This is a genomic window from Bradyrhizobium sp. 149 (assembly GCF_023073915.1).
Lineage (GTDB): Bacteria > Pseudomonadota > Alphaproteobacteria > Rhizobiales > Xanthobacteraceae > Bradyrhizobium.
This window is the reverse complement of record NZ_JADPKK010000020.1, coordinates 135,001-190,902: the sequence shown is the minus strand read 5'-3', so window position 1 is coordinate 190,902 and position 55,902 is coordinate 135,001. Positions and strand designations below refer to the sequence as shown.

At 63.9% G+C, this 55,902-nt stretch carries 49 protein-coding genes, 2 tRNA genes, 2 rRNA genes, 1 pseudogene and 1 riboswitch (2 of these 55 cut by a window edge); of the genes and pseudogenes, 32 read left to right on the top strand and 22 right to left on the bottom strand.

The window, feature by feature from the left end; genetic code table 11:
- The 3 genes in view from IVA88_RS15925 to IVA88_RS15915 are tightly spaced (each overlapping or abutting the next) and all read left to right on the top strand, a layout consistent with a single transcriptional unit that may run on beyond the window.
- A protein-coding gene (locus tag IVA88_RS15925; protein WP_247498184.1) for an ABC transporter permease crosses the window boundary here: on the top strand, nucleotides 1–599 show its 3' portion. The gene continues 319 nt to the left of window position 1, outside the view; only the last 599 of its 918 coding nucleotides appear in the window; its start codon lies beyond the left edge, outside the window; it ends in the stop codon at nucleotides 597–599.
- The gene (locus tag IVA88_RS15920) at nucleotides 599–1,594 is read left to right on the top strand and encodes an ABC transporter ATP-binding protein (protein ID WP_247498183.1); all 996 of its coding nucleotides are present in this window, start codon (nucleotides 599–601) and stop codon (nucleotides 1,592–1,594) included. The genes IVA88_RS15925 and IVA88_RS15920 overlap by 1 nt, the downstream gene beginning before the upstream one ends.
- Nucleotides 1,591–2,559, top strand: a complete 969-nt coding sequence (locus IVA88_RS15915) for a dipeptide ABC transporter ATP-binding protein (RefSeq protein WP_247498182.1) — start codon at nucleotides 1,591–1,593, stop codon at nucleotides 2,557–2,559. Before IVA88_RS15920 ends, IVA88_RS15915 begins: the two co-directional genes overlap by 4 nt.
- A gap of 24 nt (nucleotides 2,560–2,583) precedes the next feature.
- On the opposite strand, the pseudogene IVA88_RS15910 reads toward IVA88_RS15915, so the two are convergent.
- From IVA88_RS15910 to IVA88_RS15885, 6 genes and pseudogenes are all read right to left on the bottom strand, one after another.
- Nucleotides 2,584–3,247: pseudogene (locus IVA88_RS15910) on the bottom strand (HAD family phosphatase).
- A 52-nt stretch (nucleotides 3,248–3,299) separates the two neighbouring features.
- Nucleotides 3,300–5,204: a sensor domain-containing diguanylate cyclase gene (locus tag IVA88_RS15905; RefSeq protein ID WP_247498180.1), complete on the bottom strand. Its 1,905-nt coding sequence runs from the start codon at nucleotides 5,202–5,204 to the stop codon at nucleotides 3,300–3,302.
- Between the two features lie 180 nt (nucleotides 5,205–5,384).
- On the bottom strand, nucleotides 5,385–5,606 hold the full coding sequence (locus IVA88_RS15900) for a dodecin (RefSeq protein WP_247498179.1): 222 nt from the start codon (nucleotides 5,604–5,606) through the stop codon (nucleotides 5,385–5,387).
- A 214-nt stretch (nucleotides 5,607–5,820) separates the two neighbouring features.
- On the bottom strand, nucleotides 5,821–6,378 hold the full coding sequence (locus IVA88_RS15895) for an HNH endonuclease (RefSeq protein WP_247498178.1): 558 nt from the start codon (nucleotides 6,376–6,378) through the stop codon (nucleotides 5,821–5,823).
- A gap of 214 nt (nucleotides 6,379–6,592) precedes the next feature.
- A complete protein-coding gene (locus tag IVA88_RS15890) occupies nucleotides 6,593–7,570 on the bottom strand; it encodes a peptidyl-alpha-hydroxyglycine alpha-amidating lyase family protein (RefSeq protein ID WP_247498177.1) in 978 nt (325 codons plus the stop codon).
- Between the two features lie 134 nt (nucleotides 7,571–7,704).
- Nucleotides 7,705–9,480: an NAD(P)/FAD-dependent oxidoreductase gene (locus tag IVA88_RS15885; RefSeq protein ID WP_247498176.1), complete on the bottom strand. Its 1,776-nt coding sequence runs from the start codon at nucleotides 9,478–9,480 to the stop codon at nucleotides 7,705–7,707.
- A gap of 351 nt (nucleotides 9,481–9,831) precedes the next feature.
- Between IVA88_RS15885 and IVA88_RS15880 the strand changes: the two genes are divergently transcribed.
- Nucleotides 9,832–10,056 (top strand): hypothetical protein, encoded by a 225-nt coding sequence (locus tag IVA88_RS15880; RefSeq protein ID WP_247498175.1) that lies wholly within the window; start codon nucleotides 9,832–9,834, stop codon nucleotides 10,054–10,056.
- A gap of 45 nt (nucleotides 10,057–10,101) precedes the next feature.
- Here IVA88_RS15880 and IVA88_RS15875 read toward each other — a convergent pair whose 3' ends face one another.
- Entirely contained in the window at nucleotides 10,102–11,364 is a 1,263-nt protein-coding gene (locus IVA88_RS15875) for a hypothetical protein (RefSeq protein WP_247498174.1), read from the bottom strand.
- A 208-nt stretch (nucleotides 11,365–11,572) separates the two neighbouring features.
- Nucleotides 11,573–12,232: a DNA-3-methyladenine glycosylase 2 family protein gene (locus IVA88_RS15870; protein WP_247498173.1), complete on the bottom strand. Its 660-nt coding sequence runs from the start codon at nucleotides 12,230–12,232 to the stop codon at nucleotides 11,573–11,575.
- A 128-nt stretch (nucleotides 12,233–12,360) separates the two neighbouring features.
- Here IVA88_RS15870 and gluQRS point away from each other — a divergent pair, with 128 nt between their 5' ends.
- Nucleotides 12,361–13,233, top strand: coding sequence for a tRNA glutamyl-Q(34) synthetase GluQRS (gluQRS, locus tag IVA88_RS15865; protein WP_247498172.1), 873 nt, complete (start codon nucleotides 12,361–12,363; stop codon nucleotides 13,231–13,233).
- 105 nt (nucleotides 13,234–13,338) lie between these two features.
- The gene (locus IVA88_RS15860) at nucleotides 13,339–14,625 is read left to right on the top strand and encodes an ATP-binding protein (protein WP_247498171.1); all 1,287 of its coding nucleotides are present in this window, start codon (nucleotides 13,339–13,341) and stop codon (nucleotides 14,623–14,625) included.
- Here the strand turns inward: IVA88_RS15860 and IVA88_RS15855 are convergent.
- Nucleotides 14,552–15,445 carry a YihY/virulence factor BrkB family protein gene (locus tag IVA88_RS15855; protein WP_247498170.1) on the bottom strand — a complete coding sequence of 298 codons (894 nt, stop codon included), beginning with the start codon at nucleotides 15,443–15,445 and terminating at the stop codon, nucleotides 14,552–14,554. The genes IVA88_RS15860 and IVA88_RS15855 overlap by 74 nt on opposite strands.
- Nucleotides 15,446–15,649: 204 nt before the next feature.
- On the opposite strand from IVA88_RS15855, the gene IVA88_RS15850 reads away from it, so the two are divergent.
- The 6 genes from IVA88_RS15850 (at nucleotide 15,650) to IVA88_RS15825 (ending at nucleotide 19,723) form a co-directional block, all read left to right on the top strand.
- On the top strand, nucleotides 15,650–15,844 hold the full coding sequence (locus tag IVA88_RS15850) for a twin transmembrane helix small protein (RefSeq protein WP_247498169.1): 195 nt from the start codon (nucleotides 15,650–15,652) through the stop codon (nucleotides 15,842–15,844).
- 1 nt (nucleotide 15,845) lies between these two features.
- The gene (locus IVA88_RS15845) at nucleotides 15,846–16,418 is read left to right on the top strand and encodes a cob(I)yrinic acid a,c-diamide adenosyltransferase (RefSeq protein ID WP_247498168.1); all 573 of its coding nucleotides are present in this window, start codon (nucleotides 15,846–15,848) and stop codon (nucleotides 16,416–16,418) included.
- A 125-nt stretch (nucleotides 16,419–16,543) separates the two neighbouring features.
- Entirely contained in the window at nucleotides 16,544–17,293 is a 750-nt protein-coding gene (locus tag IVA88_RS15840; protein ID WP_247498167.1) for an electron transfer flavoprotein subunit beta/FixA family protein, read from the top strand.
- On the top strand, nucleotides 17,293–18,237 hold the full coding sequence (locus IVA88_RS15835) for an FAD-binding protein (RefSeq protein WP_247498166.1): 945 nt from the start codon (nucleotides 17,293–17,295) through the stop codon (nucleotides 18,235–18,237). Before IVA88_RS15840 ends, IVA88_RS15835 begins: the two co-directional genes overlap by 1 nt.
- Nucleotides 18,238–18,428: 191 nt before the next feature.
- Complete coding sequence (locus IVA88_RS15830) at nucleotides 18,429–19,310, top strand: 3-hydroxybutyryl-CoA dehydrogenase (protein ID WP_247498165.1); 882 nt, start codon at nucleotides 18,429–18,431, stop codon at nucleotides 19,308–19,310.
- 218 nt (nucleotides 19,311–19,528) lie between these two features.
- Nucleotides 19,529–19,723 carry a hypothetical protein gene (locus IVA88_RS15825; protein WP_247498164.1) on the top strand — a complete coding sequence of 65 codons (195 nt, stop codon included), beginning with the start codon at nucleotides 19,529–19,531 and terminating at the stop codon, nucleotides 19,721–19,723.
- Between the two features lie 4 nt (nucleotides 19,724–19,727).
- Here the strand turns inward: IVA88_RS15825 and IVA88_RS15820 are convergent, their stop codons facing one another.
- Nucleotides 19,728–20,417, bottom strand: a complete 690-nt coding sequence (locus IVA88_RS15820; protein ID WP_247498163.1) for a TlpA disulfide reductase family protein — start codon at nucleotides 20,415–20,417, stop codon at nucleotides 19,728–19,730.
- Nucleotides 20,418–20,523: 106 nt separating this feature from the next.
- Between IVA88_RS15820 and argH the strand changes: the two genes are divergently transcribed.
- The 3 genes from argH (at nucleotide 20,524) to lysA (ending at nucleotide 23,594) form a co-directional block, all read left to right on the top strand.
- Nucleotides 20,524–21,921, top strand: coding sequence for an argininosuccinate lyase (argH, locus tag IVA88_RS15815; protein WP_247498162.1), 1,398 nt, complete (start codon nucleotides 20,524–20,526; stop codon nucleotides 21,919–21,921).
- A gap of 93 nt (nucleotides 21,922–22,014) precedes the next feature.
- On the top strand, nucleotides 22,015–22,305 hold the full coding sequence (locus IVA88_RS15810) for a lipoprotein (RefSeq protein ID WP_247498161.1): 291 nt from the start codon (nucleotides 22,015–22,017) through the stop codon (nucleotides 22,303–22,305).
- Nucleotides 22,306–22,328: 23 nt separating this feature from the next.
- Nucleotides 22,329–23,594, top strand: a complete 1,266-nt coding sequence (gene lysA / locus IVA88_RS15805) for a diaminopimelate decarboxylase (protein WP_247498160.1) — start codon at nucleotides 22,329–22,331, stop codon at nucleotides 23,592–23,594.
- A 58-nt stretch (nucleotides 23,595–23,652) separates the two neighbouring features.
- On the opposite strand, the gene IVA88_RS15800 is transcribed toward lysA, so the two are convergent.
- On the bottom strand, nucleotides 23,653–24,543 hold the full coding sequence (locus IVA88_RS15800; protein WP_247498159.1) for an NAD(P)-dependent oxidoreductase: 891 nt from the start codon (nucleotides 24,541–24,543) through the stop codon (nucleotides 23,653–23,655).
- A 77-nt stretch (nucleotides 24,544–24,620) separates the two neighbouring features.
- Complete coding sequence (locus IVA88_RS15795) at nucleotides 24,621–25,004, bottom strand: carboxymuconolactone decarboxylase family protein (protein WP_014491654.1); 384 nt, start codon at nucleotides 25,002–25,004, stop codon at nucleotides 24,621–24,623.
- A gap of 167 nt (nucleotides 25,005–25,171) precedes the next feature.
- Here IVA88_RS15795 and IVA88_RS15790 point away from each other — a divergent pair, with 167 nt between their 5' ends.
- Together IVA88_RS15790 and IVA88_RS15785 are read left to right on the top strand one after the other, a co-directional pair.
- Complete coding sequence (locus IVA88_RS15790) at nucleotides 25,172–27,121, top strand: TIGR02302 family protein (protein WP_247498158.1); 1,950 nt, start codon at nucleotides 25,172–25,174, stop codon at nucleotides 27,119–27,121.
- Nucleotides 27,109–28,272: a DUF4175 family protein gene (locus IVA88_RS15785; protein WP_247498157.1), complete on the top strand. Its 1,164-nt coding sequence runs from the start codon at nucleotides 27,109–27,111 to the stop codon at nucleotides 28,270–28,272. Before IVA88_RS15790 ends, IVA88_RS15785 begins: the two co-directional genes overlap by 13 nt.
- Before the next feature lie 135 nt (nucleotides 28,273–28,407).
- On the opposite strand, the gene IVA88_RS15780 is transcribed toward IVA88_RS15785, so the two are convergent.
- Complete coding sequence (locus IVA88_RS15780; RefSeq protein ID WP_247498156.1) at nucleotides 28,408–28,782, bottom strand: response regulator; 375 nt, start codon at nucleotides 28,780–28,782, stop codon at nucleotides 28,408–28,410.
- A 58-nt stretch (nucleotides 28,783–28,840) separates the two neighbouring features.
- Nucleotides 28,841–29,719 (bottom strand): MJ0042-type zinc finger domain-containing protein, encoded by an 879-nt coding sequence (locus IVA88_RS15775; protein WP_247498426.1) that lies wholly within the window; start codon nucleotides 29,717–29,719, stop codon nucleotides 28,841–28,843.
- A 191-nt stretch (nucleotides 29,720–29,910) separates the two neighbouring features.
- Between IVA88_RS15775 and ftsE the strand changes: the two genes are divergently transcribed.
- The 4 genes from ftsE (at nucleotide 29,911) to IVA88_RS15755 (ending at nucleotide 33,116) form a co-directional block, all read left to right on the top strand.
- Nucleotides 29,911–30,570, top strand: coding sequence for a cell division ATP-binding protein FtsE (gene ftsE / locus IVA88_RS15770; protein WP_247498155.1), 660 nt, complete (start codon nucleotides 29,911–29,913; stop codon nucleotides 30,568–30,570).
- The gene (locus tag IVA88_RS15765) at nucleotides 30,563–31,531 is read left to right on the top strand and encodes an ABC transporter permease (protein WP_247498154.1); all 969 of its coding nucleotides are present in this window, start codon (nucleotides 30,563–30,565) and stop codon (nucleotides 31,529–31,531) included. Before ftsE ends, IVA88_RS15765 begins: the two co-directional genes overlap by 8 nt.
- 73 nt (nucleotides 31,532–31,604) lie before the next feature.
- Nucleotides 31,605–32,309, top strand: a complete 705-nt coding sequence (locus tag IVA88_RS15760; protein WP_247498153.1) for a YdcF family protein — start codon at nucleotides 31,605–31,607, stop codon at nucleotides 32,307–32,309.
- 33 nt (nucleotides 32,310–32,342) lie between these two features.
- Nucleotides 32,343–33,116 carry a lysophospholipid acyltransferase family protein gene (locus IVA88_RS15755; protein ID WP_247498152.1) on the top strand — a complete coding sequence of 258 codons (774 nt, stop codon included), beginning with the start codon at nucleotides 32,343–32,345 and terminating at the stop codon, nucleotides 33,114–33,116.
- Here the strand turns inward: IVA88_RS15755 and IVA88_RS15750 are convergent.
- A complete protein-coding gene (locus IVA88_RS15750; protein ID WP_247498151.1) occupies nucleotides 33,113–33,724 on the bottom strand; it encodes a gamma-glutamylcyclotransferase in 612 nt (203 codons plus the stop codon). The genes IVA88_RS15755 and IVA88_RS15750 overlap by 4 nt on opposite strands.
- Nucleotides 33,725–33,834: 110 nt before the next feature.
- On the opposite strand from IVA88_RS15750, the gene IVA88_RS15745 reads away from it, so the two are divergent.
- Nucleotides 33,835–35,019 (top strand): DUF2125 domain-containing protein, encoded by a 1,185-nt coding sequence (locus IVA88_RS15745; protein ID WP_247498150.1) that lies wholly within the window; start codon nucleotides 33,835–33,837, stop codon nucleotides 35,017–35,019.
- 97 nt (nucleotides 35,020–35,116) lie between these two features.
- On the opposite strand, the gene IVA88_RS15740 is transcribed toward IVA88_RS15745, so the two are convergent.
- Genes IVA88_RS15740 through IVA88_RS15730 form a run of 3 tightly spaced genes read right to left on the bottom strand, consistent with a single transcriptional unit; the run spans nucleotide 35,117 to nucleotide 38,026 of the window.
- The gene (locus IVA88_RS15740) at nucleotides 35,117–36,052 is read right to left on the bottom strand and encodes a prephenate/arogenate dehydrogenase family protein (RefSeq protein WP_247498149.1); all 936 of its coding nucleotides are present in this window, start codon (nucleotides 36,050–36,052) and stop codon (nucleotides 35,117–35,119) included.
- A complete protein-coding gene (gene hisC, locus IVA88_RS15735; protein WP_247498148.1) occupies nucleotides 36,049–37,143 on the bottom strand; it encodes a histidinol-phosphate transaminase in 1,095 nt (364 codons plus the stop codon). The genes IVA88_RS15740 and hisC overlap by 4 nt, the downstream gene beginning before the upstream one ends.
- A gap of 34 nt (nucleotides 37,144–37,177) precedes the next feature.
- Entirely contained in the window at nucleotides 37,178–38,026 is an 849-nt protein-coding gene (locus IVA88_RS15730; protein ID WP_247498147.1) for a chorismate mutase, read from the bottom strand.
- Between the two features lie 204 nt (nucleotides 38,027–38,230).
- Nucleotides 38,231–38,310: riboswitch (SAM riboswitch) on the top strand.
- A 90-nt stretch (nucleotides 38,311–38,400) separates the two neighbouring features.
- Here IVA88_RS15730 and IVA88_RS15725 point away from each other — a divergent pair.
- Both IVA88_RS15725 and metW read left to right on the top strand, forming a co-directional pair.
- A complete protein-coding gene (locus tag IVA88_RS15725; protein ID WP_247498146.1) occupies nucleotides 38,401–39,603 on the top strand; it encodes a homoserine O-acetyltransferase in 1,203 nt (400 codons plus the stop codon).
- Between the two features lie 17 nt (nucleotides 39,604–39,620).
- Nucleotides 39,621–40,283: a methionine biosynthesis protein MetW gene (gene metW, locus IVA88_RS15720; protein WP_247498145.1), complete on the top strand. Its 663-nt coding sequence runs from the start codon at nucleotides 39,621–39,623 to the stop codon at nucleotides 40,281–40,283.
- A 106-nt stretch (nucleotides 40,284–40,389) separates the two neighbouring features.
- Here metW and IVA88_RS15715 read toward each other — a convergent pair whose 3' ends face one another.
- Nucleotides 40,390–41,253 carry an alpha/beta hydrolase gene (locus IVA88_RS15715; protein ID WP_247498144.1) on the bottom strand — a complete coding sequence of 288 codons (864 nt, stop codon included), beginning with the start codon at nucleotides 41,251–41,253 and terminating at the stop codon, nucleotides 40,390–40,392.
- 199 nt (nucleotides 41,254–41,452) lie between these two features.
- Here IVA88_RS15715 and IVA88_RS15710 point away from each other — a divergent pair, with 199 nt between their 5' ends.
- A complete protein-coding gene (locus IVA88_RS15710; protein ID WP_247498143.1) occupies nucleotides 41,453–42,352 on the top strand; it encodes a TIGR02594 family protein in 900 nt (299 codons plus the stop codon).
- A 121-nt stretch (nucleotides 42,353–42,473) separates the two neighbouring features.
- Here the strand turns inward: IVA88_RS15710 and IVA88_RS15705 are convergent, their stop codons facing one another.
- Nucleotides 42,474–43,262, bottom strand: a complete 789-nt coding sequence (locus IVA88_RS15705; protein WP_247498142.1) for an MOSC domain-containing protein — start codon at nucleotides 43,260–43,262, stop codon at nucleotides 42,474–42,476.
- A 256-nt stretch (nucleotides 43,263–43,518) separates the two neighbouring features.
- On the opposite strand from IVA88_RS15705, the gene clpB reads away from it, so the two are divergent.
- From clpB to IVA88_RS15690, 3 genes are all read left to right on the top strand, one after another.
- The gene (gene clpB, locus IVA88_RS15700) at nucleotides 43,519–46,170 is read left to right on the top strand and encodes an ATP-dependent chaperone ClpB (RefSeq protein ID WP_247498141.1); all 2,652 of its coding nucleotides are present in this window, start codon (nucleotides 43,519–43,521) and stop codon (nucleotides 46,168–46,170) included.
- A 308-nt stretch (nucleotides 46,171–46,478) separates the two neighbouring features.
- Nucleotides 46,479–47,402, top strand: a complete 924-nt coding sequence (locus IVA88_RS15695) for a hypothetical protein (protein WP_247498140.1) — start codon at nucleotides 46,479–46,481, stop codon at nucleotides 47,400–47,402.
- Nucleotides 47,403–47,435: 33 nt separating this feature from the next.
- Nucleotides 47,436–47,693 (top strand): hypothetical protein, encoded by a 258-nt coding sequence (locus IVA88_RS15690; protein ID WP_247498139.1) that lies wholly within the window; start codon nucleotides 47,436–47,438, stop codon nucleotides 47,691–47,693.
- Between the two features lie 130 nt (nucleotides 47,694–47,823).
- On the opposite strand, the gene IVA88_RS15685 is transcribed toward IVA88_RS15690, so the two are convergent.
- Both IVA88_RS15685 and IVA88_RS15680 read right to left on the bottom strand, forming a co-directional pair.
- Complete coding sequence (locus IVA88_RS15685) at nucleotides 47,824–49,443, bottom strand: hypothetical protein (RefSeq protein WP_247498138.1); 1,620 nt, start codon at nucleotides 49,441–49,443, stop codon at nucleotides 47,824–47,826.
- Between the two features lie 155 nt (nucleotides 49,444–49,598).
- Nucleotides 49,599–51,662: a M23 family metallopeptidase gene (locus IVA88_RS15680; protein WP_247498137.1), complete on the bottom strand. Its 2,064-nt coding sequence runs from the start codon at nucleotides 51,660–51,662 to the stop codon at nucleotides 49,599–49,601.
- 1,007 nt (nucleotides 51,663–52,669) lie between these two features.
- On the opposite strand from IVA88_RS15680, the gene IVA88_RS15675 reads away from it, so the two are divergent.
- From IVA88_RS15675 to IVA88_RS15660, 4 genes are all read left to right on the top strand, one after another.
- Nucleotides 52,670–54,158, top strand: a 16S ribosomal RNA gene (locus IVA88_RS15675).
- 188 nt (nucleotides 54,159–54,346) lie between these two features.
- A tRNA-Ile gene (locus IVA88_RS15670) sits at nucleotides 54,347–54,423 on the top strand.
- Nucleotides 54,424–54,456: 33 nt separating this feature from the next.
- A tRNA-Ala gene (locus IVA88_RS15665) sits at nucleotides 54,457–54,532 on the top strand.
- Between the two features lie 409 nt (nucleotides 54,533–54,941).
- Nucleotides 54,942–55,902: ribosomal RNA gene (locus IVA88_RS15660) — 23S ribosomal RNA — on the top strand (it continues 1,912 nt past the right edge of the window).
- Together the 16S and 23S rRNA genes with 2 tRNA genes alongside form the textbook arrangement of a ribosomal RNA operon.

Here is a 55,902-nt window from a genome sequence, read left to right as displayed (position 1 = left end):
TCTTTGTCGGCGTGCTGATCGGTGCGCTCGCCGGCATGTCGCGCGGTGCGCTCGGTCATGGACTGATGTGGCTCACCGATCTGTTTTTGTCGCTGCCGCAATTGCCACTCCTGCTGCTGCTGATCTATCTCTTCCGTGACGGGCTGAAGGCCGCGTTCGGCCCCGAGGGCGGCATTTTCATCCTGATCGTGCTCGTGATCGGTGGCTTGCGCTGGATGCCGGTCGCCCGCCTCGTTCGCGCCCAGTTCCTGTCGATCCGTGAGAAGGAATTCGTCGAAGCCGCGCGCGCTCTCGGGGCAAGCCCGGTGCGGCAGGTGGTGCGCCATATCCTGCCCAATGCGCTCGGTCCGGTGATCATCGCCGGCACCATCGATGTCGCCGCCGCCATCATCGCGGAATCGACGCTGTCCTTCCTCGGCCTCGGCTTCCCTCCGGATACGCCGACCTGGGGCCGGTTGCTTTACGACGCCAAGGACTTCCTCGACATCGGCCCGCACTGGGCGTTGTTTCCGGGCGGCGCGATCTTCATCGCCGTGGTCGCCATCAACTTCATCGGCGACGGCCTGCGTGACGCGCTCGATGCGCGACGGGTGATCTGATGGCGCCTCTACTTGAGATCAAGGGACTGAAAACCCATTTCTCCACCGATGACGGCATCCTCCAGGCGGTCGACGGCGTCGACATCTCCATCAACAGGGGCGAGACGCTCTGTGTCGTCGGCGAGTCCGGCTGCGGCAAGACCGTCACTGCGATGTCGATCCTGAAGCTGATCGCGATGCCGCCGGGCCGCATCGCTGCGGGCGAGATCATCTTCGAGGGGCGCGATCTGGTTCCGCTGACGAGCAGTCAGCTCGATGAGATCCGCGCCAAGGAAATCGGTTTCATCTTCCAGGAGCCGATGACCTCGCTCAACCCGGTGCTCACCATCGGCGAGCAGATCGCCGAGAGCCTGCGTCGCCATGAGAACGTCAACAGGAAGCAGGCGCTCGAGCGCACCATCGAGATGCTGAAGCTGGTGCAGATTCCCAACGCCGAAGGCCGCGTGCACAACTATCCGCATCAGTTCTCCGGCGGCATGCGCCAGCGCGTGATGATCGCGATGGCGCTCGCCTGCAAGCCGAAGCTGATCATCGCCGACGAGCCCACCACGGCGCTCGACGTCACCATCCAGGCGCAGATCCTCGACCTGCTCCAGGACATGAAGGAACGGTTCGGCATGGCGGTGATGCTGATCACGCATGCGATGGGCGTCGTCGCCGAGACCGCGCAGCGCGTCGTCGTGATGTATGCCGGCAAGGTGGTGGAGGAGGCGCCTGTCGACGACCTCTTTGGCAATCCGGGCCATCCCTATACGCAAGGGCTTATCCGCTCGATCCCGCGCATCGATCTCGACAGCGAGCACAAGACGCGCCTGGAGGCGATCGGCGGCTCGGTGCCGATTCTGATCAATCCGCCGGTCGGCTGCCGCTTCGCCCCGCGCTGCCGCCACGCCATGAGCGTCTGCACGGAGAAGGAGCCGCTGCTGCGCGAGATCGCGCCTGGCCACCGCATGGCCTGTCATCTCGGCGATACGCAGTTGGTAGGTGCGGCATGAGCGAACCCTTGCTGCGCGTCAGCGGCCTAAAAAAATATTTCCCCGTCCACGGCGGGCTGTTGTCGCGCCAGGTCGGCAGCGTCTACGCCGTCGACGGAGTCTCGTTCTCGGTCAACCGCGGCGAGACGCTCGGCCTCGTCGGCGAATCCGGCTGCGGCAAGTCGACGACGGGACGTTGCGTGCTGCGCCTGATCGAGCCGACCGACGGCGAGGTCGTGTTCGATGGCCAGGACGTCCGCCAGCTCGGCGGCACAGATTTGCGCGCGATGCGGCGGAACATGCAGCTCGTGTTCCAGGACCCGTTCGCCTCGCTCAACCCGCGGATGACGATCGGCGCGATCCTCGGCGAGGCGCTCGTCATCCATAAGCTTGGCTCATCGGCCAAGGAGCGCGAGGATCGCGTCGCGAGCCTGCTGGTGAAGGTGGGGCTCAAGGCCGAGCACATGCGGCGCTATCCGCACGAATTCTCCGGCGGCCAGCGCCAGCGCATCGTGATCGCGCGCGCGCTGGCGGTCGAGCCGAAGCTGATCGTCTGCGACGAACCGGTGTCCGCGCTCGACGTCTCGATCCAGGCGCAGGTCATCAACCTGCTGGAAGATCTCCAGGCCGAGCTGAACCTCACCTATCTCTTCGTCGCGCACGATTTGTCGGTGGTCGAGCACATCTCCGATCGGGTCGCGGTGATGTATCTGGGCCGCATCGTCGAGCTTGCCAAGGCCAGCGACCTCTACCGCAATCCGCAGCATCCCTACACCAGGGCGCTGTTATCAGCGGTGCCGGTGCCCGACCCCAAACTCAAGCGCGAGCGCATCCGCCTCAAGGGCGACGTGCCGAGCCCCATGAAGCCGCCGTCGGGTTGCCACTTCCACACCCGCTGTCCGATCGCCCAGCCGCGTTGCGCGGAAAGCGCACCGGAGCTGAAGGAGGGAGCGGGGGGGCATTTTGTAGCGTGCCATCTCGCCTGACGCCGGGGAAAGCGGGACGCGTATTCATGCGGGAAGGAGGCCGTACTCTGAAAGCGCCTGCCTGAAAGTCTCCACCGAGGTGTGGTGATGCGCGAACAGACCCGCGTCTCGCGCGCCGGCGACATTGGCCATGAGATCGTCGACGAACAGGACGCTCTCCGGCCTCACGTCGAGCTCCGAGAGACAGAGGCGATAGCAGCGCGGGTCCGGCTTCGCCGTCTTGAACCGGGCCGAGCTGTAGATTCGCGAGCCGAACAGCGGACGCAAGTCCGGCAGCAGGGTGTCGATGTGGTCGGCGACCAGCGTGGTATTGTTGGTCAGGACGGCAATGTCGACGGTTTGACGCAAGCTGCCGGCAAGCTCCAGCATCGCACGATCGGCCCGCATTGAACGGCGCCGCGCTTCGATCCACTCCTCCAGTGAGAGCGGATAACCGATGCGCTCGCCGAAACCCCGCAAATAGGCCGCGGCATCGAGCGTGCCGGAATCGCCCAGCAATTCGAAGCCGCTGTCCCAGATCGCCTTGTGGACGAAGTCGCTGGTGGCTCCTGCAAGCTCCGCCAGGCATGCGACGCGCTTTCCCCTGTCGTAGTCGCTGAGGACATTGTCCATGTCGAAGAGGACGAGCTTGATCTCACCAGTCACAGCGGCACTCACGGATTAGCCGGGAGATCCGGCCGTGATCCAAGCCATACCCCGTTGAAGCGCGGCCGACAAATCGGGAGCGACGGTCGATCCCGTCAAGCGCTCCTCGCGGGCCAGGGAACGATCTGTCCCGACATCACCAGCCGGTCACGGCCACTGTCCTTGGCGGCGTAGAGGGCGCGATCGGCGGCCGCGACCAGCGTGCTGCAATCCGTCGTGGTTTGGGACGGAAGACTCGTCGCGGCGCCAACGCTTGCGGTCACCAGGCGGGAAGGTAGATTTTGCGCATGCAGCATGGCGAGATCGTGCAGGGCCTGGCGGATACCTTCGCCGACCTCGGCGCACCCGTCCGGGCCGGTGTTCGGCAACAACACGGCGAATTCCTCGCCGCCGTACCGTGCCGCGAGGTCGGCCGGGCGCCTGGCCTGGGCGGACAGGATCCGGCCCAGCGCGCGCAGGCACCCGTCGCCTGCCAGATGTCCGTAATGGTCGTTGAACTTCTTGAAATGATCGACATCGATCAGCAGGAGCGAGAGCTGCGTGCCGTCGCGCCGGGCGCGCGCCCATTCGTCGGCGAGGCGTTCGTCGAATGCGCGTCGGTTGGCGAGGCTGGTGAGGCCGTCCGTCGTTGCCAGCGAGGCGAGTTTGTCCTGCAAGTCCTTCTGCTCGGTCATGTCGCGCACGACCGCGACGACCCCGTCAATCTGGCCGCTATCGGACGCCCGCGTCACGTGCAGGGCCGCCTCGACCCAGATTTCGCCCTTGACGCGATGGCGCTGGCGATAGACGAACCTCGCCTCCTCGGCCTCGCCGTTCTTCAGCGCGACAATGGCCTGCTCGACCCGCTCCATGTCCTCCGCGTGGATGCCGGCCACCGCCGACGTACCCAGCAGTTCGTCGGGAGACCAGCCGATGATGCGCACGCATGAGGGAGAGGCGTAGAGCAGCCGGTTATCCAACCCGATCCGCGTCACCATGTCGCTCGATTGCTCGGCCAACAGGCGGAAATTCGCTTCCTTGGCGACCAGCGCCCGGGCCATCCGCTGCCGCTGCACGAGCTGACGGACCAGGTAGAAGCCGATCACCGCGATCAGCAACACGAGGCCGAGGACGAATATCGTGCGCGCAGCCGCGGCGCGCCGCCAGGGCGCCAGCACGTCGTCCTGCGACTTGCTCGCCAGCACCATCAGGGGATAGCGGCTGCTGCGTTGGTAGTAGCTCAGCCGCTGCACGCCATCGAGCGGCGATTTGAAATAGTAGACTGCCGCGGCGGGACGGCTTTCCCAACCGTTGAACAAGGGTGCGTTGGACAGGTCGCGTCCGACAAAAGCACCGCTGTCGTCACGGCTGCGCGCCAGCATGATGCCGCTAGTGTTGAGCAGCGATGCCGAGCCGTTCGGACCGATGTCGAACCGCTCGTAGAAATTGACGAAGTAGCCGACGTCGATCGTGAGCAGGGCGACGCCGGCGAATCCGCCGTCGGGATCGTTGATCCGGCGGGACGCGGTGACGATCCATTGGCCGCCGGCTCGGCTCTTGACGGGAGGGCCGATCAGCGTGCCCGTCTCCGGCGAGTCACGATGGCGCTGGAAATATTCGCGGTCGCTGTTGTTGAGCTTGGAGAAGTCAAGCCGCTCGGTCGTCGCAAGCCACCGGCCGGTCGCGTCATAAAGGAAGATGCCGCGGACACGGTCCGATGATTTGCGTGTCGGCAGATAGGCCTGAAGCTTTGCAATCGTGTCGGGACCCGTCCCGTCGATTTCGAGCCGGTGGACCAGCCCGACGAGGATCGTATCGACGAGTTCGAACGTGTCGTCCGCGTGCTGAATCAGCGAATGCGCCAGATTGGCGACGTCGATCTCGGCGTTCCTGAGTTCGGCGCTGCGGGTTTCCCATTCGCGCCAGCCGCTCAGGCCGAGGATCGCCACGCAAATCAGGACGACGAAGCCCGCTGCCCAGAGCGGAAGGCGCGTCTTGCCGAGTTCGCGGCCCGTGGCCATCAGGCTTGCTCCATTTCGGCGCAAACCTCTCACTTTCATCTTAACGGCCTATTGCAACATCCGCGATGATTGTGCGGAGCCCGTATTCGGCCGGAAGCAACCCGCGACAGTTGACACGTTATCGTCGGAGAGAGTTAACCACGCTGGCGCCACGCGACGGCTTCGCGAGGTGCTTCTGCCTCACTCATCCAGTGTGAAGCCGACGCGCAGCGTGACCTGGTAGTGGCGCACGGCACCGTTCTCGATGTGCCCGCGCGTCTGCACCACCTCGAACCATTTCATCTCGCGAACGGTCTTGGCGGCGCGGCTGACCGCGTTCTTTATCGCGTCCTCGATGGAGGTCTCGGACGATCCGACCAGTTCCAGGATCTTGTAGACGTGATCGTGCTCGGCTGCGGGCATGGCAAGTCTCCCCATTGTGCAAGGCCGGCCGCCGCGCCTTGAGCGAGACAGCGCGGACGTTCGGCACCAACTGTGAACGGACGCCGGCGCTTCGGGTTCCACCTATCGATGAGGCCGCTCCGCGACACAGGCGAGAGTGTCGCAGCCGAGCGCGGCGTTTCATCGCGACATGGCGGCGCGAAATGCGATCGAGGGTGCGAAGCGCTGCCTCGATTTACGGATCCAGCTCCGTATCCCAGTAGAGATAATCCAGCCAGCTGTCGTGCAGATAGTTCGGTGGGAACAGGCGGCCGTTGCGATGGAGCTGGTGCACGGTCGGGGCGAACGCGTGCTGGCGTGGAAACATCTTGGCCTGCACCGGCGTGAGATTGCCCTTGCGTAAATTACAGGGCGAGCAAGCCGCGACCACGTTCTCCCAGGTGGTCTGGCCGCCTTTGCTGCGCGGGACGATGTGGTCGAAGGTGAGGTCTTCGGGCGAGCCGCAATATTGGCAGGCGAAACGATCGCGCAGGAAGACGTTGAATCGGGTGAACGCGGGATGCGTGGTCGGCTTGACGAAGGATTTGAGCGAGACGACGCTCGGCAGCTGCATTTGCAGCGTGGGACTATGGACCGCCTGATCGTAGTGCGCGACGATGTTGACGCGATCGAGGAACACCGCCTTGATCGCGTCCTGCCACGACCACAAAGACAGCGGGTAGTAACTCAGCGGCCGGAAGTCCGCATTCAGCACCAACACCGGCCAACTGCCTTGCGAGACATGTGCGTTCAAGTAACGCTCCCGGCCTCCAATGTGCGCTGCGAAGCAGCATGTACTGACATACTACATGCAGCGTGACGGGATTGTGAAGCCCGTTGAGCGACTTATTCAGGCGCAAGCAATGCGGCGGCGGGGTGGCAAACGCTCAAAACGCCGCGATCTGGGGCGGAGGGCGACGGCGGGAGGCAAGATCGACCTGACAGCGCATCAGGGCTTGCCCGCGCAACTACTCCTGCACCCGTTCCAGCTTCTGCAAGCACCGCGTCGCGCGCACCACGGCCGGCATCTCCTGGTCCGGGAAACTCGTCGTCCAGTTGGTGACGCCGACCTCGCCGACATAGATGTCGCCCCTCGAATCCAGCGCGATGCCGTGTGGCGCCAGAAATTTTCCGCTCGCAACGCCCGGCCCTTCCTCGCCGCCGAGCCGCGCGATGCGCTTGCCCTTGGCGTCCACGATCGAGAGCCGCGGGCCGAGGTTGGGCACATCGCGGTTGATGGCAAGACCGGGGCCGAGCTCGCCGATCACGAAGGTCGGGCTCTTGCCGCCGCCGCAGCAGCATAGCGCACAAGGGCGGTGCAGATTGTTCCACTGCGTCTCGTACTTGCCCTCGCCATCGAACACCTGCACGCGATGGTTCTCGCGGTCGGCGACATAGACAAAACCATCGGGGTCGGTGGCAATGTTATGCACGATATTGAACTGGCCCGGATCGGTGCCGGGCTCGCCCCAGCTCTTGAGGAGCTTGCCATCCGGCGTGAATTTGTGCACGCGCGCATTGCCATAGCCGTCGGAGACGTAGATCTCGCCCTTCGGCGACAGCGCGGTGTGAGTGCAGCGGTGGAACGGATCGCCGCTCATGAACGGGGACGGCTTCTCGGGGATGCCGATCGTCAGCAGCACCTTGCCGTCGGCGGTGCATTTGCGCACGGTGTGGTCGCCGTCGTCGGTGCAATAGAGATTGTCGTCGGCGTCGATGTGCAGGCCGTGCGCGCGCGAGAACAGACCTTCGCCCCAACTGCGCAGAAAATTGCCCTCGCGGTCCAGCACGATCATCGGATGGGTACCGCGATTGAAGACGTAGACGCGATCCTTGCTGTCGACCGCGACCGAAGCGACGTCGGTGAGCTGCCAGCCGTCCGGCAGCTTTGCGAAGTTTTCGACGACGCGGTAGCGGTGCTCGCCGGCGCCGAGAATGGCTGGCATTGAATTCTCCTCTTATTCGTATCGGTGATGCGCAATCGTCTCCACACAGTCATTGCGAGCGTAGCGAAGCATCCAGACTGTCTCCGCGGAAAGACAGTCGATTTGCTTCGCTGCGCTCGCAATGACGAGGAGGCTCAAGTTGCGCCCGCCTCACGAGCCAAAATCCCTTCCTCGATCGCCTTGATCTGGAGCGCGAGATATTTCGAGTTGATCCGGCATTGCGCGAGGCTGCCGGCGATGAACCACAGGCCGGGCTGCTTGGTGCGCGCATACATGTTGCGCAGCTCGAGGCCATCGCCAAAACCCCAGACCGGGCCGATCCGGTCGGCGACGCCGTCGCCGAACAGTTTCCGAACCAGATATTCCTGCGTCTTGTAACCGGTCGAGAGCACGATAAGGTCGGCCGGAAGGGGCGTGCCGTCCTTCATCCGCGCACCCTCGGCGACGAAGCTCTCGATGTCGGAAAACTGCCTGAGCTTGATCGCGCCCTCGACGACGAGATTGGAGCAGCCGACGTTGAAATAATAGCCGCCCCCACGGGTGAGGTATTTGAACTGCCAACCGGTGCCGGCCTCGCCGAAGTCGAGCTTGAAGCCGACGCGCCGCAACCCGTCGAGCAGCTCCTTGTCGAGCTCCTTGGATTGCTCCGTCAGCATTACGTGGGTCTTTTTCGCGAGCGGCGTCGGCATCGAAGTCGCGATCAGATCGTTGTCGTCGAGCGTGCCCTCATTGTAGGTCGCATAAGCGAGCTGGGCCGACGGCTCGATGTTGGTGACAAGGGTCGGCGAGCGCTGCACCAGTGTCACATCGGCGCCGCTGGAGTAGAGGTCCTGCGCGATGTCGTGGCCGCTGTTGCCGGTGCCGATGACAATGGCGCGTTTGCCTGTCCAGTTCTCGCCGTCCTCGTAGCGGCTCGAATGCAGCAGCGTGCCCTTGAAGTTATCGAGGGTCGGAATAACCGGCACATTTGCGATGCCGCTGACGCCGGTCGCCATCACCACATGGCGCGGATGCATGATGCGCTTGCTGCCGTCGGCGCGCCGCAGCGTCACCGTCCAGTGGCCTTGCGTATCGTCGTAGGCGCCGCCTTCGAATTCGGTGCCGGTCCAGAAATTCAGCTCCATCGCATCGACGTAAGCTTCGAACCAGTTGGCGAGCTTGTCCTTCGGGATGTAGGTCGGCCAGCTCGGCGGAAACGGCATGTAGGGCAAATGATTGACCTGCACCTGGTTGTGCAGGGTCAGCGCGTGGTAGCGCTTGCGCCAATTGTCCCCGATCCGTGCCTCGCGATCGACGATCAGGGTGTCGATTTTCAACTGCTTCAGCCGCGCCGCAATCGCGAGCCCGGCCTGGCCGCCGCCGACCACCAGCACGGCGGGATCGCGGTCGGTGTAGTCGCGCGAGGCGTTGCGCAGGTCGAGCCAGTTCGGTCCACGGAAATCGCGCGAATAGGCCTGGCCGCGCGGCCGTGAGGTGCCGAGCTGCTCCTCGAAGCCTTTGAGCTCGTCGAGCGCGGTCAGCAGCGTCCATGCCTTCAACCGGTCGCCGTCGGCCGCATCGGGAACGAGCCGCAAAATGCCGCTGCCGCGCCCCAGTGCGGTTTCGAAATTGAAGATCGCTTCGATATTGTTGGTGCCGGCACGCGTCACCCAGCGCGGCGGCGCCCGGTTCGGCGCGATCGTGAAATTGCTCGGCGCGACCTTTGCCGCGAACGATATCAGCTCCTGCTTGATCGAGTCGCCGCCGGCGATCGTTTGCAGGTTCCAGCTTAGTGCCAGCACATCGCGCCAAAAGCTGTCGGCGAGGAAAAGACGCTCTGGCGCAGCGCCGTCAGGTGCGCCAAGCGTGCGCTCGAATTCATCAAGCCAGGCTTGCGCGGATGCATGAATATCCATCGTCCTGTCGAGCATGCGCGACCTCGTGGCCGTCTTCGCGGCGTTTCCTCAGAGGTCGAGGCTATACCGGATCACCCGGCGTCAAAAGCGCTTTACCCGAGCAGTGAGAGCATGTGGCCCTGCTCCGGCGGAATACACCCATCAGCGTATCGAGATGGATTTGCCGTACCGCTCCGGGGCCGCGGCTCTCGACCACGGTCAGGCTTCTCTCCAAGAGCGGTGCAAAGCCAGACCATGCGGTGCCGAAGCGCTGGTCGATTCCGCCCGGGCCCCATTCCTTTGGTGCGCTTACGGATCTGGTCGGGGGCGAAAAACGAGCGCGGCTTTTGCGCTTGGCAGCGCGCCCTCGTCGGCCTCGGTGGCGCGATGCGTCAAACCGATGCGCACCGAGCATTTCATCTGCTCGCCGAAATGCCGCAGTCCGGCGCGCAACGCACATCCGCGGCAGACAGCTCGGTTGCGGCCACCTTGCACGTTTCGAAATCGTTTCGGGCAACGATGAAGTCGGTGGCGGTCATGATCTCGATCCCGGCTCTTGTCCGCGCCACATTTCAATCGTTCACGCGCGTGCCGTTTGCAACGGCAACATAGTTCTAAACGCTGTTTGGCGATCGCCGCGCCCGCGCGCCGTTCCGGTCAATAAGAGGGTTCGAGATGAGCGGGATTCACCTCTCGGCCAGTGATCGTCTCAAAGCCGATCCGGATGTTGTCCACTTCGGACTTGTAGGCGTCGTATTCCGGCTTGGCGAGCGCACTTGCCGCCTTGATGTCAACCGGACGCACCGCCGGGCTCGCCCTCGATGCCGCCGACGCGAAGTCCTTCTCCTTCTTCCTCAACTCCTCAGTGGCTTTGTTCAGCTCGGCGAACGAGGGCGGCGTTGTCAGTTTCCCGGCCACGTAGACGACCTGGCTCAGGCCGAGCACGCCCAGCAAGGTCTCGGGGATGGAGAAGGATGCGAGCTGGTTGATGCCGGCGGCAAGGAGAGCACCGCCGACAACGAGGCTGAAGATGCAGCTCTGATACCGATAGACGTCGAATTCTCCGTCGCTGGTGACGATGTCGCGCCATTTTGCACGGTTGACCTCTGCAAGACCGCCTCTCGGCAACCAGCCTTTGGCAATGAACCAACTCCAGTTGGCGAAGTCGAAACGGTTCCGCTGAACGTCGGTGGCCTTCGCCGCCGTCGAGCCAACCGCAGCGATGCCGAGCAGCATCAGCACGGTCGAGGACAGATCGGACAACACGCCGGTGCGCAGCACGATGAACATAAGCAGCCCGAAAACGATCATCGAAAAGAACAGGATTTGCAGCTTGGCGAGGCTGCCCTTGCCGTCGGAGCCCGCCGTGATGAACACCGGGTTCAGTCGCCGCCAGAAGCCCACGCTCTTGGGGTCGACCGCCGCGGACGTCAGCGCGGCAAAAATATAGAGCAGGAGCACGCCGGAGAAGGTGCCGATCGTGCTCCAGAACGAAGAGCTGACGCGAAGGTTCAAAGTGGAGACGCGCTTGGCGTCTTTGCTGTCGCACGAATAGAGATAAACGGTCGCGGTGGTCCAGTGATCGGCGTTTTGCGGCGGCACGCGCAAGGTCACGAGCGTATCGGACTTGTCAGCGAGCCCCGTCTTGATCATCGGGTGATCTTCGGGAATCTTGCTGAGGGTGACCGAATTGCGACTTCCGAATATGTTGCCGCGCGTCTCGACCTTGCCGAAATAGGTCGCATCCTTGTCGTAAGGGGTCTTCCAGATCAGGTCCGTCGTTGCGCCAGCGGGAAGGAAATAGGTCGTGGCGATGATGGCTTGGCCGATCGGATAACGGAGCGTCCGGTGATCATCGTTTCTGAAGTTGTTGTCTCCTACGCAGTCTTCCTGGATTTTCGGCTTGGTCTCGGTTGTCACCGCCGGGCCTTGCGGGGATGTGCCGGCGCCCGGTGGTGCGACCGGGCCCTGGGCCCAGCCCGGCGATGCTGCGCAGATGAATAAAAGAATCAGTCGGCTCGGCTGGGCGAGTCTCGTTGCAATTGCCACAAATATGCTCCGGCGTCCGAACTGTCGGCCAAATCGACGACAATACTTATAGTTGAACGTCAGAAGATTGTCGCGCCCCTTATGGTCCCTCCGATCCGGCGATGACGCCCTCGCGCTTTTTCACGGCGCGATAGTAGCTCCACCACAGATGCGCGGCGGCGCCGCGCAGGGGACGCCAGGGTTCGGCGAGCGGCACCATCTGCTTCTCCGTCGGCCGCGCCTGCAAGCCGAGCCCGATGCGGATGCCTTCCTGCACGGCGAGGTCGCCGGCCGGCCAGGCGTCGCCATGGCCGAGGCAGAACAGCAGATAGACGTCCGCGGTCCAGGGCCCGATGCCGGGCAGCGAGATCAGCGTGTAATGGGCGGCGTCGGCATCCTCTTCGGCGAGCACCTCGAGGTTCAGCCGCTGCGCATTGATCTCGCGCGCAAGATGTTTCAGGGTCTTGATCTTGGCGGCGGATAAGCCGAGCCGCCCCAGCCGATCGGTGCGGGCGCGGCGCACCGCCTCGTGGTCGAGCGGGTCGAATGCGGCGGAGAGCCGGCCCCAGATCGCCGCGGCGCTCGCGGTCGAGAGCTGTTGCCCGCAGACGATGTGCGCGATCCCGGCAAAGCCCGGCTCGCGCCGCCGCAACGTCGGCATGCCGGCAGTCGCGAGCACGGGCTTCAGGCGCGGATCGCGCTTGATCAGCGCGTGGACGGCCTCTTCGAGATCGGACTGGGTTTCGAGGTGGATAGTCATTGCTTGCTCAACTCGTCATGCGCGGGCTTGACCCGCGCATCCATCTCCTATCGTAACAGAGTCCTGTCGTAACAGAGTCTTGGAAGATGGATGATCGGGTAAGCCCCGCCATGACGAGATTTTTGCATATGTCGCCACCCGTTTTCCGATTTGCCCCCAGTCCGAACGGCTATTTGCATCTCGGCCACGCCTATTCAGCGCTGTTGAATTCCGACCGTGCGCGCGAGACCGGTGGGCGGCTGTTGCTGCGGATCGAGGATGTCGATGCGACGCGCTGCCGGCCGGAATATGAGACCGCGATCTACGAGGATCTCGCCTGGCTCGGCATCGCTTGGGAGACGCCGGTGCGCCGGCAGTCGGAGCATTTCGGCGAGTACCGTGCGGCGCTGGACAGGCTCTCGGCGCTCGGCCTGGTCTATCCCGCCTTCGAAAGCCGCGCCGAGATCGCAAGGCTGGTTGCGGCGCGTGAAGCGGATGCGCCGTGGCCACGCGATCCCGACGGCGCGCCGCTCTATCCCGGCGACGCCAAATTGCTGTCCGCCGACGAGCGCGACCGGCTCGTCGACACCGGCGCGCCCTATGCGCTTCGGCTCGACATGGCGGTCGCCTGCCGCCGCGCCGCCGGCCTGACCTGGAACGAGCTGGGCGAGAGGCCCGATGGTGAGCACGGCATCGTCCCGGCGCGACCAGGAGCCTGGGGCGACGTCATTCTGGCCCGCAAGGAGATACCGACCAGCTATCATTTGTCCGTGGTGGTCGATGACGCGCTCCAGGGCGTCAGCGAGATCGTGCGGGGCCAGGACCTGTTGCACGCCACTTCGGTGCACCGCCTGCTACAGGTCCTGCTCGGCCTGCCGGAACCCGCCTATCGCCACCACCGGCTGATTTGCGATGAGATGGGCCGGAAGCTGTCGAAATCGAGCCTCGCGACCGGTCTACGCGAGTTACGCGCCGCGGGTGTCACGCCGGCCGGTGTCCGCCGTTTGGTGGGATTAGGTTAAGTTTCTCTGGGGGTTAGCCAAACGTCGCCGTGACTCCGGGTGTTCCGCCGTGCCATGCTCGCCTGACGGCCCGGGGTTCGAAGGTCGATACTTCGAAGGGGAGTTATGGCGGCGAAAACGCGCGCAGCGCGCACTACGCGGACGTCCAAGCGAGTGGTTCGGAAGCGGTCCGGGCCGACCGCCCGGTTGCCCAAGCGCAACACCAAGGTAGTCACGCCGGACGTGGTCCAGGCCGCGCTTGCTGCCTTTGCCCATGAGGTCCGCACCCCCCTAACGGGTATTCTGGCGATCAGCGACCTGCTCGCGACCTCCGATCTCGGTGAACGGGAACGACGCTGGGCCGACACGATTAAGGCCGGTGCCGAGCATCTGGCGAATCTTGCCACGCTGTTTGTCGATGCCGCCAGAAGCGGCAAGGGAGCCGGAAAGGGTGGAAGCACGCTCCGGCAGGATTTGTTCGACCTGCGGACCCTCGCCCGCAACGCCGGCGATTCGCTGGCTGGCCGCGCCGCGGCCAAGGGTCTCCAGGCCGAAGTTGATATTTCCGAGAAGCTGCCGGGGCTGGTGGTCGGCGATCCCGTCCGCCTGCGCGCCGCGCTCGAGAACCTGATCGACAATGCCGTGAAATTCACCGAGCACGGCGGCGTGGCGCTCACGGTCGCGCCTTGGCGTTCCGCCAAGAGCAAGGGCAAAGCAAAGAGCAAAGCAAAGGGCAAAGGCAGGGTCGGCGTCGCCTTCGCCGTGTCCGACAGTGGCATCGGCCTCACCATGGCCGAGATCAAGCGGCTGTTCCGCCCGTTTACCCAGGCCAATGTCACCATTGCCTCGCGCTTCGGCGGCGCCGGTTTGGGCCTGTCGTCGGTGAAGCAACTGGCGCGCGCGATGGGCGGCGACATCACCGTCGCCCCACGGCGCGGCGGCGGCGCCACCTTCACGCTGACGATGTCCCTGGACGCCACGGGATCTGGCAGGTCCCGCAACTCCAAGGGCGAAGCCGAGATGGCTGCGGTCCCGGCGCTGCGCTTGCTCAGCGTCGAGGACAATCCGTTCGGCCGCGTCGTGCTCAACACCATCCTGACCGAGCTCGGTCATCATGCCGAGTTCATCGGGCGCGGCGAGGACGCGGTGAACCGGCTCGCGCAGGGCGCCTACGATGCGGTGCTGATGGATATGGTGCTGCCGGGCATCAATGGCGTCGAGGCCATCAGGCGGATCCGCACCATGGCGACGCCGCTGGCTCAGATCCCCATCATCGGGGTGTCCGGTCGCGGCGAAGACGAAGTCGCCTCACGGGAGGCCGGCGCCGACGCCTTTCTGGTCAAGCCTGTGTCTCCGCGGGCGCTAGCGACTGCGCTGCTTGAAGCGACACGCCGTGAGGAAGCCGCGACTTGATGATCGCGGCATTGAGCTCGCCGCCGTAAACGAAGATCGCGGCGATGAAGTACAGGAACACCAACGCGATGATCACCGAGGCGAGGCCCGCGTACATCGTCACGTAATTGTTGGCGAAGCGCGCCAGATATTGCCCGAACACGATGCCTGATATCAGCGACGCCACGATGGTGAAGACGATGCCGGGCAGGATCTGGAGGAAGCTGCGCCGCCCCGCCGGCAGCCAGGCGTGCAGGATGAGCAGCGCCACCACCAGCGCGCCCACGGTGATGCCGTAGCGCAGCCAGGTGAGGATGCTCTCATTGGATTCGACGAACAGCGGAATGTGGCGTCGCGCCGCCTCGATGAGGAGCGGCCCGAGCACGATCAGGAACGCCATGGCGAGTGCGGTGAAGGCGGCGACCAGCGTGTACGCGATCGACTCCAGCCGCAGCCAGTACCAGGGCCGCATCTCGACCACCGCATAGGCGCGGTTGAGCGCGACCCGCAGCGCCTCTACGCCGTTCGAGGCGAAATAGACCGACAGCACCGCGCCGATGGTGAATATGCCAGTGCGGGTCGTGGTCAGCACGTCGTGCACCTCACCCGAGATTGAATCGGAGACTTGCTTGGGCCAGACCTGAAGCATCAGGCTTGCGGCCTGGTCCGCGAGTTCCTTGGAGCCGAAGAAGCCGGCGAGCGAGGTCAGCACGATCAGGAATGGGAACAGCGCCATCAGCGTCGACAGGGCGATATGGCTCGCGATCGCCCAGCCATCGTCGGCCAGGAATGTGTAGAACGCGTCCATCGCGACGACGTAAACGGTGCGGATTGCCTTCACGCGCCACCTGCACTGCTGTTGCCGCTTCCTCTTCCCGCGCGCGGGGAACGCATTCCGGGCTCTCCCCGCAAGCGGGGAGAGCCGAAGAGGATGGGCAATTTCCGCAAATCCAGATTCATCCAGCTAGCTTCTGATATTATTGGCATAAAAGCCAGATCGGGAACGCCATAGCGGACCGGCGCGCAGGGTGTTATCTACGCTTGGATGGTATCTCTCCTGAGTACGTTCATCCTGCCCATCGCGGTCGGCGCCGTGGCGTTGGTGCTGCTGCTCGGTCTCTTCAACATGATGCGCGGCGGCTCGCCCAACACCTCGCAGAAGCTGATGCGCTGGCGCGTGCTGCTTCAGTTCGTGGCGATCGTCATCGCGATGCTCGCCGTGTGGGCGATGGGGCGTTAACATGGTCGTACTCAACCGCATCTACACGAAAACCGGTGACGACGGCACGACAGCGCTCGGCTCGGGCGAACGCCGCCCGAAATACGATCTGCGTATCGAGGCTTATGGCACTGTCGACGAAACCAATGCCGCGATCGGCGTGGTCCGGCTTCACACCAGGGATGCGCCCGAGCTCGACGCGATGCTTGGCCGCATCCAGAACGATCTGTTCGACCTCGGCGCGGACCTCGCGGTGCCCGAACGTGAAGGCAAAGCTGAGCGACTGCGGGTGGTGGCGAGCCAGGTCGAGCGGCTCGAGCGCGACATCGACGCGCTCAACGACAAGTTGGCGCCGCTGACCTCCTTCGTGCTGCCGGGCGGAACGCCGGCCGCCGCCTACCTCCATGTCGCCCGCACGATTTGCCGCAGGGCGGAACGTGTGATGGTGGAACTGGCGGCCCGGCCGGGCGAAACTGTTGGTGCCGCTGGCATCCAGTATATGAACCGTCTGTCAGATTTCCTGTTCGTCGCCAGCCGCGCCGCTAACGATGACGGCGCCGGGGACGTGCTCTGGGTTCCGGGCCAGAATCGCTGACCCATTAAGCGGTGCATTTCTGGACGCCAAAATTAGACACCTTCGCGCGTTGACCGGGCCGGATCAGGCCTTTAGGTTCCGCGCCAGTTGATAACCCCCCTCCCAAATTGAGTGAAAGAGGATCGATGAAGGTCTTGGTGCCGGTAAAGCGGGTGGTCGATTACAACGTCAAGGTCCGCGTCAAGAGCGATGGATCGGGCGTCGAACTCGCCAACGTCAAAATGTCCATGAACCCGTTCGACGAAATCGCGGTCGAGGAAGCGCTGCGCCTGAAGGAAGCCGGCAAGGCAACCGAAGTCGTGGTGGTCTCCATCGGACCGGCGCAGGCCTCGGAAACGATCCGCACCGGTCTGGCCATGGGCGCCGATCGCGGCATCCTGGTGAAGGCCGAGGGTCCGGTCGAGCCGCTCGCGGTCGCCAAGATCCTGAAAAAGGTTGCGGACGAAGAGCAGCCGGGCCTGATCATTCTCGGCAAGCAGGCGATCGACGACGACAGCAATCAGACCGGCCAGATGCTGGCCGCACTGCTCGGCTGGTCGCAGGCGACCTTCGCCTCGAAGCTCGAGGTTGAAGGAAGCGACTTCAAGGTCACCCGCGAAGTCGACGGGGGCTTGCAGACCGTGAAGCTGAAGGGACCGGCGATCGTCACCACCGATCTCCGTCTCAACGAGCCGCGCTACGCCTCGCTGCCCAACATCATGAAGGCCAAGAAGAAGCCGATCGCGGACAAGACCGTCGCCGATTACGGCGTCGACGCCACCGCGCGTCTCGAGGTTCTCAAGACGACGGAGCCGGCCGGCCGCAAGACCGGCGTCAAGGTCAAGGACGTCGCCGAGCTGGTGTCGAAACTCAAGAACGAAGCCGGGGTGCTCTGATGACGACGCTTCTGATCGCCGAACACGACAATGCGTCGCTCAAGGATGCAACCAACAAGGCCCTGACTGCGGCGGCCGCGCTCGGCGCGGACGTCGAGGTTTTGGTGGCCGGCGAGAACGCCAAGGCCGCAGCGGACGCCGCCGCCAAGCTTGCCGGTGTGAAGAAGGTGCTGCTCGCCGACGGCGCGCTCTACGCGCACGATCTCGCCGAGCCGCTGGCCGCGCTGATCGTCTCGCTGGCGCCGTCCTATGACGCGATCGTCGCGCCCGCGACCTCGCGCTTCAAGAACGTGATGCCGCGCGTCGCAGCGCTGCTCGACGTCATGCAGGTTTCGGAGATCACCAAGGTGATCGCACCCGACACTTACGAGCGCCCGATCTACGCCGGCAACGCCATCCAGACCGTGAAGTCGAACGACGCCAAGAAGGTCATCACGGTGCGCACCTCCACCTTCGCTGCGGCGGGTGAAGGCGGCAGCGCGTCAGTTGAGAGCGTCGCGGCGGCCGCCGATCCGGGCCTGTCATCCTTTGTCGGAGAGGAAGTCGCCAAGAGCGACCGTCCCGAGCTGACCTCGGCCAAGATCATCGTCTCCGGTGGCCGTGCCATGCAGAGCCGTGAGAACTTCGCAAAGTACATCGAGCCGCTCGCCGATAAGCTCGGCGCCGGCGTCGGCGCCTCGCGCGCGGCGGTGGATGCCGGCTATGCGCCCAACGACTGGCAGGTCGGCCAGACCGGCAAGGTCGTAGCCCCTGAGCTCTACGTCGCGGTCGGAATTTCCGGCGCGATTCAGCATCTGGCCGGCATGAAGGACTCCAAGGTGATCGTTGCGATCAACAAGGACGAGGACGCGCCGATCTTCCAGGTTGCCGACTACGGCCTGGTCGCCGATCTCTACCAGGCGGTTCCGGAGCTGACAGCCGAACTCGGCAAGCTCGGCAAGTAAAACGCGTTAAAAACACCGCCGGAGGTATAAACTCCGGCCGGTGTTGCTTTTTGAGGCGTTTTCTTTGGCGTGGGACAGGCCTTCGAAGCGATCCAATCTAGGTTTCGAGGCCGGGTTCTGATTAAATCGGACCTCCCGGCTCAGGGGGATAGCAGGCGCGGTTAGCAGCGCGCCGTTCGGTGGATGACATTATGGCGGCAGTAATCAAGAAGGTCGGCGTGATCGGCGCGGGGCAGATGGGCAATGGCATCGCGCATGTCGCTGCGCTGGCCGGCTTCGACGTGGTGCTCAACGACATTTCGGCCGACCGCCTCAAGTCGGGCATGGCCACGATCAACGGCAACCTGGCGCGCCAGGTCTCCAAGAAGGCCGTCAGCGAGGACGACAAAGCTAAGGCGATGGGGCGCATCGTGGCCGGCGAGAAGCTGGACGATCTTGCGGACTGCGATCTCGTGATCGAGACCGCGGTCGAGAAGGAAGAGGTCAAGCGCAAGATTTTCCACGAGCTCTGCGCCGTGTTGAAGCCGGAGGCGATTGTCGCCTCCGATACCTCCTCGATCTCGATCACGCGGCTCGCCGCCGCCACCGACCGGCCCGAACGCTTCATCGGTATTCACTTCATGAATCCGGTTCCGCTGATGGAGCTGGTGGAACTGATCCGCGGCATCGCCACCGACGACCAGACTTTCGAGGCATCCAAGGAATTCGTCGCCAAGCTCGGCAAGCAGGTCGCGGTTTCCGAGGATTTTCCGGCTTTCATCGTCAACCGCATCCTGCTGCCGATGATCAACGAGGCCATTTACACGCTGTACGAAGGCGTCGGTAACGTCGAGGCGATCGACGCGGCGATGAAGCTCGGTGCACACCATCCGATGGGCCCGCTGGAGCTTGCCGATTTCATCGGCCTCGATACCTGTCTCTCCATCATGCAGGTGCTGCATGAGGGCCTCGCCGACTCCAAGTATCGTCCTTGCCCGCTGCTGGTGAAATACGTCGAGGCGGGCTGGCTCGGCCGCAAGACCCAGCGCGGCTTCTACGACTACCGCGGCGCCAAGCCGGTTCCGACGCGGTAGTGGCGGTTTCGTGCCCCGGACAGCGCGAAGCGCTGCAGAGCCGGGGCTCAGAGGCCGCGTGCGCCCTGAAGCATTGGTCCCGGCCTGTGTCGCATCATTGCATGCCGCGCCGCGTCCGGGACACGGGCACCGCCCATCCTGCGTGCATCCGCTTCGTGACATTTCATGTCGCGTTAACCCCTCGCGCCTAGGTTACGCCCGGTACGAGGGTTCGCGTAATGGACATGATGGCGATGGTCAGCAGCATGCTGGCCTCTCAACAAGGCGCGCTGCAGTCGAATATCTCGGCGACGCTGATGAAGCAGAACGCGGACGCGGAGAAATCCGCCGTCCTGACGCTGCTCGGTGCCGGGCAGCCCTCGCTTGCCAATGTCGGCGCCGGCGTCGGCGGCAATCTCAACGTCACCGCCTGACTTCCTAGAACGACGCGGCGGCCTTGCCGGTCGCCGCCCGGATCAGCTTGAGCGCGTCCTCGCTGGCCCATTCCGCCGGTCCCGCGATCGTCGCGATCTCGCAGCCTTGCGGGTCGACCAGCACTGACGTCGGCATGCCCAAGGCCCGGCCTATCGCCTTAAGATCCTGGAAAGACTTGGCTTTTTGATCGTTAAAATAGCCGAGCCGGGTCAGATTGGCCTCTTTCATGAAAGTCTTGGGCTTCTCGGGGTCGCGGGTGTCGATATTGATCGCCACCACCTCGAAATTCGGGCCCGAAAGCTTGCCCTGGAGCTCGTCCAGCGCCGGCATTTCCTTGCGGCAGGGCACGCACCAGGTGGCCCAGAGGTTCACCAGCAGCGTCTTGCCGCGGAAGTCCGACAGCTTCTTCGGCTTGCCGTCGGCGTCCTCGAAGGCCAGGTCCGGCAGCTTCAGCGGTGCGGTCGCCATGGTGAGCGCCGCCAACTCGCCATGGGCGAGCGGGGCGATCTTCTGTGCAGTGTTCACCGCCGCCCGGCAGGCCGGATCGCCGGATGGGGCCCGGCCCAGGCCCAGCCCGTACAGCGCGGCAAAGCCAGCCAGGCCCCCGACCACCACGGTGGCGATCACGACGGGGATCCGGCGCGTGGCCGACCGCGCTTTCCTTTGGTCGGGCATATCGTTGGGGTCGAGCATATCGTTTGTCATCCGGTCGCAGATATGGCTATCAGGGGCCTCTTAATACGGCGGGCCGCAGCCCGCAAACATGTGGTGGCGGCAAGCAAGGCGTGAGCAGGGGATCATGAGCAACAAGATGTGGGGCGGCCGGTTCTCGGAACGTCCCGACGAGATCATGGAAGAGATCAACGTCTCCATCGACGTCGATCGTCACCTCTTTGCCCAAGACATTGCCGCGTCCAAGGCCCACGCCGCGATGCTGGCCGCACAGGGCATCATCACAGCCTCTGATGCGAAAAATATCGGCAAGGGTCTAGACACGATCTTGTCAGAGATCGGCAAGGGCGGCTTCGAATTCAAGCGTGCGCTCGAGGACATTCACATGAATGTCGAGAGCCGCCTGTCCGAGCTGATCGGCCCTGCCGCCGGCCGCCTGCACACTGCGCGCTCGCGTAACGACCAGGTCGCGACCGATTTCCGTCTCTACGTCCGCGACGTTCTCGACGAGACCGATGCCGCGCTCGCCGCGTTCCAGCAGGCGCTGGTGGAGCGCGCGCTGGAGCATGCCGGAACGGTCATGCCCGGCTTCACGCACCTGCAGACCGCGCAGCCGGTGACCTTCGGCCACCATCTGCTCGCCTATGTCGAGATGGCCGCGCGCGATCGCGGCCGTTTCCAGGACGCGCGCAAGCGGCTGAACGAATCTCCGCTCGGTGCCGCCGCGCTCGCCGGCACCTCGTTCCCGATCGACCGTCACGCCACGGCGGAGGCGCTCGGCTTCGACCGTCCGATGGCGAACTCGCTCGATGCGGTCTCCGATCGCGACTTCGTGCTGGAGACGCTGTCGGCGGGCTCGATCTGCGCTGTGCACATGTCGCGCTTTGCCGAGGAGATCGTGATCTGGACCTCGCCGCTGGTCGGCATGATCCGCCTCAGCGACAAGTTCACGACCGGCTCCTCCATCATGCCGCAGAAGCGGAATCCTGACGCCGCCGAGCTGGTGCGCGCCAAGACCGGCCGCGTCATCGGCGCGCTCAACGGTCTGCTGATCGTGATGAAGGGCCTGCCGCTCGCCTATCAAAAGGACATGCAGGAGGACAAGCAGGGCGCCATGGAAGGCTTCGCCGCACTGTCGCTCGCGATCCGCGCCATGACCGGCATGGTCCGCGATCTCGTCCCTGATGAAGCGAAGATGAAGCTTGCTGCAGGCGAAGGCTACGCCACCGCGACCGACCTTGCCGACTGGCTGGTGCGGACGCTGAAAATGCCGTTCCGCGAAGCCCATCACGTCACCGGTCGCATCGTCGCGAAAGCCGCGGAGGCTGGCGTGGCGCTGCACGAGCTTCCGCTGAGGGAGATGCAGGCGATCGAACTGAAGATCACGAAAGACGTGCTCGGCGTGCTCTCGGTCGAATCGTCGGTGAAGAGCCGGACCAGCTTCGGCGGCACGGCGCCGAAGAACGTGGCGTCGCAGGCCAAGGCCTGGCTGAGGCGGCTGGAAAAAGAGCGAAAATTGGGCTGAGGGCAAAATTTCGCTTATGTTTCATGGTCATCCGGGTCTCGCCAGAGCGCGCCAATCTCTGTATGGTGCGCCGCGCGTAGTGGGGATTTCGTCGTGACGTCAAAGTTTCGCCCGGCCGGCTCGGGGTGGGCCATCATTGTCTTGAGCCTGACGGCGCTCGCGCTTGCCGGCTGTGGCCGCAAGGGCCCGCTGGATCTGCCGCCGACCGCCTCCAGCGCGTCCACGGCCAACGTCGCGCCGCCGACCGACACCGAGACCGAAGCCCAGAAAACGCCGAGCGTGTTCAATCCCACCTATGGCGCGGACGCCGCACCGGCGGCGGCCAAGGGCAAGAAGAAACCGTTCATCCTCGATCCGCTCCTGGACGAAAGACCCAGCCGATAGGCTGGGGCAACTGAGCCAACGCCATGAACCATTTCGACTATCGCAACGGCGTGCTGCACGCCGAGGCGGTGAACCTGTCCGAGCTGGCTGCAACCGTCGGCACGCCGTTCTATTGCTATTCGACCGCGACGCTTGAGCGGCACTATCGCGTTTTCACCGACGCTTTCGCCGGCGAGAAGGTGCTGGTCTGCTACGCCATGAAAGCAAACTCCAATCAGTCGGTGCTGCGCACGCTGGCCAAGCTGGGGGCCGGCGCCGACGTGGTCTCCGGCGGTGAATTGAAGCGCGCGTTGGCCGCCGGCATTCCCGCCAGCAAGATTCTGTTCTCCGGCGTCGGCAAAACGGAAGCCGAGCTGCGCGCCGCGCTGGCCGCCGACATCCTCTGCCTCAACGTCGAATCCGAGCCCGAGCTCGAGCTGCTGTCGCGCCTTGCAACCGAGACGGGCAAGACCGCGCGGATCTCGATCCGTGTCAATCCGGACGTCGATGCCGGCACGCACGCAAAGATCTCGACCGGCAGGTCCGAGAACAAGTTCGGCATTCCGATCGCGCATGCCCGCGAGGTCTATGCCCGCGCAGCGAAGCTGCCGGGCATCGAGGTAACAGGCACCGACGTGCATATCGGCAGCCAGATCACCGACCTCTCCAAGATGGAGATCGCGTTCCGCATCCTCTCCGAATTCGTACAGACGCTGCGCGCCGACGGCCACAACATCTCGCATGTCGATTTCGGTGGCGGCCTCGGCATTCCCTATTACATGGACCGCGAGGCGCCGCCGGCGCCCGAGGCCTATGCTGCCATGGTCAAGCGCGTCAGCCACAATCTCGGCTGCACGCTGATGTTCGAGCCGGGCCGCATGATCGTCGGCAATGCCGGCATTTTGGTCGCCAAGGTGATCTACGTGAAGCATGGCGACGGCAAGAATTTCGTCATCATCGACGCCGCCATGAACGATCTGATCCGTCCGACGCTGTATGAGGCCCACCACGACATTCTGCCGGTGACGCAGCCCGCGAAGGGCGCGGCGACGATCGCGGCCGATGTCGTCGGCCCGGTCTGCGAGACCGGCGATTACCTCGCCCTCGACCGCACCTTGCCGACGCCGAAGCCCGGCGATCTCATCGCCATCATGACGGCCGGCGCCTATGGCGCGGTGCAGGCCGGCACCTACAACACGCGGCCGCTGGTGCCCGAGGTGCTGGTGAAGGGCGACCAGTACGCGGTCGTGCGTCCGCGCATCGAAGTCGAGCAACTGATCGCGATGGATACGCCGGCGCCCTGGCTGTAAGCGCTGCGGCGGCCGGGCGACATCTCCGCCGGACGACGGCGGAGATGCTTTCTGCAGCTTATTTTTTCCCGCCAACCACAACACCCGCCTTCTTCTCGATGGGCTTGATCGCCGCGGTGAAATCGGATTCGGCGCCTTCCGCGCTGATGACCGTCTCCCACAACCGGCCGACCGCGTCCGCGACCTCCATCGAGAGGCCGAGCTGCTTCATCTCCTCCAGCGCCAGCCGCACGTCCTTCACCATCAGTCCGGTGGCAAAGCCGAAGTCGAAGCTGCGCGGCAGCACCGCGCGCGGAAATTTGTCGCGGCTCGCGGTGTTCATGCCCGAGCCGGCATTGATGACGTCGATCATCACGGCGGGATCGAGCCCGGCCTTGACGCCCATCACCACGGCTTCCGAGGTCGCTACGATCGCGGTGGCCGACAGGAAGTTGTTGGCGAGCTTCATGGTCTGCGCCGCGCCGGGCTTCTCGCCGATGAAGAACACTTTTCCGATGATGTCGAGCGCGGGCTTGAGCAGCTCGAACTCGGCCTTCGGCCCCGAGACCATCACCGCCAGCGTGCCTTTCTCGGCGCCGCCGACGCCGCCGGAGACGGGGCAGTCGATCTGCACGATGTCATGCTTGGCGAGCAGGCCGTGGATCTTCACCGCCATCGCCGAGCCGACGGTGGAGAGATCGATGAAGCGCTTGACGCGGCTTCCCTCGATGACGCCGTTCGGCCCCGTCGCAACCGCGAGCGAAGCCTGCAGCGAGGGCAGGCTCGCCATGACAGTCTCGACCTGGTCGGCGACGTCCTTCGGCGAATTCGCCGCAGTGGCGCCGCGCGCCACCAGCCTGTCGACGACCTCTTGGCGCGTGTCGAACACGACGAGCCGGTTGCGGGCCTCGATCAGCCGCCGCGCCATCGGGAACCCCATGTTTCCGAGGCCGATGAATCCGATGTCCATGGTGTTTCCTTTTTCTTCGTTGTTGGCGAGCCGCGCGTCCTAGTTTCGCCGGGACGATGTGATGAGGGATTGCCCGCTCACGCCTTGCCGTCGATCTCCGCGAACACCTCGCGCGCGATCCGAAAACTGTCGACCGCGGCCGGCATGCCGCCATAGATTGCAACCTGCATCAGGATCTCGCGGATTTCGTCGCGGCTGACGCCGTTGGTGAGCGCGCCCTTCAGATGCGCGCGGAATTCGTGCTGACGATTGAGGATGGCGATCATCGCGATGTTGAGCATGCTGCGGGTCTTGCGCGGCAGCTCCTCGCGTCCCCAAACCGTGCCCCAGCAATATTCGTTGAGCATCTCCTGGAACGGACGGTTGAAATCGTCGACATTCTTCAGGGCGTTGTTGACATAGGCCTCGCCCAGCACCGCTTTGCGGACTTCCAGGCCCTTGTCGTGCATCTTCTTGTCCATGGCGTTTCCTCTTTTTTCTTTTGGATGGCGGTGCGGAAATTAGGGGCTTGCGGCGCGCCAGTCACGTCCTCGTGTTATGCGGGAAAAGGGGTGTCTCCCGTACAGGAACGGATGCCTCAGTGCTGCCGTTGTGGTACGCTTCTCTACCGGGCAACCTGGAGAGTTGATTGAACGGCGTCACCCCCGACCCGTCAGACCCGATCCGCGATGGCGACGCTCTGTCGCGGCTGAAGCTGGCGCAGGCCCTGCAGCGGGCCTCTTATGCCATCGCGTGGGAGCGTGCCTGGCCAAATTTGGCGCGGCTTCTCACCGTCGTCGGCCTGTTCCTGGTGGTGTCCTGGGCCGGTCTTTGGCTGGCGCTGCCGTTCGTTGCCCGCGCCATCGGTCTCGTTGTTTTCGCCGGCGTCGCGATGGCCGGCCTGTTCCCGTTGAGTCGCTTCCGCTGGCCGAGCCGCGAGGAGGCGCTGGCCCGGCTCGACCGCGGCTCCGGCATCCGTCATCGGCCGGCCACCACGCTCACGGACACGCTGAGCTCGCAGGACCCGGTTGCGCAGGCGTTGTGGCAGGCGCAGCGCGAGCGCACGCTGGCTTCGATCAAGCGCATCCGCGCCGGTCTGCCGAAGCCCCGGCTTGCTTTGCATGATCCCTGGGCGCTGCGCGCGCTGGTCATGGTGATGCTGGTTGCGACCTTCTTCGCCGCCGGCGACGAACGTGCGATGCGGCTCGGGGCCGCGTTCCACTGGAACGGCATGCTGGCGCCGACGAATGTTCGCGTCGATGCCTGGGTCACGCCGCCGCTCTACACCGGCAAGCCGCCGGTCATCCTGTCGGCCGCGAACAAGGAGGCCGCGGCGCTGCCCGCCAGCGGCCCGCTTGCCGTTCCCGTCGGCTCGACCCTGATCGTGCGCTCCTCCGGCGGCAGCCTGGATGTTGCCGTCTCCGGCGGCCTCAAGGAGGTCGCGCCCACTGAAGCCACGCCCAAGGGCACCAACGAGAAGCATTTTACCATCACCGGCGACGGCACCGCGCATGTCCGCGCGCCGTCCGGCCAGCCGCAATGGGCGTTTGCGGCAACGCCGGACCGCCCACCGACGATCGCTCTCGCCAAGGATCCCGAGCGCCAGGCCCGCGGCGGACTCCAGCTCTCCTACAAGATCGAGGACGATTACGGCGTCACCGGCGCCGACGCGCAAATCGGCCTGCGCCCCGCCGATGTCAAAGATGGCAGCAACAAGGACGGCAGCAAGCAGGCCGACACCAAGGCCGCTGCGCGGCCGCTATTCCAGCCGCCGCAATTCCCGCTCGTGCTGCCGAACGCGCGCACCCGCAACGGCGTAGGCCAGACGGTGAAGGACCTCAGCGAGGATCCCTATGCCGGCGCCGACGTCACGCTGACCCTCACCGCCAAGGACGAGGCCGGCAACGAGGCGAGAAGCGAGCCGTTCAACATGCGCCTGCCCGAGCGGCTGTTCACGAATTCGCTCTCGCGCGCGCTGGTCGAACAGCGCCGCATCCTCGCGCTCGACGCCAACAAGAACTCGGATGTCTATGCCGCGCTCGACGCGCTGATGATCGCACCCGAATTGTTCACGCCCGATGCGGGCTGCTATCTCGGCCTGCGCAGTCTGGCGCTCCAGCTGGAAGCCGCCCGTACCGACGACGCGCTGCGCGATGTGGTGGGAAGCATGTGGGCGTTCGCGGTCACCATCGAGGACGACGGCGTCGCCGGCAGCGTCAACGCCGCGCTGCGCTCGTCGCAGGACGCGCTCAAGCGGGCGCTGGAACGCGGCGCCAGCGAGGAGGAGATCAAGGCGCTGACGCAAAAGCTGCGCGAGGCGATGGCCGGCAAGGTGCGTGATCTCGCCCGGCGCGCCGAGCAGAATCCGCTTGGACCTCGGCAGCCTTTCCCGGCAGAGGTTCAGCTCATCCTCGACAAGGCGGTCGAGCTGCGACAAAAGACCCAGCATGCCAAGCCGGAGCAGCTCGAAGAGCTGGCGCAGCAGCAGGATGTCTTGCGCCAGCAGCTGCAGGCCTATCGGAAGTCGGCGAACAGCCGGGCGAAGGGGGGCGAGGACGGGGCCAATCAGTTTACGCGGGACCGGAAATGCGGAAGCTAGCGCGCGTGCCAGTCTTGAAGGCGATCTCGATCGCCTGTCTTGCCCTCCTCCTGGGAGGCTTCCCGGTTGCCGTCTCGGCCCAGCAGGATCAGGATCCCGATGCGCTGCTCGATAGCGCCGAAAAGGCAATGCAGGATTCCGGCGATAGCCTCAGGCAAAAGGAGTCCGGGCGGAGCCTGAACAATCAATCCGATGCGATTCAGAAGCTCGAGGACTACAAGCGCGCGACGGAAAAGAGCCAATCCTCCAATCGCGATCGTTCCGTCATCACGCAACGCGATCTGGACGACCTCCTGAAGCAGATCGAGAAGGCGGCGCGCGAAGGCAATCGCGAGGCGGCCCAGCGCATGCTTGAGCAGTTGGCGCAGATCATGGAAAACCTCCAGATGGCGCAGCCCGGGCAATCCGGCGACAGCGACATGGAGCAGGCGCTGAACGAGCTCAGCGACATGATCCGCAAGCAGCAGCAATTGCGCGACAAGACCTTCAAGCAGGGCCAGGACTCCCGGCGTGAGCGCTCGCGCGGCAAGCAGCAGGGCGACCAGTCGATGTCGGACCTTCAGCAGGATCAGCAGTCGCTGCGCGACCGCCTGAAGAAGCTGCAGGACGAGCTCGCCAAGCGCGGCCTCGCGCAGAAGGGACAAAAGGGTCAGAAGGGCCAGAGCCAGAAAGGGCAGAAGGGTCAGCAAGGCGAGCAGGGACAGCCGGGCCAGGATGGCGATCAGGACGGCGACCAAGGCGATGACGACGGCAGTCTGGACGCTGCCGACGGGGCCATGGGCGATGCCGGCTCGCAGCTCGGCGAGGGCAATTCGGATGGCGCCGTGGACTCGCAAGGAAAAGCTCTCGACGCGTTGCGCAAGGGCGCGCAGAAGATGGCCGAGGCGATGCAGCAGGGCGATGGCGACGGGCAGGGCGACGGCCCCGGCAATCGCGCCGGCCGCCAGCAGAGCGGCGGCCATCAGACCGATCCGCTCGGTCGCCCCCTTCACGGCCGCGATCTGAGCGACGACTATACGGTCAAGATCCCCGGCGAGATCGACGCCCAGCGCGTCCGCCGCATTCTCGAAGAGCTCCGCCGCCGCTTGGGGGATAGCTCGCGCCCGCAGATCGAGCTCGACTATATCGAGCGGCTGCTGAAGGATTTTTGAGTTCTAGGTCGTCGCCCGGCATGACCGGGCGATCCAGTACTCCGAGACGATTGTGATTCAATTGATAGGCCGCGGCGTACTGGATGCCCCGGTCAAGCCGGGGCATGACAGCGGAATATCGGCCGCCGACCGCTGCTACCCCTTCTTCGCCGCCAGCGCATCTGCCACCGCCGTGCGGATGTCGGCGACCGAGAACGGCTTGGTCACGACGTCGTGCACCAGCGCATTGAGGTTCGAGGCGCGCTCGCGCTGGTCGGCAAAGCCGGTCATCAGGAGAATGGTCAAACCGGGGAAATCGCGTGCGACGGCAAGCGCCAGCGCGATGCCGTCCATCACCGGCATCTGGATGTCGGTGAGCAGCAGGTCGAATCCGCCGTCGGCGCGAGTCAGGATGTCAAGCGCTTCGGCGCCGTCCTGCGCGGTGACGATCTCGTGGCCGTCCATGGCGATGGCACGCGCCACCAGCTGGCGCATCGAATCCTCGTCGTCGGCGATCAGGATTTTGGGCATGAGAGCAACCTTGGGATCGATCTCGCGGCAACTTTCCCCGCGAGACCTGCGAAATCGATTATACGCTGCCGCCGGCGATGTCGCGCCGGTTGAAGAAGCGAACGTCGATATTGCGGCCCTCCGGCGGCGGCGAGGCCAGCCGCGAACGGAAGAAAGCGCGCTCGCCGGGCTGTAGCACGGTCTGTTCCAGAACGGCGTTCCAGGCGTAGATTTCCGCGCCTTGCGCGTCGCGCACCGCAAAGCGCAGCCGGGGAATGTCGAGCGGCTTCTTGCCCTGGCCCACGATCACGCCCTCGATCACCAGCACCTGCTTACCGTCCACGGTCTCACTGGAGAGCTTGACGTCCTTGAAGGCCAGCGCGCGCAGGTTAACTTCGAGGCCGACCATCTTGTAGAAGGCGGCCGTCTGCGGCAGCAGCCGCACCATGTCGCCGCGCCAGATCACCAGCGCCAGCACCAGCGCACCCATGGCGGCGCAGGCGGTTGGCAGGCCCAAATGGGACTTTCGCGGCGCCGCGGTCGCGACCGGACGGCTCACCCGCGCGGCGCGGCGGCCGAACAGGCCACGGAACCAGGACTGGTGCTGCTCGCCGACGACTTCCTCCTCGGCAGACCGGGCCGCCGCCGACCATTCGTCCTCGGCGTCACTGGTTTCCTGGTCCGGCCAGTCGCTGGCGATCGAGGGGCTGTCAACGACAGGCGCATCACTGGCGCCGTCGTCCTGGGCATACGAGTTCCACTCCTCGGCGAGATCGGACTGGTCATCGGCCTGGCTGGCCGCGGCCATGGCCGGGACGGATGCCTCCTCGATGGCATCCTCGGAATGGGCGACCCAGGTTTCCTTGCAACGGGAGCAGCGGACCGTCCTTCCGTTCGCCCCGAGGCTCGCAAGCTTGATGGCGTAGGATGTCGTACAATGAGGGCAGACGATATGCATGGACGAGCCTTGATGCATGGACGAGTCTTGACGATGACACGGTCGCGGAGAACCGGGCGGCAAGGATGCTGCCAATTATGCTACAGGGCGACTGTTAACGAACCGGAAACCATAACGGCCGCAAAAGCCGTTGATCGCGTGTGGCGGAGCACAGCCGTGCAGCCTGCGGCCTCTCTCGAACGGAGCTGAGCTTGGTCCGGTTCGAAAATGTCGGATTGCGTTACGGCCTGGGGCCAGAGGTCCTGCGTGACCTCAGCTTCCAGATCCCGGCGCATTCCTTCCAGTTTCTCACCGGGCCATCCGGCGCCGGCAAGACCTCGTTGCTGCGCCTGTTGTTCCTGTCGCATCGACCGACGCGGGGTCTCGTCAATCTGTTCGGCCACGACATCTCGCAGCTCGGCAAGGACGACATCGCGGACTTGCGCAAGCGCATCGGTATCGTGCTCCAGGATTTCCGCCTGCTCGACCACATGACGACCTATGAAAACGTCGCGCTGCCGTTCCGGGTCATGGGCCGCAGCGAATCGAGCTACCGCAAGGAGGTCATCGACCTCCTGAAATGGGTCGGGCTCGGCGAACGCATGGACGCGCTGCCGCCGATCCTGTCCGGCGGCGAGAAGCAGCGCGCGGCGATCGCGCGCGCCGTTATCTCGCGGCCGCAGCTGCTGTTGGCAGACGAGCCGACCGGTAGCGTCGATCCGACGCTTGGCCGCCGCCTGCTGCGGCTGTTCATCGAGCTCAACAAGTCAGGGACCGCCGTCATCATCGCCACCCACGATATCGCCCTGATGGACCAGTACGAGGCGCGACGCTTCGTGCTGCACCAGGGACGGCTGCACGTCTATGAGTAGGCCCGACGAGCGCGGCGTGCTGGTCGACCTAGGACAGGAGGGGCCGCCGCTTCCGGCCAGAGCGCGCAACATGTCCCCGATCGTGCCGCGCGCCTCGATCCACGGCCGCGCGCTGGTCGCCGTCGTCGCCATCATGACCTTCCTGGCGTCGACGACGACGGGCACGGTGCTGCTGGTGAGCGCCTCCGCCGCCGAATGGCAGTCGGATGTCGCGAGCGAAATCACCATCCAGGTCCGGCCGCAGACGGGGCGCGATCTCGAACGCGATACCGCGGCGGTGACCGAGGCTATGCGCGCGCAAGCCGGCATCGTCGAGGTCAAGCCGTTCACCAAGGACGAAAGCGGCAAGCTGCTCGAGCCTTGGCTTGGCACCGGCCTGTCGATGGACGATCTCCCGGTGCCGCGCCTTATCATCGCGCGCGTGCAGCCCGGCACGGGGCTCGATCTCGGCGCCTTGCGCGCCCGCGTGACCCAGATGGCGCCAAGCGCCAGCGTCGACGATCACCGTGCCTGGATCGAGCGCATGCGCTCGATGACCAACGCCACCGTGCTCGCCGGCCTCGGCATCCTCGCGCTCGTCATCATCGCCACCATCATCTCGGTTTCGTTCGCGACCCGCGGCGCCATGGCGGCGAACCGTCCGATTGTCGAGGTGCTGCATTTCGTCGGCGCCGGCGACCGCTACATCGCCAACCGCTTCCTACGTCATTTCCTCAGGCTGGGGCTGGAGGGCGGCGTGATCGGCGGCGGGGCCGCCATGCTGGTATTCGGCTTCTCCGAGTCGATCGCAGGCTGGTTTTCCGGCACCCCCGTCGGCGACCAGTTCGCCGCGCTGCTCGGTACCTTCTCGCTGCGGCCGTCCGGCTACATCGTGCTCGCGGTGCAGGCGGTGCTGATCGGCGCGATCACCGCGGTCGCCTCGCGCCAGACGCTGTTCGCGACGCTGAATGATGTTGATTGACGCCGATAAACCGGACTCCACTTCGCCTCAAAACGTCCTAAAATCACCTCAGGGAAGGGGTCACCGACATCGCATGACTACGCCGACCGATGATCGATCGCCGAAACTGCCGCGCGGCTGGCTGCGCGCGGCCGTGATGTCGACGATTGCACTCGCCTTCGTCGGCGCGGCGGCGGGTTTCATTGCGTTTTTGTCGCAATTGCGTGGCGCCGAGATTGCGCCGGACCGCAAGGCGGACGGCATCGTGGTGCTGACCGGCGGCTCCTCGCGGGTGCCGGATGCGATGGAGCTGCTCGCTGCCGGCTACGGCAGGAGGCTCCTGATCTCCGGCGTGCACCCGACCTCGACGGCGAGCGACATCTCCCGGACGTTGCCGGAGAACCAGTCCTTCATGCATTGCTGCGTCGATCTCGACCGCACTGCGCTGTCGACCCGCGGCAATGCCGCGGAAGCCCGGCGCTGGGCCGAGGGGCGCGGCTTCAAATCGCTGATTGTGGTCACCTCGAACTATCACATGCCGCGTGCGCTGGTGGAATTCGCACATGCGATGCCGGAGACTACACTGATCCCGTTCGTCGTGGTGGGCGACAAATGGCGCGAGGAGCCGTGGTGGATCTCGGCCCCTACCTTGCGGCTGCTGCTGTCGGAATACGTCAAATACATCGCGGCCGAGCTCAGGGTGCGGCTGGAGGATTTCGGGATTGACCTTTCGCCCGAGATGTCGGAGCAGCCTCCCGGGCTGCAGCCGAAGCGGCCCGCCACCGCACAGGCCAATTGATCGGCAACTGATCGGCAATTGATCGGATACTCGATGTTCTTGATTTTCTTGCGATCGCTCGTGTTCAACGTGCTGTTCTACACCGTGCTGGTGTGCCTCGCGATCGTGGCGCTGCCGACTTTCGCATTGCCGCCGCGCGCCATGCTCACGGTCGCGCGATGGTGGGCGAACGCGACGCTGTTTCTGATGCGGGCGGTCTGCAACATCAAGGTGGAATTCCGCGGCGTCGAAAACATCCCGACGGGACCATTGGTGATCGTGGCGAAGCACCAGTCGTTCTGGGAGACGTTCGTCTTGCCGGGTTTTTTCGATCGTCCGATTTTCATTCTCAAGCGTCAGCTCATGCAGATCCCGGTGTTCGGCCAGTTCCTGGTCAAGACCGGGATGATCGCGATCGACCGCAATGCCGGCGTGAAGGCGCTGCTGGACATGACGCGACGGGCGCGTGAGGCGGTGCGCAGCGGCGGGCAGCTCGTGATCTTTCCCGAGGGCACGCGCCGCGCACCGGGCGCGCCACCGGACTACAAGACCGGCTTTGCGCAAATCTATTCGTCCTGCGGCGCGCAGTGCCTGCCGATCGCGCTCAATTCCGGCCTGTTCTGGCCGCGCCGCACCTTCATGCGCTATCCCGGCACGCTAGTGGTGGAGTTCCTCGATCCGCTGCCGGCAGGCCTGCCGAAGGACCAGTTTCTCTCCCGCGTGCAAACGGCGATCGAAGACGCGACCGGCCGCCTCGTCGAAGCGGGCCGCAGGGAGCAGGAGCAGATGATCGGTTCGGCGCCGAGCTATGCGCCGTCGGAGCGCTAGCGGTTCTCTCGATCTTCCGTAGGGGCCGGCGCGTGCAACGAATGCGCATCACCATGCAGCATGGTGGCAAGCTGATGCAGCGGCGCATCGCGAAAACCTTCGGCCTCGATCGCCTTCACCGTCGCGGTCACGTAGTCGCGGTTGGCGCCGGACTGACCGTGGCCCTGGAGCACGTGGCGATACTGATCGGTGAGCGACAGCCGGCCGGCATATTGCACATGGCCGCGGTCGACGACATAGGCGAGCGCGGATACGCGCTGTCGCGCATCGTTCTCCAGCCACACCGAGCGCATGACTTCGCGATAGACCGACGTCACCTGCTCGCGCGCGCGCAGATAGGCGACGACGCCGGCGCGGTTGTTTTCGGCGACGCGAAAGGCGATGCCGCGGCAGGCGCCGCCGCGGTCGAGCCCAAGCACCAGGCCCGGCTTTTCGGGCGTACCACGGTGCACGAAGGAATAGACGCAGAGCGCGCGATGCTCGCCGACCAGCCGCGCCGGGACGCGTTCCTCAAATTCGAAGCCCGGCCGCCACATCAGCGAGCCGTAGCCGAACACCCAGAGGTCGCCCTTGGCTGTGGTGACGGAGGGAAGGGTGATTTCCGACATTTCCGGCACGGCTACCAGAACCGCGCTCCCAAGCGAAGCGAATTCTCCGCCTTTCGTCGCAGCCCTAGCTCGCTTACATTTGACAAAATCAGGGATCAAAGGGTCGCCGCATGTCTGATATGACCGTTGCCGCAGGCCGGCGCTCCCGCTGGGGCCTTTTCATCGCCCCCATCATCCTCCTGATCCTCACGGTGGCATGGAGCTGCTTCTGGTTCTATGCGGCGTCGCAGGCCGAGATCGCCGCCGACGCCTGGCGCGCGCAGGAGGCCAAATCCGGCCGCATCTATGATTGCGCCAAGCGCTCGATCGCGGGCTTCCCCTTCCGCTTCGAGGTCCAGTGTTCCGGGGCCAGTGTCGCCCTGGTGTCGCAGAACGCCAGCAAGACGCCGTTCACGGCCAGGCTCGACAACATCCTCGTCATTGCCCAGGTCTACGATCCCAAGCGCGTCATCGCCGAATTCTCCGCGCCGGCGACGCTCACCGACGGCGTCACGCAAAACACCTTCGTGGTGAACTGGAGCAAGGGCCGCAGCAGCGTGGTCGGCCTGCCCGCCGTGCCCGAGCGCGCTTCCATCGTATTCGAGGACCCCAACGTCAACCGGCTCGACGGCAGCGTGCAGGTGCCGCTCGCGCGCGCCAAGCAGATCGAGCTGCACGGGCGCCTCGCGGATCGATCGCCCTCCGATCACCCGGTGATCGAGACCGTGCTCCAGATCGCGCAGGGTAGCATCCAGGGTGTTCATCCGCTGCTCGCCGAGCCGTTCGAGGCCGACACGCGGGCGAAGATCACCGGCCTCTCGGACCTCACACCAAAGCCGTGGCCGCAGCGCTTCCGCGAGATCCAGGCCGCGGGTGGCCATATCGAGATCGTGCAGTCCCGGATCCAGCAGGGCGAGATGATCGCGGTTGCGGCCGGCACGCTCGGACTCTCGGCCAACGGCCGTCTCGACGGCGAATTGCAGATGACGGTGACCGGGCTCGAGCGCGTGATTCCGGCACTCGGCATCGAGAAGATGCTGGAGGAGGGGGTGCCGCAGGCCACCCTCGACCGCGTCGCGCCCGGCGTGAAGTCGCAGGACCTCAACAATCTGTTCGGTGCACTCGACCGCGCCGTTCCGGGCCTCGGCAAGGTCATCAAGCAGAACGCCAATGCCGGTGTCGCCGCCGGCATCAATTCGATCGGCACCGAGAGCACGCTGGAAGGCAAGAAGGCTCGCAGCTTCCCGCTGAAGTTCGTCGACGGCGCTGTGCTGCTCGGCCCGGTCAAGGTCGGCCAGATCCCGCCGCTGTATTGACCGCTCCGTCATTGCGAGCGAAGCGAAGCAATCCAGACTTTCTCCTCGGAAACAGTCTGGATCGTCGCTGCGCTCCTCGCAATGATAGAGGGGGTGGCTACGGCTTTTTCAGCGCCGCATGCGGCCGGCCGAAGTCGGGCGCGGCCGAATCCTGGCCGATTTCGACGATGCCGCGGCGGATGGCGCGGGTGCGGGTGAAGTGGTCGAACAGCGCCTCGCCGTCGCCGCGGCGGATCGCGCGGGTGAGCTTGGCGAGATCCTCGGTGAAGGTGCCGAGCATCTCCAGCACGGCTTCCTTGTTGGCGAGGAAGACGTCGCGCCACATCGTCGGATCGGAGGCGGCGATGCGGGTAAAATCGCGAAAGCCGCCGGCGGAGAACTTGATGACCTCGGACTCCGTCACCTGCGCCAGCTCGTCGGCGGTGCCGACGATGGTGTAGGCGATCAGATGCGGCAGATGGCTGGTGATCGCGAGCACGAGATCATGATGATCCGGCGTCATGACCTCGACCTTGGCGCCCATCGCCGCCCAGAACGCGCGCAGGCGATCGGTGGCAGCCGGATCAACGCCTTCCGGCGGGGTGAGGATGCACCAGCGGTTGATGAAGAGTTCGGCGAAACCTGAATCGGGGCCCGAATGCTCGGTGCCGGCGACGGGATGCGCCGGCACGAAATGGATGCCATTCGGCAGATGCGGCGCCATGTCCCTGACGATGGCGCCCTTGACCGAGCCGACGTCGGAGATGATCGCGCCGGGCTTGAGATGCCCGGCGATCTCCTGCGCCACCGGCCCGCAGGCGCCGACGGGAATGCAGAGGATGACGAGATCGGCGTCCTTCACGGCTTCTGCATTGGTCGCCACGACCTGATCGACGATGCCGAGCTCCATCACGCGTGCGCGCGTCTTCTCCGAGCGCGCAGTGGTGACGATCTCGCCGGCCAGGCCCTGGAGCTTCGCAGCGCGCGCGATCGAGCCGCCGATCAGGCCGAAGCCGATCAGCGCGAGGCGCTGGAAGTGCGGGGTCGCGCTCATCGTCCGGCCATGAAGTCGCGCAGGCCCTCGACGACGAGGCGGTTGGCCTCCTCGGTGCCGATGGTCATGCGTAGCGAATGCGGCAGGCCGTAGTTCTTCAACCCGCGCAGCACCAGCCCCCGCTTAGTGAGGAAGGCGTCGGCCGCGTCCGAGGTCTTGCCCTCGGTCGGGAAGTGGATCAGCACGAAATTGGCGACGCTCGGCGTCACCTTCAGCCCCAGCTTGCCGATCTCCTCGGTCAGCCAATTGCGCCAGGTCTCGGTGAACTGCCTCGACATGGCCTGGTGCGCGGTGTCCTCGATCGCGGCAACGGCGGCGTACATCGCCGGCGTCGACACGTTGAAGGGACCGCGGATGCGGTTGACCGCGTCGATGATGTGATCGGGGCCGAACATCCAGCCGATGCGCAGCGCCGCAAGACCATGGATCTTGGAGAAGGTGTGCGTCACCACCGTGTTCTCGGTGGTCGCGACGAGCTCGATCCCCATCTCGTAATCGTTGCGCGAGACGTAGTCGCAATAGGCTGCGTCCAGCACCAGCAGCACGTGTGAGGGCAGACCGGCGCGCAGACGCTTGACCTCGTCGAACGGGATATAAGTGCCGGTCGGATTGTTGGGGTTGGCGAGCCAGACCAGTTTGGTCCGCGACGTGACGGCTTTCAGGATCGCGTCGACGTCCGCGGTGAGGTTCTTCTCCGCAGCGACGACGTTCCTGGCGCCGACCGCCATGGTGGCGATCGGGTAGACGAGGAAGCCGTGCGTGGTCGAGATCGCTTCGTCGCCGTGGCTGAGATAGGTGTGGGCGAGCAGATTGAGGATCTCGTCCGAGCCGGCGCCGCAGATGATGCGGTTGGGATCGAGCCCGAAAGTGCGCCCGATCGCTTCGCGCAGCACGCGCGAGGTGCCTTCCGGATAGTCTTCCAGATGATCCGCCACGTGCTTGAACGCCTCGATCGCCTTCGGCGAGGGCCCGAACGGCGTCTCGTTGGCCGAGAGCTTGAAGACCTTGCGGCCCGGCTCCGCCACCGGACTCTTGCCGGGCGTGTAAGGCGCAATATCGAGAATGCCGGGATTCGGCACGGGGCGGGACATCTTCAACTCCGGAGTGGCTTAAGCGGTTCGCGACTTACGATTTCGACCCGGTCGGGGGCACCGTATAGCGGGTTGCGTGGCTGCCGACGAGGGCCGTGGAGCGCACCGAGGCTCCCGCTTCGATCAGGGCTGCCTTGATCTTGTCGAGGCTGCTCGCGGCGGTCACCGAGATCAGCAGCGCAGCGCCGTCGAAGGCGGTATCGGGCACGGCCACGATCTCGGCGAGCGGCGACAGGGCGCGCGCGACCTCGGCGTTCCACCCCGACACGCGCACGCTGAAGGTCTCGACCTCCGTCACCAGGGCGCTGTCGGCGACGCGCGAGACCGCGAACACGGGCAACGCCGCCGGATGGTCGGCGCGCTCGACAAAGGGCAGCCGCGCGATGATCTTTGGCGCGCCGGCTTCTTCCAGCGACAGCCACCACGGCGTGCGGCTCGAGGTCGCCGACACCAGCGCCAGATCGCCCTTGGATTTCGCGACCGCCTCGACCGCCGCCTGCGCGCTGAAATGCGCGACGTAGGGCACGGTGAAGCCGAAATGGAATCGCGCGGAATCGCGCATGGCCGGCTCGCTCGCCGAGATGTCGGCGTGTACCGAGAACGGCGCCTGGACATAGGTGAAGGTCGCGATGATGACGCGCCAGATGCTCTCGACCGTATCGAGCGGCAGAATGCCGCGATGGCGCTGGACGAGGTCACGCATCATGGCGGCCTCGCGCGCCGGGCGGAACGCCGAGCCGACCTCCTGGGTCTGCTTCACTTGGATCAGGCGGTCGATGATGTCGCCGCGCTGCATGAGGAGGCGATGCATGCCCTCGTCGATCGCGTCGATCTCCTTGCGCAATTCCTGGAGCGATGGTGGCGCGGGCGGACGTTGGGACATGTCTGACAGGGGTTGTTGAGAGGCGTTCCGATGCGGATCAGTCCAGTCGTCACCGCTGCGATGGATGTCCTGATTAGGCAGTCAGGGCGGCGAAAGCAAAGAGAAATGCGAAGGGAAATGGGGCCCTTTCCGCCGGCGGCGCGACAGGTGAATTTGGTTGATCCGGGCCGCGACTTGACGAAAACCGTCCAAGACGGTACTTTTTGCCCGTTCCGTGGTCATTTGAGCCGGCCGGCTTGCAGCCACGTTAAAAAACTCGCTAAACAGGCCGGGGACCCTTTCGATCCCGGCCGAACCTATCGTTCAGGCCGGGTTTTTTATGGCCTGATGTCAATGCGGTCACCACGACGACCGCAAACGAGGTCGATGGTCAGATGGTTGGCGTCCAGTCAATTTCGAGTCCCGCGATCACTGCCGACGAGCGGTCGCACGAGGTGGATCATCCGAGCTCGCAGGTCGCGCAGTTCGGCGCGGAGCAGCCGCTGCGGCTCGATTGCGGTGTCGATCTCAGCCCGTTCCAGATCGCCTACCAGACCTATGGCGTGCTCAACGCCGATCGCTCCAACGCGATCCTGATCTGCCATGCGCTGACCGGCGACCAGCACGTCGCCAATGTGCACCCTGTCACCGGCAAGCCCGGCTGGTGGGAGACGCTGGTCGGCCCCGGCCGACCGCTCGATCCCAGCGAGTATTTCATCATCTGCTCCAACGTGATCGGCGGCTGCATGGGGTCGACCGGTCCGGCTTCGATCAATCCCGCGACCGGCAAGGTGTGGGGGCTCGATTTCCCTGTCATCACCATCCCCGACATGGTGCGCGCGCAGGCGATGCTGATCGATCGGCTCGGCATCGACACGCTGTTTGCGGTGGTCGGCGGCTCGATGGGCGGCATGCAGGTGCTGCAATGGACTGCGGCGTATCCGAGCCGCGTGTTCTCCGCGCTGGCGATTGCCTGCTCGACGCGGCACTCGGCGCAGAACATCGCGTTCCACGAGCTTGGCCGGCAGGCCGTGATGGCCGATCCCGACTGGCACCACGGCGGCTATGCCGATCGCGGCATCCATCCGCATCGCGGCCTCGCTGTCGCGCGGATGGCGGCGCACATCACCTATCTCTCGGACGCCGCGCTGCATCGAAAATTCGGCCGGCGGATGCAGGACCGCGAGCTGCCGACCTTCTCGTTCGACGCCGACTTCCAGGTCGAGTCCTATCTGCGCTACCAGGGCTCGTCCTTTGTCGAGCGCTTCGACGCCAACTCCTATCTCTACCTGACCCGTGCGATGGACTATTTCGACATCGCCGGCGATCATGGCGGCGTGCTGGCGAAGGCGTTCACGGGAATCCAGACCCGCTTCTGCGTGGTCTCCTTCACCAGCGACTGGTTGTTCCCGACCTCGGAATCGCGGGCGCTGGTGCACGCGCTGAATGCGTCGAGCGCGCGGGTGTCGTTCGCCGAGATCGAGACCGATCGCGGTCACGACGCGTTCCTGCTCGACGTGCCCGAATTCCTCGACATCTCCCGCGCCTTCCTGCAATCGGCAGGCAAGGCGCGCGGGCTCACCGCCAAGAATGCTTAAAGACAGGACCGCTAGCCATGTCTGTACAGGAAGCGTTGCCGCTGGGCGGCGTTGCGGCCGGGCAACCCGATCAGTTTCGCGCCGACCATGTGCTGGTCGCCGAGATGGTCAAGCCGGGCTCGAAGGTGCTCGACGTCGGCTGTGGCGAGGGCGACCTGCTCCAGCTGCTGGAGACCCGCGGCGTCGACGGCCGGGGCATCGAGCTGTCGCGCGAGGGCGTCAACCGCTGCGTCGCCAAGGGGCTCGCAGTGGTGCAGGGCGATGCCGACACCGACCTCGTGAATTATCCGGATGACGCCTTCGACTACGTGATCCTGTCGCAGACGTTGCAGGCCACGCGGCAGCCGAAAGTGGTGCTGGAGAACCTGCTGCGCATCGGCCGTCGCGCCATCGTGTCGTTCCCGAATTTCGGCTTCTGGAAGATGCGGCTCCAGCTCTTGATCGGCGGCCACATGCCACGCACGGAGAATCTGCCGGCAAGCTGGTATGACACCGCAAACATCCATTTCTGCACCATCAAGGACTTCGTCGAGCTCTGCGACGCGATCGACGTGAAGATGGAACGTGCCGAGGCGCTCGATCTCTACGGCCGTCCGCTGCGGCTGCGGATGCCGTGGTGGGTGTGGAATCTGTTCGGTGAGCAGGGCGTGTTTCTGCTGACGCGGGGTGGCAGGAAGTAGTTTCTCGTCATTCGGCACAGCGAAGCAATCCAGCGTCTTTCTGCATAGGATTCTGGATTGCTTCGCTCCGCTCGCAATGACGGAGTATGTGGGCGCGACTCTGTCGTTAATGCGCCGCCAGCGACCTCGGATCGCGCGCCGGCCATCTTCCCGCTTCAACCAGCGTGACGAACCGCTCCACCGCTTCGTTGAACAGCGCGGGCTCTTCGAGATTGAGCACGTGGCCGGACTTCGGAAACATGGCGAGCCCCGCCGCAGGCAGATGCTTCTTCAGGAACAGGCTTGCCCCCACGCACGGATCGTCCTCGTCGCCGCAGATGATGAGTGCCGGCGTCATGGCGCCTCTGATCGCGTCCGTCATCGCAAAGATCGAGGGGCGGCCGCCCTGGAAGCCGCGCATTGTCCGCGCCGATCCCTTGGCGTCGTGGCGCGCCAGTGCGGCGTAGAAGTCGGCGTGGCCGCGCGGGTCCTTTACCAGGAAAGGAATCCGGCTCGGCGCCTCGCGCGTGACTTTTGCGACTTCCGCGGAGCCGAGCGTCTCGAATTGCTCCGCGTTGGTGCGGCACTGCTTGCGCCAGGCGTCGAGGTTCTCGATCTCCGAGCCTGAGCCGACGCCGGCGAGCGTCATCGACAGCGCGCGTTGGGGCGCGTTGAGCCCGATCTGGAGCGACGAATAGGCGCCCATCGAGAGGCCGACGAGATGCGCGCGTTCGATCTTCAGATGATCGAGCACCGCGAGCGCATCGGTGTAGAAATGCGTGTAGCTGTAGACCTCGCCATCAGGCACATCCGATGGCGTGTAGCCGCGCGCAGAATAGGTGATACAGCGATGGCCGCGCGAGAAGTAGCGCATCTGCGGCTCCCAATTGGTGTAGTCGGCCGCGAATTCGTGCAGAAAAATAATCGGCGTGCCCGCGCCTGCTTCTTCGAAATAGAGACGGCAATTGTCCTTCGTGAGGGCGTGAGGCATCGGGTTTTCTCCCTAAGGTCGCTGCGGCATTGGAATGCCGTTCTGCGGTCAGCGCATACGACCCTAACACTTATTAATCATCGTCCAAAATCTCCCCGACCGCGTCTTGTTCTCGCCACATCAGGATACTGATACAGCCCGCGCATGTCGGCCCCTGCACGGGCCGACGGGGAAGTGGGGTGTCAACGAAGGATGAAGAATGTTCGAGTTGTTTGCGTCTCGCCTGTCGCGTTGTGTCGTCGCGCTGGCTGTTTTCTTCGCGGCGGTCGCTGCGTTCACCTCTCCGGCGTCAGCACGGCCTCATCGTCATAGCGCAGAGCGGCACGCTTACGCGCATCACGCCAGCCGACATCATCATTACCGGCATCAAGCACGCAGCTCGCGCTTTGAGCGCGGCGCGGCGCAATTGCAGGCGAGCGGCTTCGGCAACAGCTTCGCCAGCTATGACCCGAACGCCAATAGCGGCGGCATCGCCATGAACGGCGGCGGTGGAATGGCCATGAGCGGCAGCGGTGGAATAGCCATGAGCGGCAGCGGTGGAATAGCCATGAGCGGCAGCGGTGGAATAGCCATGAGCGGCAGCGGTGGAATAGCCGTGCGCGGCAGCGGTGGAATGGCGATGAGCGATAGCGGTGGGATGACCACGCGCGCCAGCCGTCGAATCACCATGAGGCGTGGCGGCGGGATGGCCACTAACGCGAATGTCGGCGGCATGGCGAATAACGCGACGAGCGGCGGAAGCTTCGGCGGCGGGTCGGGTCTCGTGTCCGAGGCACGCCGCTATGTCGGCGGCAATCCGACCGGCCGCGGCAGCCTGTGGTGCGCGCGCTTCATGAACATGGTGCTTGAGAAAACCGGCCACCGTGGCACCGGCTCCGACATGGCGAACTCGTTCGCGCATTACGGCACGCGTGTCTCCGGTCCTCAGGTCGGCGCCATCGCGGTCATGTCGCGCGGCGGCCGGGGCGGCCATGTCGGCATCATCACCGGCATCGATGCGCAGGGTAATCCGATCATGATCTCCGGCAACAACGGCAACCGCGTCCGCGAAGCGCCGATCTCGCGCGGCCGGATCTATGCGTATGTGATGCCGAATTGAGGTTTCTGCCCCGTCATTGCGAGGAGCGAAGCGACGAAGCAATCCAGACCGTCTCAGCAGATAGATATCTGGATTGCTTCGCTGCGCTCGCAATGACGGAGTTGGTTGAGACGGCGCCGCGTCACACCAATCTCGGCTCTTCCACCGCGATCGCATCACCGACGCCGATGTCGCCGTCGGCGATCACCTCGGCATAGATGCCGCAGTCCATGTGGCCGAGATTGCTTGAGAGCGTGGCCGGAATTTCGAGATCACGCCTGGCGGTATCAGGGTCGACATTGGTGGCCGGGCAGCGCTTGATGCGCTTGACCACCTGCAGCCGGGCCTGTCCGATCGCGAGCGTCTGGCCGACGAGGTCGAGCTCGGACCAGGCAGGCCAGCCCTTCACGTAGAGATTGGCGCGGAAGCGCAGCGGGTGGACGGCGGTGCCGCCGAGCATGGTCTCGAGCGCGCGGACGCTATCGAGATTGATGATGGACACGACCTTGCGGGCGACGTCGGAAAAGCTGTGGTCTCGGCCGGACAGGACCTTGGGCGGGCCCTTCAGCTCCGGCTGAAAGTTCTCGCTGAAATAGCCCTCGATGGCAGCGCGCCCGGCCGCGGTCTCGAGATCGCCGCTGGCGACGATCTGGCCGTCCTTGCGGATGGTGAGGCGGTTGGTCGCGTCCTCGAACCGGCTGTCGAGGGAAGCCAGCCGCTCATTCCGCGCCAGCATCAGGAACTGGATCTTCGGCTTCCACTGCGGCTCTTCCGGATCAAAGCCGCTGGGGCCGTTCTCGATGGCGTAGCGGCGGTCGGCGGGCAGGGTCTGGCCGGTCCGCAGCGAGACGCGGGGCAGGGGCTCCGGCGTCAGGCCCTTGATCGGATAACGGTAGAGGCCGGTGATCTCGGCGGTCTGGCTGGCTGTCATTGCGCTGGATGTCATGCCGCTACTTAGGGGATTCGGCCTACCGGCGCCAAGCGGGCGGATCCGCGCACGAAATTGTGAACTCGCCTCTTCCGATCCGAGGCCGCGCCTCCCACATCTGGGTCAGGCCGGCGCCAGCGCCGGCTGATAGCGACCGTTACCGGTTGAGAAACGTCAATGCGGTAATCGGAAACCCAATGAAGATGCCGTTGGAGTGCCTTAGAGGGCTCCAGGGGCAGGCCGAGGGAAAGACCACGACATGAACATCGACAAATATACCGAACGCTCCAGGGGCTTCGTCCAGTCCGCGCAGTCGCTTGCGGTGCGCGAAGGGCACCAGCAGTTTTCGACCCTGCACGTCCTCAAAGTGCTGCTGGATGACAGTGAAGGCCTTGCGGCCGGCCTGATCGATCGCGCCGGCGGCAATTCCCGCGCAATTCTGAAGGCGACCGAGGACGCCCTGAACAAGGTGCCGAAGGTCTCTGGCGGCGGCGCCGGTCAGATCTATCTAGCGCCCGAACTTGCCCGCACCTTCGACGCCGCCGAAAAGGCTGGCGAGAAGGCCGGCGACAGCTTTGTCACAGTCGAGCGGCTGTTGCTTGGCCTCGCGCTGGAGAAGACCAGCGAGGCTGGCGCGATCCTGGCCAAGGGCGGTGTCACCCCGCAAAACCTCAACGCGGCGATCGAAGCGCTGCGCAAGGGCCGGACCGCCGACTCCGCGACCGCCGAGAACGCCTATGACGCGCTGAAGAAATATGCCCGCGACCTGACCCAGGCGGCGCGCGACGGCAAGCTCGACCCGGTCATCGGCCGCGACGAGGAGATCCGCCGCACGATCCAGGTGCTGTCGCGTCGGACCAAGAACAATCCGGTCCTGATCGGCGAACCCGGCGTCGGCAAGACCGCCATCGCCGAGGGCCTCGCGCTGCGCATCGTCAACGGCGACGTGCCGGAGAGCCTCAAGGACAAGAAGCTGCTGTCGCTCGACCTCGGTTCGCTGATCGCGGGCGCAAAATATCGCGGCGAGTTCGAGGAGCGGCTGAAGGCCGTGCTCCAGGAGGTAACCGGGAGCGAGGGCAATTTCGTCCTGTTCATCGACGAGATGCACACGCTGATCGGCGCCGGCAAGGGCGATGGCGCGATGGACGCCTCCAACCTGCTCAAGCCTGCGCTCGCCCGGGGTGAGCTGCACTGCATCGGCGCCACCACGCTCGACGAGTACCAGAAGCACGTCGAGAAGGACGCGGCGCTGGCACGGCGCTTCCAGCCGATCTTCGTCAGCGAGCCCTCAATCGAGGATACCATCTCGATTCTGCGGGGGCTGAAGGACAAGTACGAGCAGCACCATGGCGTGCGGATCACGGATTCCGCGCTGGTGGCCGCCACGACGCTGTCCAACCGCTACATCACGGACCGCTTCCTGCCGGACAAGGCCATCGACCTCATGGACGAGGCGGCGGCGCGATTGAAGATGCAGGTCGATTCCAAGCCGGAAGAGCTGGATTCGATGGATCGGGAAATCATCCGGCTGAAGATCGAACAGGAAGCATTGAAGAAAGAGAGCGATGCCGGTTCGAAGAGCCGCCTGCAGACGCTGGAGAAGGAGCTGGCCGACCTCGAGGAGAAGTCCGCGGCGCTCACCGCACGCTGGAGCGCGGAGAAGAACAAGCTCTCCGACGCCCAGAAGCTGAAGGCCGAGCTCGACGGCTTGCGGGTCGATCTTGCCAACGCGCAGCGGCGCGGCGAATTCCAGAAGGCCGGCGAGCTCGCTTACGGCCGCATCCCCGAGCTTGAGAAGAAGCTTGCTGAAATCGAGGCCAAGGAAAATACAACGGAAAACGCCGGCGAGATGATGGAGGAGGCTGTTACCGCCAACCACATCGCGCAGGTGGTCTCGCGCTGGACCGGCGTGCCCGTCGACAAGATGCTGGAAGGCGAGAAGGACAAGCTCCTGAGGATGGAGGACTCACTCGGCAAGCGTGTCGTCGGCCAGGCCGAAGCCGTGCATGCGGTCGCGACCGCCGTGCGCCGTTCGCGCGCAGGGCTGCAGGACCCCAATCGGCCGACCGGCTCGTTCATGTTCCTGGGGCCCACCGGCGTCGGCAAGACCGAGCTGACGAAAGCGCTCGCCGAGTATCTCTTCAACGACGAGACCGCGATGGTGCGCCTGGACATGTCCGAGTACATGGAGAAGCACTCGGTCTCCCGGCTGATCGGCGCGCCTCCGGGCTATGTCGGCTATGACGAGGGCGGTGCGCTGACCGAAGCCGTGCGGCGCCGGCCCTACCAGGTGGTGCTGTTCGATGAGATCGAGAAGGCGCATCCTGACGTCTTCAACGTCCTGTTGCAGGTGCTCGACGACGGCCGCCTCACCGACGGCCAGGGCCGCACCGTCGACTTCCGCAACACGCTGATCATCATGACCTCGAACCTTGGTTCGGAGTTTCTGGTGAACCAGCCGGAGGGCGAGGACACCTCGGCCGTGCGCGAGCAGGTGATGGGAATGGTGCGTGGGCATTTCCGCCCCGAATTCCTCAATCGCGTCGATGAGATCATCCTGTTCCATCGCTTGCAGAGGAGCGAGATGGGCCGGATCGTCGAGATCCAGTTCGCGCGGCTGCAGAAGCTCCTCACGGATCGCAAGATCGTGCTGACGCTCGACGCGGCGGGCCGCGACTGGCTCGCCGCCAAGGGCTGGGATCCCGCCTACGGCGCACGGCCGCTGAAGCGTGTGATCCAGCGTTACGTCCAGGATCCGCTCGCCGAGATGATCCTCGCCGGCGACGTCAAGGACGGCGACAGTGTTGCGATCTCGTCCGAAGGCAACGTGCTGACCTTCAACGGCAACGCACCGCAGACCGCGGAGATCGCCCAGTTCGAGGCGCCGGTGTCGAAGCGGAAGTTGAACTGAGCGCCGGCGCTCGCGCCTCCAAGCATGAAGCGCCCCGGAGAGGTCGTCCTCTCCGGGGCGATTTGTTTTGCGGGTTTTGGCGAACTTTACTGCGCATGCGCAGTGTGGCTTTGGCGATTCGTGTAATGTTTACGGTGCAGCCCTACCGGCATATGCACTCCATCTACAATTTTGACGCACTGCACGCACGGAGAGTGTTGTGCAAATGAGACACGGAGAGCGCTTTAGCGCTCTGGCTGTGCGAATCTGCTTGAACAACTAGACACATCGTCGCCACAATCTTTAACGGGGAGTTAAGGGGGCGTGCCATGCGTGGCGTGGGGCAGTTGCGTCGACCTGTGGCGTTCAGCGTCTTGATGGTGGCTGGCCTCGCTTTGTCGGGATGCAAAACCTGGGATAGCGGGCCCGATAGACTGTACAGCCCGGCAGAGGAAGTATCCCTCGCGCGCGCTTGGTTGGACGGCGACATAGGCGCCGACGGCAAGCGTCGCATCCAGGGAATGGTCGAACGTTATTATTCTGTAGACTCGAATAGTCCGACGGCCGAAGGCGATCGGGTATTCTATCGCAATGAAGTTATTGCGCGACGGATGTACATCATCGATCTTGAGTACTCCGAATATGAAACGGCATTGACGAACGAGCGGCAGAAGTTCGGCTTTGGCACGTCTGTCGTCGCGCAAAGCCTCACGATCGCGAGTTCGCTCACGACGCCTCTTCGTTCCGCGCAAATTCTGGCAGGCGCCGCTTCCGGGGTGAGCGCGGCTCGTGGATTCTACGACAGCGAAGTTGTCATCGCAAAGACGATCCAGATCGCTCAAGGACATATGCGAGCCAAGCGGGACGATATTGCCAAGCGCATTATCCCATTGCGCGACGCGCCGTCAGCAGCCTATCCGCTCTCGGCAGCCCTGCACGATCTCGAAGACTATTATCGGGCCGGTACGCTCACCGCGGGATTGATTGAAGCTCTCGGAAAATCAGGAGAGGCAGCCGATCAAGCAGCCTTGCAGAAAGAAGTTGTAATAAGCGGAGTTTATAGCCCGGACTCGTCCACGAGAATTTTGGACGCATTTCTAAGGCCAGGCGGAGGCAATTCAGCAATCAATCGCACCAATCTCGCGGCAGCAAACGCCTGCTTGCCCAAAGGGTTCACAAACGTGCGAGGCATCCTCACGAGCTCCGGCCTCGGGCCGGTTAGACGCCAGGTCGTCGTCTGCCTTAAACTTTAGCCAAGCGGCGAAGTAGCAATATTGGAGGGCGTAATGTCTGAGATCATAACGAGCAGGCGAGATGCGATTAGCTTCGTAGAGTTCAACATCAACGAAGAAGCCATGAAAATCTCTCTAACCCTGAATAGCAATGGTACTTATACTGGCGCTACGGAATTCGACGATAGCGGACCAGTACCTGACCCAGCATCGGCGTCCGCCGCCAAGACTGCGGCGAAGACCGCGATTGAGGCCGGCAATGATACGATTGAGGTGACACTAGCTGCCGACGGCACGTACGCGGTTGCATAGCAGGCGCGGAAGTTAGCTACTCGCTGTTCTGATCGTGATCGTGATCTGGACGATGGCCGAGCCATCGCTTATTGGCGCCCTCCCGCGGGCGGGCTCGCCAAGTCCGTGGCTGATTGGAACGCGCCGGGAATTATCTCTTCACCACCTTGTAGATCGCATTCTCCACATCCGACGAGAAGTAGATCACACCGCCCGCACCGATCGCCACGCCTGTCGGAATATGCGTCGGCAGGCCGCCGGGCGCGCCTACCAGGCCGATCGGAAGGTTGGCCGCGATCTCCGTCACCGTGCCGGTTTCCGGTGCGATCTCGATCAACCGCCTCGCGCCCACCTCCGCCACGATCAGCTTGCCGTCGCTGGTGCGTGCGATGCCTTCCGGCATTTTCAGCTCCTTGACGAGCACGGTCTTTTCTCCGTTTGTCTCGATCTTGGACACGACGCCCGCAAAGGCTTCGGTGACATAGACCTCGCCGCTCGATCCACCGACGAGTCCGACCGGACCTTCGAGGTCGCCGATCAGCGTGGTGCGGTCCTTGCCGTGCTCGCCGCTGACGCGGACCAGCGATTTTGTGCCGAGCTCGGCCACCAGGATGCTGCCATCCGCGAGCACGATGGCGTCATGCGGCGCCTTGAAGCCGTGCAGCATGTCGCGGGTGGCGCCGGTCTTGCCGTCGATCACCTGCACCGTGCCGGTGAACCAGCTCGACATGATCACGTCGTTGCCCTTCGCCGTCGCGCTCATCGGATATTCGAGCGTGACGCCGGCGGCGTGCATGCGCGCCTTCTCGGTGACCTCGCCGGTCGCGCCGTCCACCGTGCGATAGGCGAACACGTCGGCGACGTGGATCGTATCCTTGCCGTTCTCTGACGTGACGCCGATGCCGCCGGGCAAAGCGAGCTTGCCGATGATGACCTGCCGCGCCTGGCCTGTCGCCGGATCGACCTCCTGGATGCCGTTGTCGGCCATGTTGGAGACGTAGATGCGGTCCTTGTCGTCGATCGCGAGATTGTCCAGCGACGCCTTCAATTGCGCGACCAAGGTCTTGGTGCCCGACTTGGGATCGACCCGAATGAGTTGGCCGAGCGCGGTGTCGACCACCCAGAGATTGCCCTTGGAATCGAAGTTCACCGCGGCCGGGACCTTGAAGCCGTCGGCGACGACGGTCAGCTCGGCTTTGTCGACATCGAGCTTTGCGATCTGTCCCTTGAACCAGAGCGGACCATAGAGCTTGTCGTCGGGGCCGAACTCGAAGCCGTTGAGGCCGCCCATCTTCTCCATGATCTGGCGCGGCGGTTTGACGCCCTCGACGTCGATCTCATAGAGCGTGTCGCCGAGGAAGACGGTGGTGGCGTAGAGCCTGCCGTCCTTGCGGAAGGCGAGCGAATTGATGCCTGCTAGCCCGGAAGCGAGCTTCTTGATCGGGCCGTCGCCCTTGCGCGAATAGAGATCGCCGGCCAGGAAACCGGTCCAGGCCATGGTGCCGTCGGGCGCGAACGCGATGTCGTCGGCCATTCCGATCGGAGCGGGGATGCCAACCTTTGCGGTACCGCCGGCGATGTCGACCTCGTAGAGCGCCGCGCCCGCGACGCTGCCGGCAAACAGATGGCCGGCCTTGTCGACCGCAAGCCCGTGCACGCCGTGGAACGCCGAGCCCGGAACGAGCCTGGTGACCTCCCAGTTTTCGGCGGAAACGCAGGTGGCGGAGACAATCGCAGCGACGAAGGCTGCGCAGGCGAGCCTGTTCTTCATGGCGAGACCTCCCATTTTTTGGAAAGTATTCGCCTCTCATACCGCTTTGGCAAACGAAACTTGACGTTGTGATGCGCCGAGCGAGCCTCGCGCGACGACGTCAAATCCAGATCGGGTTTGAAGACGTCCGGCCGATATCGGCCGGTTCGCCCGGCCTACCGGTTGGTGACCTGCAACGGGCCGCCGGTGGCGTCCGACATCCTCGCGATGGCGCCGGCGCGGCCGCTCATCATGCCGTCGAGCCGGTCGCGCTCCTTCTCGAAGCCGGCCAGCATCGGGCCTTCCAGCGAACGGCCGCGCGGCAATTTCACCCGCAGCGGATCGACGAAGCGGCCGTTGACCAGGATTTCATAGTGGACGTGCGGGCCGGTCGACGCGCCGGTCGAACCGACGAAGCCGATCACCTGGCCCTGCCGCACCTTCTTGCCGGGCTCCATGCCCTTGGCGAAGGCCGACATGTGGCCATACGCGGTCTCGTAGCCGTTGTTGTGCTTGATGCGGATGTATTTGCCGTAACCGCCCTCTGGGCCGGCCTTCTCGATCACGCCGTTGCCGGAGGCGAAGATCGGCGTGCCGTAGGTGGTGGCCCAGTCGACGCCGGTATGCATCTTCACATAGCCGAGGATCGGGTGGCGGCGGCCGCCGAAGCCGGAGCGCATGATGGCGTTGTTGACGGGCTTGCGCACCAGGAACTTCTTCGCGCTCTTGCCGGTCTCGTCGTAGTAGTCGACGACGCCGTCGTCGGGGCTCTGGTAGCGGTAGTATTTCTTGGTCTCGCCGCCGAGTGTGAGCGACGCGAACAGCACGTCGTTCTTTTCGCTCGCGGTCACGCCCTCGTCTTCGCCGGCGTAGAACACGTCGAATGAATCGCCCGGCGCCACCTTGCGCTGGAAATCGACGTCGTAGGAGTAGATCTTGATCATGTCGTCGATGACCGGCATCGGCACTTTGTTGCGCATCGCGGTCTCGTAGATGCTCTGGTAGAGCCGCACGCCGGTGCCGTCATCGTCGTCATCGTCGTCGCTGTTGGCGTTGGCCGCAGCGTCCGCGACGGTGTTCATGCTGGAGACGTCGACCGCGACGTATTTGCCGAGATCGGACAGCGCCGCGATCGCCTCGACCATGGTCTCGTTGGCGATGACGACGCGGTAGGGCTGCAGGCGGGCGCCGGGACTTGCGGGCGCCATCAGGATGCGCAGCTTCTCGCCTTCCTTGAGACCGCCGTCGCGGCCGCGCGGCCCGAGCGTCGCGGTGATCGCCTTGATTTCCTCGGCGGTGGCGCCGAGATCGCGCAGCACGCCGGCGACGCTGTCGCCCTTCTTGACGATGTGGACGCGTTCGCCGTTGGGATTGCCGCCGGTGATCTGCTCCTTGGTCTTCGGCAGCAGCGTGACGTTTTCCGGCACCACACGCGTCTCGAAGCCGGCATAGGGATCGGACGGAGACACTTCGGTGGCGTAGGCGCTTCTGATATCGGACGGGCCGGTCGCGCCGGAGACGTCGGCCGCGGCATTGGAGAGCGCGGCGTAGCGCACCCCGCCATTGCCGCGCCAGTTCGCGGCATCGCGCACCCGCATCAGGATGTCGTCGAGCGCCACCACTGCGGAAATCTTGGCCTTCGGCAGCACCTGGGAGAGGTCCTTGGTGACGAAGGAGACCTCGGCGTCGGGTTCGACCGCTTCGGGATTGTTGGGATCCTCGGATGCCGTCTTCGGATCGGAGCCGACATCGGTGAGAAGGCGCTGGGCGTTGAACGGCGGGATCTTGGCCGACAGGTCGCTCGTCGTCATCGACAGATTGCCGGCGATCCGGATGAAGGGGCGCACCCGCATCACGTCGCGGTTGCCGACACGGGCGACGGTCGAGACGCGCACGATGTTGCGCGAGGCCGTGGATTCATTGGGCGGCGGCAGGCGGTCGCTCTTGTGCAGCGTGGCGGCGCGGTCAGCTGCGCCGAATGCGCCACGCAGCGCGCCTTCGACGCGCTCCGGCACCTTGGCGAACGTCATCTCGCCGTCGAGCGAAGCGAAAACGGCGCCGCCGATCAGGGCTGCGCCGCAGAGTCCGGTCAAGATCGTCCCGCTGAACCATTGCACCGAGACGCGGCGGCGATCGATGACGGCGGCTTCAGAACCATCGACGGACAGCGGCGGCTCGTGGCCGAGATCGATGATCCCGGTCTCACGCCCGTAAGCGCCGCGTGACGTCCTGTGGTTCAACCCAAGTCCCCCAATCAACGACCCAAGAGCCTGATTTCGAGCAGCCCCGTTCCGAGCAGCCCGGTTTCGAGCCCCTCCTTACGTCGCCCTCTTCGGAGGGGCGTCGCTGGAACGGGCAAGCCGCATAGGCGTCCGCGGTCAGAAGGCCCTGATGACGGGCCGGCCGAAATTACGAACAGCTAAGCGGAAAAAGATCTCTCGATGTGTCTCGAATGTCTGAAGAAGGCCGCTTCATCGTGATCGCCTTCCTCTGACCCCACGAAAACCGCCGGCAGCCCCCACTGGCATCCCTGCGATTCAAGCTTTGTCTGTACCAGAACGCCGGGGGATTGTGGCTCAAGTACGGCGCCTAATATGGAAAAGTTTCCTGAACGGCCGGGCGCGAGAGACCTCCCCGGAGAGGCGCTGCAAGCCGCCTCCGGAAGCCCCTCGGACCCAAACTTTTTTGGGTTTTTTCACCGCCCCGGCTCGGTCGGCGCGCTCAGAGGCCGTCTAACCATCTGGGATCGCTTCGTTTTTCTAAACGATCCACCGTGCGACGATTTTCTGACAATGGTCGTTGACAACCCCGATGGGTGGGGCCTATAACCCGACCACTGAGCGCGGCGCCGCCGGGTCACTGACCAAGGCGAGCGAACGCGCCACTGATGCTCCTCACCTTGTTGAGTGACACAACAGTCGACGTAAGTCGATTGGAGTTCATCCATCGTCGGTAAGGGTGTCGGAACCCTTCCTCTCTGGAAGGTTGGGGCCTCTTAGGTCCCGGGCTGTTTGACAAGTGAAGATGAAGAAAGAGAAACGTGGACGGCGGAGTCCTTGCGGGTCTCGCATTTAAAGAGCTTCGGCTTTTTGGATCGGGACCGGACGAAAGACTTCGGCGGTACACGTTTTAAGGTTACACCATCGTTGCCAGCGATGTGAATCGCGGGCAGCTCATCGACTTCGGTTGATGAAAAATGGTGGGACCTCGTCAAAACGTTGTGATCAGCCGGTTCAAAGTTCAAGTCCAACTTGAGAGTTTGATCCTGGCTCAGAGCGAACGCTGGCGGCAGGCTTAACACATGCAAGTCGAGCGGGCGTAGCAATACGTCAGCGGCAGACGGGTGAGTAACGCGTGGGAACATACCTTTTGGTTCGGAACAACACAGGGAAACTTGTGCTAATACCGGATAAGCCCTTACGGGGAAAGATTTATCGCCGAAAGATTGGCCCGCGTCTGATTAGCTAGTTGGTGAGGTAATGGCTCACCAAGGCGACGATCAGTAGCTGGTCTGAGAGGATGATCAGCCACATTGGGACTGAGACACGGCCCAAACTCCTACGGGAGGCAGCAGTGGGGAATATTGGACAATGGGCGCAAGCCTGATCCAGCCATGCCGCGTGAGTGATGAAGGCCCTAGGGTTGTAAAGCTCTTTTGTGCGGGAAGATAATGACGGTACCGCAAGAATAAGCCCCGGCTAACTTCGTGCCAGCAGCCGCGGTAATACGAAGGGGGCTAGCGTTGCTCGGAATCACTGGGCGTAAAGGGTGCGTAGGCGGGTCTTTAAGTCAGGGGTGAAATCCTGGAGCTCAACTCCAGAACTGCCTTTGATACTGAAGATCTTGAGTTCGGGAGAGGTGAGTGGAACTGCGAGTGTAGAGGTGAAATTCGTAGATATTCGCAAGAACACCAGTGGCGAAGGCGGCTCACTGGCCCGATACTGACGCTGAGGCACGAAAGCGTGGGGAGCAAACAGGATTAGATACCCTGGTAGTCCACGCCGTAAACGATGAATGCCAGCCGTTAGTGGGTTTACTCACTAGTGGCGCAGCTAACGCTTTAAGCATTCCGCCTGGGGAGTACGGTCGCAAGATTAAAACTCAAAGGAATTGACGGGGGCCCGCACAAGCGGTGGAGCATGTGGTTTAATTCGACGCAACGCGCAGAACCTTACCAGCCCTTGACATGTCCAGGACCGGTCGCAGAGATGTGACCTTCTCTTCGGAGCCTGGAGCACAGGTGCTGCATGGCTGTCGTCAGCTCGTGTCGTGAGATGTTGGGTTAAGTCCCGCAACGAGCGCAACCCCCGTCCTTAGTTGCTACCATTTAGTTGAGCACTCTAGGGAGACTGCCGGTGATAAGCCGCGAGGAAGGTGGGGATGACGTCAAGTCCTCATGGCCCTTACGGGCTGGGCTACACACGTGCTACAATGGCGGTGACAATGGGACGCTAAGGGGCAACCCTTCGCAAATCTCAAAAAGCCGTCTCAGTTCGGATTGGGCTCTGCAACTCGAGCCCATGAAGTTGGAATCGCTAGTAATCGTGGATCAGCACGCCACGGTGAATACGTTCCCGGGCCTTGTACACACCGCCCGTCACACCATGGGAGTTGGTTTTACCTGAAGACGGTGCGCTAACCCGCAAGGGAGGCAGCCGGCCACGGTAGGGTCAGCGACTGGGGTGAAGTCGTAACAAGGTAGCCGTAGGGGAACCTGCGGCTGGATCACCTCCTTTCTAAGGATGGTTCTTCAGAAGCTTGCTTCTATCGAACTGTTTTAGAAACATCAGTGGCCAACGGTCGTCAGGATCGTTGAGCTGCATTGGCGGGATTTCGCCGTCTTCGTTTCTCTTTCTTCGCGGACGAACACGCGCTGGGGCTGCAATCTTGCAGAATCCCTGGTCCTTGACTGGATATGCGTTAGGGGCTTGTAGCTCAGTTGGTTAGAGCGCGCGCTTGATAAGCGTGAGGTCGGAAGTTCAAGTCTTCCCAGGCCCACCACACTCATCGAGTGAGCATTCGTCTTCTGGTTACGGGGCCATAGCTCAGCTGGGAGAGCGCGTGCTTTGCAAGCATGAGGTCGTCGGTTCGATCCCGTCTGGCTCCACCAGATGGTTTGATCACCGACTGCTCGTGCATCTAGATCGTCCGCGAAACATCACTTCGCACTTACTAGTCCGGATGGACAGTAAGCTGCGGGATTTCTGACATCGTAAAGAGGAGATCGATCCGAGTTGGATCGTACAGAAGCATTTCTGTGCGAGACTTCATTATCTCCGGATCATTTCGGCGCTCGTGCGTCTTCCAGGGTAGCTCACAAGGCTGCGTCTGAAGGACAAGCGAGTTGTAAATGATCCTTTTAGCGAAGCTTGACCGCCTCGCTATCGGAACGATCTTACGAAGCAAGCTGGTCTTTCTAATCATTGTCCGGCTGCAGATAGCGTTCATCGAGGGCGCGTGCCGCAAGGTAATTCTGCAGACAACATTCTGCCGAGTGTGTGGACATTGATAATGAGAGCAATCAAGTGCCTTAAGGGTGTTCGGTGGATGCCTTGGCGCTGAGAGGCGATGAAGGACGTGCTACGCTGCGATAAGCCGTGGGGAGCTGCGAAGAAGCTTTGATCCATGGATTTCCGAATGGGGAAACCCACCTTCGATAGCCGGAACTCCAAGACCTTTGTCGAAAGACATTGGTGTGGGGTTCGAACAGAAATGTGAGATGCCTAAGCCTTTAGATTTCGATCGAAGAGGTTTTGGATTTCCGGTTATCAAGAGAAGGTATGAGACTTCTGAATACATAGGAGGTTTCAAGCAAACCCAGGGAACTGAAACATCTAAGTACCTGGAGGAAAGGACATCAACAGAGACTCCGTTAGTAGTGGCGAGCGAACGCGGACCAGGCCAGTGATACATCAAAGACAATCGGAACCAGTCAGGAAAGCTGGGCCTTAGAGGGTGATAGCCCCGTACGAGTAATGCGATGATGTATCCACGAGTAAGGCGGGACACGTGAAATCCTGTCTGAACGCGGGGGGACCACCCTCCAAGCCTAAGTACTCCTCAGCGACCGATAGTGAACCAGTACCGTGAGGGAAAGGTGAAAAGCACCCCGACGAGGGGAGTGAAATAGACCTGAAACCGGACACCTACAAACAGATGGAGCCCAAGATACGTTCTGGGTGACATCGTACCTTTTGTATTATGGGCCAGCGACTTAATTTAACGAGCAAGCTTAAGCCGATAGGCGAAGGCGTAGCGAAAGCGAGTCTGAATAGGGCGTCAAGTTCGTTGTATTAGACCCGAAACCTAGTGATCTAGCCATGAGCAGGTTGAAGGTGAGGTAACACTCACTGGAGGACCGAACGGGTGTCTGTTGAAAAAGACTCCGATGACTTGTGGTTAGGGGTGAAAGGCCAATCAAACTGGGAAATAGCTGGTTCTCCGCGAAAGATATTTAGGTATCGCCTCGGATGAATACCT

Excerpts from the sequence above, each read along its gene's own strand:
- IVA88_RS15775 (WP_247498426.1), bottom strand. The coding sequence starts at position 29,719 with ATGCATATCGTCTGCCCTCATTGTACGACATCCTACGCCATCAAGCTT.
- IVA88_RS15885 (WP_247498176.1), bottom strand. The coding sequence starts at position 9,480 with ATGCTCGACAGGACGATGGATATTCATGCATCCGCGCAAGCCTGGCTT.
- IVA88_RS15760 (WP_247498153.1), top strand. The coding sequence starts at position 31,605 with ATGACTACGCCGACCGATGATCGATCGCCGAAACTGCCGCGCGGCTGG.
- IVA88_RS15920 (WP_247498183.1), top strand. The coding sequence starts at position 599 with ATGGCGCCTCTACTTGAGATCAAGGGACTGAAAACCCATTTCTCCACC.
- metW (WP_247498145.1), top strand. The coding sequence starts at position 39,621 with ATGTCTGTACAGGAAGCGTTGCCGCTGGGCGGCGTTGCGGCCGGGCAA.
- IVA88_RS15780 (WP_247498156.1), bottom strand. The coding sequence starts at position 28,782 with ATGCCCAAAATCCTGATCGCCGACGACGAGGATTCGATGCGCCAGCTG.
- IVA88_RS15820 (WP_247498163.1), bottom strand. The coding sequence starts at position 20,417 with ATGCTCGACCCCAACGATATGCCCGACCAAAGGAAAGCGCGGTCGGCC.
- IVA88_RS15890 (WP_247498177.1), bottom strand. The coding sequence starts at position 7,570 with ATGCCAGCCATTCTCGGCGCCGGCGAGCACCGCTACCGCGTCGTCGAA.
- gluQRS (WP_247498172.1), top strand. The coding sequence starts at position 12,361 with ATGTCGCCACCCGTTTTCCGATTTGCCCCCAGTCCGAACGGCTATTTG.
- IVA88_RS15785 (WP_247498157.1), top strand. The coding sequence starts at position 27,109 with ATGCGGAAGCTAGCGCGCGTGCCAGTCTTGAAGGCGATCTCGATCGCC.
- IVA88_RS15905 (WP_247498180.1), bottom strand. The coding sequence starts at position 5,204 with ATGGCCACGGGCCGCGAACTCGGCAAGACGCGCCTTCCGCTCTGGGCA.
- IVA88_RS15825 (WP_247498164.1), top strand. The coding sequence starts at position 19,529 with ATGGACATGATGGCGATGGTCAGCAGCATGCTGGCCTCTCAACAAGGC.
- IVA88_RS15835 (WP_247498166.1), top strand. The coding sequence starts at position 17,293 with ATGACGACGCTTCTGATCGCCGAACACGACAATGCGTCGCTCAAGGAT.
- IVA88_RS15705 (WP_247498142.1), bottom strand. The coding sequence starts at position 43,262 with ATGACAGCCAGCCAGACCGCCGAGATCACCGGCCTCTACCGTTATCCG.
- IVA88_RS15870 (WP_247498173.1), bottom strand. The coding sequence starts at position 12,232 with ATGACTATCCACCTCGAAACCCAGTCCGATCTCGAAGAGGCCGTCCAC.
- IVA88_RS15690 (WP_247498139.1), top strand. The coding sequence starts at position 47,436 with ATGTCTGAGATCATAACGAGCAGGCGAGATGCGATTAGCTTCGTAGAG.
- clpB (WP_247498141.1), top strand. The coding sequence starts at position 43,519 with ATGAACATCGACAAATATACCGAACGCTCCAGGGGCTTCGTCCAGTCC.
- IVA88_RS15725 (WP_247498146.1), top strand. The coding sequence starts at position 38,401 with ATGGTTGGCGTCCAGTCAATTTCGAGTCCCGCGATCACTGCCGACGAG.
- IVA88_RS15830 (WP_247498165.1), top strand. The coding sequence starts at position 18,429 with ATGGCGGCAGTAATCAAGAAGGTCGGCGTGATCGGCGCGGGGCAGATG.
- IVA88_RS15765 (WP_247498154.1), top strand. The coding sequence starts at position 30,563 with ATGAGTAGGCCCGACGAGCGCGGCGTGCTGGTCGACCTAGGACAGGAG.
- argH (WP_247498162.1), top strand. The coding sequence starts at position 20,524 with ATGAGCAACAAGATGTGGGGCGGCCGGTTCTCGGAACGTCCCGACGAG.
- hisC (WP_247498148.1), bottom strand. The coding sequence starts at position 37,143 with ATGTCCCGCCCCGTGCCGAATCCCGGCATTCTCGATATTGCGCCTTAC.
- IVA88_RS15710 (WP_247498143.1), top strand. The coding sequence starts at position 41,453 with ATGTTCGAGTTGTTTGCGTCTCGCCTGTCGCGTTGTGTCGTCGCGCTG.
- IVA88_RS15795 (WP_014491654.1), bottom strand. The coding sequence starts at position 25,004 with ATGGACAAGAAGATGCACGACAAGGGCCTGGAAGTCCGCAAAGCGGTG.
- IVA88_RS15915 (WP_247498182.1), top strand. The coding sequence starts at position 1,591 with ATGAGCGAACCCTTGCTGCGCGTCAGCGGCCTAAAAAAATATTTCCCC.
- IVA88_RS15900 (WP_247498179.1), bottom strand. The coding sequence starts at position 5,606 with ATGCCCGCAGCCGAGCACGATCACGTCTACAAGATCCTGGAACTGGTC.
- IVA88_RS15685 (WP_247498138.1), bottom strand. The coding sequence starts at position 49,443 with ATGAAGAACAGGCTCGCCTGCGCAGCCTTCGTCGCTGCGATTGTCTCC.
- IVA88_RS15695 (WP_247498140.1), top strand. The coding sequence starts at position 46,479 with ATGCGTGGCGTGGGGCAGTTGCGTCGACCTGTGGCGTTCAGCGTCTTG.
- IVA88_RS15755 (WP_247498152.1), top strand. The coding sequence starts at position 32,343 with ATGTTCTTGATTTTCTTGCGATCGCTCGTGTTCAACGTGCTGTTCTAC.
- IVA88_RS15850 (WP_247498169.1), top strand. The coding sequence starts at position 15,650 with ATGGTATCTCTCCTGAGTACGTTCATCCTGCCCATCGCGGTCGGCGCC.
- IVA88_RS15800 (WP_247498159.1), bottom strand. The coding sequence starts at position 24,543 with ATGGACATCGGATTCATCGGCCTCGGAAACATGGGGTTCCCGATGGCG.
- IVA88_RS15750 (WP_247498151.1), bottom strand. The coding sequence starts at position 33,724 with ATGTCGGAAATCACCCTTCCCTCCGTCACCACAGCCAAGGGCGACCTC.
- IVA88_RS15860 (WP_247498171.1), top strand. The coding sequence starts at position 13,339 with ATGGCGGCGAAAACGCGCGCAGCGCGCACTACGCGGACGTCCAAGCGA.
- IVA88_RS15845 (WP_247498168.1), top strand. The coding sequence starts at position 15,846 with ATGGTCGTACTCAACCGCATCTACACGAAAACCGGTGACGACGGCACG.
- IVA88_RS15740 (WP_247498149.1), bottom strand. The coding sequence starts at position 36,052 with ATGAGCGCGACCCCGCACTTCCAGCGCCTCGCGCTGATCGGCTTCGGC.
- IVA88_RS15840 (WP_247498167.1), top strand. The coding sequence starts at position 16,544 with ATGAAGGTCTTGGTGCCGGTAAAGCGGGTGGTCGATTACAACGTCAAG.
- IVA88_RS15715 (WP_247498144.1), bottom strand. The coding sequence starts at position 41,253 with ATGCCTCACGCCCTCACGAAGGACAATTGCCGTCTCTATTTCGAAGAA.
- lysA (WP_247498160.1), top strand. The coding sequence starts at position 22,329 with ATGAACCATTTCGACTATCGCAACGGCGTGCTGCACGCCGAGGCGGTG.
- IVA88_RS15880 (WP_247498175.1), top strand. The coding sequence starts at position 9,832 with ATGCGTCAAACCGATGCGCACCGAGCATTTCATCTGCTCGCCGAAATG.
- IVA88_RS15745 (WP_247498150.1), top strand. The coding sequence starts at position 33,835 with ATGTCTGATATGACCGTTGCCGCAGGCCGGCGCTCCCGCTGGGGCCTT.
- IVA88_RS15730 (WP_247498147.1), bottom strand. The coding sequence starts at position 38,026 with ATGTCCCAACGTCCGCCCGCGCCACCATCGCTCCAGGAATTGCGCAAG.